Genomic DNA, 57,671 nt, shown 5'->3' with positions numbered 1-57,671 from the left:
CATCAAAACACTATAATCTGGTTCTATTGCACACATAAACAATTGTGTAGTAATGCCAAAATCATTAGAATATTGTGGATTAAACGAGAGACATGCTCCTGGTATCCCAACAATTACAATATCATAATCTTGTTCTAACCGCTTTACAGCCGCATTTATATTTATAATTATCTCTTCATTCCTATTTTTCCCATTTAAATATTTCTTTTCAAAGCAAAATGTATCTTTCCCAATTAATCCATTTAATCCAGAAACAATTGCTGCAACTTTATATCCTTTTTGTTTCAAACATTTTTGCAGTTCTAATTCCATTTTCAATTTTCCACTATTTTGTGTCAAACCCAAAACGCAAATAACCGGAATATTTATCTTTCTTACTCTTAAATCGTCACACTTTTTTTGAATTTTTAATTTTTTAGCAACAACGACATTTTCATAATGCTGATCTATCTCTAAACTGTTCCTGATATTATTAATAGAAACTATCGTTATGGATTTCTGCTTTGCTGTTTTCACCACGCTCTTTATATATTCAGGCGATGCATCGTGCCAACTTTCAAGAAGAATTAACACTTCACATTCTTTTATAATATTACCTATTCCCTCCTCTATTATTATCTCACTACCATCACAACGTTGAATTTTTTTCCCGCAAAGTCCCCATGCTTTTATTGAAGCAATATGCATAATTTCACCATATCTACATTCATGTATGTTCTCAAATAGTGTTATACTTTCTTGATCTACCGGAAATATACCTACTCTTTTTAACATTTTCATTCATACTCCTCAAATTTATAACCAAGTTCTTTTAAAGTACAGTAATTTTTCATTGCCTCTTCAAATCCCCCTCTAACCTTCCAGCAATGTTTTTCTATTTCTTTATTTGAAATATTTTTAGTGTCATCTGCACATGCTATACAAATTGTGCAATGTTGATATGCCCAACAATCCTTACACCGGTCTTGCGAATATCGTTCTATATTTAGCAAATTTAACACTTTGTTTTTATCTATTCCTTTTTTTATATCACCTATTTTGGAAACTTCTGATATTTCACTCACTCGCTCACACGGATATATATTTCCTTCTGCTGTTACAAAAATTTTTTTCGCGCCTGGAATACAGGGACCACTATGATGATTTACCTTTGAAATCTCTTCTTGCATTTTTTCCTCATGTTGTTTAATTTCTCTCATTTCATTATCAAATTCTTCTTTTACTGCTCTAGCCACAAATTTTTCATTAATTCGTTTTAATTTTGAAAGAAAACATTTAAAATATTCATATTCCTGTTCTTCAACAAATTCTCCGCTAAATTCACATTGTTTATCCGTATAATTATCATTCAAAACAGATATTCTACTCAAATTTTTCGAAATCAGCCTATCTTTATCCAAAAACTCATATATTGTTCTTAACTCATTTTGGGGATCTAACACTGTGTTGAAAGACACATTTTTTTTATAATATTTTCTGTCCATACTATATATCATTTTCATGCTATCTCTCAATTTTTCAAATGATCCTCTATTACTTCCTGCAAATATTCTATTTTTATCGTGCACTTCTTTAGGCCCATCCAAACTAAACATAATTTGTATATTATTTTTAATAAAATACTGAACAATTTCTGGTGTAAACAACGTTCCATTAGTGGTCAAATTAAAATGTACCGTTCTTTGGCAATATTCTCTCTTCACATACTCAACTACTTCTTTTATCAATCTGAACATTAATAATGGCTCTCCGCCATAAAATGATATATATATGTCTTCGCTAGACATCGAATGCCCATACAAATAATCTACTGCTTCTTTTGCAGTTTCCCAGCTCATTTCTTTTTGACTATGATTTCTATTTTTGTAATCACCAGAATAAACACAATAACTGCAACGCAAATTACATTTTTGTGTCACTTGCAAAACTAACTGATTCATTCTATTTTCTAAATAAGATTCTAAAAAGTCCGTAGCAAAATGTTTTACCTCTTCTACCCGCGTTCTTTTCAAATATCCTTCATTTATTAGCTTTTCTATTTCTCTTTCCGCTTTTTCATCCCAAATATTGTTTTCCAAAAAATTATATGTTTCGAAAGACACCTGAATAATTTTATCAGTATTCACATCATATACATAATATTCTTTTGCAGTTTTGAAACAATGAATAAATGGTTTATGCATGTTCTTTTCCTCTTGTTTTATATGCTATTTCTTTGTTAATCAATTTTATTATGTCATCAAATGTATCAAATTTTCCAGCCACAATATCTTTTTCCTTAAAATGAATATCAAATTCTTTTTCTAACTCCACATATACATTTATCAAATCTCTTGCGCTGAATTTTAGATCATTTCCTAAAAGCTTTTGATTTTTCCAGTCTTTTTTCTGTTCTAAATTTCTATATTTCTTTAATATATCTTTCACTTTTTCTTCTATCATTTCTATTCTCTTTCATCAAATCTACTATTGTCAGCATTTTTACTCTACAACAAACATATCAACATTTTAACAAACGCTATTTCAAAGGATCTATAATACTTCTAGCCATATTCTTAAACGATTTTTTATAATGCTTAAATCAACTTTTAAACTTATCCTCTAATTAAAATGAGGACTACCACTAATTAACACTGTAGCAGCCCTCATCTTTCTTACATTTTAGTGATTAGCATTAGATCCAAATACACTTGTGTATAACTGATTCTGCGCCTGAGCTTTCTGAACATAGGCAGACCCACACGTAGAAAAGCATGTGCATGAACACGGTCCATTTGCATAAACACTCACATTATTTCTTCCCTTATGTTCTTTCTTTTTAAGCGTTTTCTTCATTTGAATACCTCCCTTCGAGCATAATTTTATTACCCATTGCGATCGCAAAAGTAATCCAGTAAATTTTAGTCGTCTAAAAGTTGCATTATTATCCATTTATATGCGTTATAACAATTTTCAAACTGCATTTGCTCCATCCTTGTTTTCACATTCCATCCTTTTTTATCAAAAACCTCAAAATCTATCAAACTATTACTTTCAAATATATTTTTATCCGTTTGAATAATAAGCACATCTGGATTGTATATTGTATTTACTGCCATTATTAACGTCTCTGTCACATTCCCATGCGTATAAAATTCTAATGGAATTTCTGCCACGCAAGACTCTTTTAGGTTCTTTTCTGATGTTAATACTATACACTCATAGTCTTCCTTCCCAAAACACTCATATAACAACTTTGCCCCAATAACAGTACGTGTTAAAATTATCGGAATTGACCACGCTTTATTATTCACAATCCCATTCCATTCCAATTCTTTTTCATAGATACATTTGTTTATATGATTCATAATAAATTTTTTTGCATCTTGGTATGAACCTTTTTTATTTTTCCTTAAATAACATATCAAAAGCACAGTAATAATCGGAGCTGCAAAACTATTTGATTTGTATTCTTTCCCAACAATCTTCTTTAAAACGTCATCAAAATTTAACTGTATCGAATTCATTTCCGAAAAAGGAAATGATTTAGACACCGAAATTTCTTTTTCCTGCAATTTAGCAATATAATTTCTTACCCCGAAAACCCCATCAAAGCATGCCGGCCATGTAGGAAAGTTTGTATTTGATAGCGCTGCACATAATATCATTTTATTAGAAACCATTTGTTTTATAATATTTTCTATCTTTTTTGCATCTATATAATTTGTTGTTCCAACACTCATATGCACAAGTTTTATCTTTTCTTTTAAGCACCATTCTAACGCCGCTTTGAATGAATCAATGCTACCTCTTTCCCCTGTTTCCATAATTTTTATAGAGATAAATTCTACCTCTGGGCAAAAATATTTGATGATACTATAACACTTATCGCCATGTGTTAGTTTATATCTCTTTCTAAACAGATTATCTTTTTTTTCAGAATTGCACAAAACAACTTTTTTATTCTCATCAACATAGTATTCATTCTCACTCAGAAACAGCCCCCCTGCTGTCCCGTCATCTATAATTACATATTTTCCATCGTTTTTTTTATTTTTCATATGCAAATAGTCTTGTTCAGCTTTTCTTTTTCGTCTACATACTTACATTATATCTATATTTCTTCTTTTTTCAATGTGCTTTTTGTACATATTTTCAGTTTTTATTCATTATAAATTCACATAAATATTTTTTTCACAAAAACATGTAATTTTTTTTATATAAATACGTATATTTATAGATATTTCTTTTCATATCAGTTCAACCCCCATATTTTCCACAACTCTCAACTTTTTCCACTAATATCCTATTTGTTCTTTCATTTCCATTCTTATCCCCTTCTATCTAGCAGATTCTTCCGCTCTCAACTTCAGAGAAAAAGCGGTCGGCGTGTGGGCGGCGGATGCGGTGGGAGGGGAGAAACGTGCCGGGGCGCGGGGCATTGATTTGGGTGGGAGCGGAACCTGACGCGGACGGGACGGAACGGGGGAGATGAAATCCGGCTCACAAAGCCGGATTTCAAGAGACACTGAGTCGGGAAAACATCAGTTTTCCTGACGAATTGTCTCGGTGCTCCCCCGTTCCGTCCCATCCACGCCAAGGTCTCCGCCCCACCCAAATCACAGCCCCGCACCCCGGCACGTTTCTCCCCTCCCACCGCATCCGCCGCCCACACGACGTCCGCTTTTCCTCGTCCCCCCTCCCACCAAAAAACGGCCCCACAAGGAACCGTTTTTTCTCATCTTATAATACATTCTTCAACAGCATCAGCACCGGATTATTCTCCCGAATCCATGCCAGCGCCATATCGCCCTGGATCTGCTTCATGCATACATTCCCCCAGTGTGTCGCCTGAAAGCAGTACACCACCGCAAAGAAAATCCAGATCCACAGCACCGCACGCACGACACCAAGTCCTGCTCCTCCCATGCGGTTCAAAAAGCTGATCCCCGGAATCTCCGCAATCAATTCCACAATTTTCACCGCAATCGTCACGAAAACAACGGCAAGCACCAGCGTCAGAAAGAAAGCAATCCCTTTCATAATCTTTTCCGATACTGCCTTCGCCGCATAGGATGCCAGACTGTGCAGCTGTTCCTCCTGGTACTCCTGCACCGCGCCGCTTCCGAGAATCTGGTTCACCAGCTCCTCCGGCACGCCCATGCTCTCCAGCCATTTCTTCTGCACATACTGGTTTTCCCCCGACAGAAATTCATTGTTTTCAAATGTCTCTAAACATTTCTTCTCCACATACTGCGGCAGCTCCGTCCGCTCATTCAGCACATCCGTCACATACGGATTCATCCAGATCGCCAGTCCTGTCACCAGAATCAGGGACACCATGGACAGCACTGTCCGGACCAGCCCCTTTTGATATCCAGCCAGCGCGGAAAGAATACACACCGCAAGTAATACGTATCTCAGCCAATTCATGTTTTTCTTCTCCTATTTCAGCCGGATCATCGAAACGCCGTCCTCCTCCGCGAGCAGATACCGGTTCTGCCCCATGCCGAGGATCTCGTGAATCTGTGTTTCGCTGACCACGCCGCTGTACTTCTTTCTTCCCTTTAAGGTATATACACACAGCTCCTGCCGGTTCGTCAGCAGAATCTGTTTTTCTTCTATCTGAAGGTTCTGGTAATAGAAATCCAGATTTTCATCCGCAAGCTGCTTTCCTTTCAGATTGTAGATTTTCATCCGGTAAGGATGATCGTCGCTCTCCCCGCGCAGAATCAGAACCACGCGGTCGTCCGCATACGCGCAGCTTAAAATTTCTCCATCTTCTGATACGCTCACTGTCTCTTTCGGCTTGCTCGTTCCTTCATAGATGCGGAAGCCATTATCAAAAAAGGCAACCCAGAAGGATGTTCCCGCGGTTTCGATCTGCGGGCACAGCATATCGGTATAGCTCGATGAGCTTGCAAGGTTGTCCACCAGATCCTCACCCCTGCTTCCGAAATTGTAGAAAGCGACCTGTGATTTCATCTTGCCGCCGTCTTCGTAAGCGTAGGAAACCGCCATCCAGAGTCCGTCCGAAGAAAGCGAGAGATCCATCGGATAGCCCGGACTGTCCATGTTCGGGTGGGAGGAGGCGATCTCCGTTCCATCGGTATTATAGTATTTGATCCAGCTCTCCCCGTTGTTTTCCAGAATCGCCGCAACGACGCCCTGGCCTGCAACGGATGCTTTCACGATCGGATACGACGCGGCAATTTCGCCGGCCTTTCCATCGGCATCGTATACAACAATTTTGGTTCCGTTTTTATCGTAAATGGCAATTGCATCGCCGCAGGATATCATCTGCGGATTTTCCATGGTATAATGATCGCTCCAGAGGGTCTGATTTTTCCGGTCGCGCAGTTCGATGCCGTCGATACCGTAGCGCACGATCTTATTTCCGGATTTCTGAAACATATACGTATCGGTGTCCTCGGTCTCTGTTGCCTGTACTGTGTCGTATCCCTGAAAAGTACGCAGCTGAAGCCATACCCCTGTACCAATTCCGGCCGCGAGAATGGCTCCTGCAAGGATTCCAACGGTGATCCGGCGTCTGCGTTTTCTTTTTCTGTTTTCTGCTTTATACTCCTCAAGATCCCGGACTTTTGCTCCGTTCTCCTGTTCTTCTCTGTTTTTTCCGTCCATTTTCATTCCCCTTATGTTCTTTTCGGACTTATTTTCTGCCGCCCTTTCGGCCGCAGTTTGATTCCGCTCTAGTGTACCATATTTTTCTCTATTTTGGGAGGTATATTTTCTGCCCCGCATATATGAGATCTTCTACCGCGATCTGGTTCAGTTCGCAGATATCTTTCACTCTGCTCATCGTTCCGTAATATCTCTCACTGATTTTCGAGAGGCTGTCCCCCTTCTGTACGGTGTACTCCTGCCAGACCTGCGCGGCGGTTTCTGCCGTCTCACTGCCGGAAGCAGTTCCCGGGGCGGACGATGGCTCTGCTCCCGGTGCTGCATCTGTCTGCGCCGTACCGGTATTGTTCTCCGCTGCACCAGTCTGCTCCCCGCCGGATGCGCTTTGCTCTCCGCTGCCTGCCGGATCCGTTCCGGATAAATTCTGCTCCTCACTTACCGCCGCGCTCCCGCTCTCATTTTCCGTTTCCAGTTCCGTTCCTGTGCTTTCCGGCGTCGAAGTATTTTCCCCTGTGTTTCCCTCTTCCGCCGCTGATGCTTCCGCTGCACTCTCAGCCGTCTGTGTCTTCTCTCCCTGTACGTTTCCCGCCACTGCTACCGTCTGCTCCTTTGTTTTCCCCGGAAACGACAGCGCATCTCCGTATTTCTGCGTCACCGTCACAAGAAGCGCCGCAGCCGCGCATGCTGTCATCGCATAGAGGATCGGCTTTCTGTGATCGTGTTCCGGCTCCTCCCCGCTCTTCTCCTCAATCATCTTCCGAAAATCGCTGACAGCGCGGTCGGGCACGCTCTCTCCGTTTTCGATCGACCGGTTCTGATTCTGATCGATCAGATACGACTGCATCGGCTCATTCTTTTCATAATAAATGTAAAAGCCTCCCGTGCTCCGCAGGGTGCCGCCCTCGTACGTATAGAAAGTTTCCTCTTTTTCCTGTCCGTTGACGCGGAACAGCGTCTTGTCATTTCCGCCGAAGTGGTTCAGATGCGCTCGGATGATCTGTTCATTCAGATCCTCCCCGTATCCCGGAAGAGAAAGTGCCCAGCCGAGGATCTGCTGGTTTTTGAAATATTTTTCCATCACATCGTGGACCTCCGTCCATACTGCATCATCGAAGACCAGGTGATCCGGCGCCGGCTCCATCGTTTGAATCGCGGCCGCGCTGCGGATAAAAAAGTAGGAAATTCCGTCCGCCCACTTAAATTCGCCGAACAGCATGGCGGCACGTCCCTCCGGTGCGGAAAAATATTTTTTCAGAAAGGTTCCGACATAATCTTCCAGATAAATCCGCTCCCTACCGTTCGTATCACCGACCTGGCGGATATTTTTCGGCAGATGAAAGTATCCCTCGTTGCCGTTCGCCTGCTCTTTGTTTTCTTTATAGACAATCTCAATCATGCTTTTCACCCCTTTTTGCCTACTTTATCACGGATGTTCCGCGAAAAAGATCGTTTTGGGGCAGGGCTGTCACGGTTTTTTCCGACTGTTTTCCCGTTTTTCTGCACCGGAGGGCATGTCATGTTTTTTTCATTGCAGGAATAGTTTATACCATATACGGTTAAACTGTGGATGATTCTTCTGAAAGGCAGGTACCGGTCATGTTTCGAAAAAAAGACGCCGAAGTTTACTACATCAATGAGCGAAGCCGCAGCGCCAGCGAAGAGCTGGCGTCGCTGTTTTCTTACTGCATTCAAAAGGACGGACGCATGTTCCGTGAACTGGTATTTCTCTGCATCGGAAGCGACCGGATCACTGGGGATTCCTTAGGACCGCTGATCGGGTACCAGCTTTCGCCGTACTGCAGCCGCGTTTTTCATGTCTATGGAACGCTGGATGACCCGGTGCACGCCCTGAATCTACCGGACCGGATTTCGTACATCCATTCCCGCCACCCGGAGGCACTGCTCGTTGCGATCGATGCTTCGCTTGGTTCGCGGCGTCATCAGGGATACATCACGATCGGAAACGGGGCGATCCGGCCGGGCGCGGGGGCAGGGAAGACGCTGCCCGAGGTCGGGGATATTTTTATCACAGGTATTGTGAATGTATCGGGCAGTTTTGAACAGCTTCTTCTGCAGACAACCCGGCTTGCCACGATTTTCCATATGGCGGAATCCATCTCTCAGGGAATCCTGCTCGCCTGCCGGGAACTTGAGGCGGCCGGGACAAGCGAACTTCTGCTTTAAGAAAAACTGCAGACAACAAAACAGGCAGAGACTGCACCGTTTTCCGGTGTGGCCTCTGCCTGTTTTCTTTTGTCATTTATTTCGAAAAATCTTATTTACAGAACTCTTTTACCTGCTCGTAAACGCCCTCGCCGTCGAGTTTGTATTTTGCAAGAAGAGCGACTGCCGGGCCGGACTCTCCGAAGACGTCCTGTACACCGATTTTCTTCACCGGAACCGGGCATTTCTCTGCCAGTGCGTCGCAGACTGCGCTTCCAAGTCCTCCGATCACCGAGTGCTCTTCTACGGTTACGACTTTGCCGGTCTCTTTTGCTGCTGCAACGATCAGCTCCTCATCCAGCGGTTTGATGGTGTGGATGTTGATGATCTTGGCATCAATGCCGTCTGCGGCAAGTTTCTCTGCTGCTTCCAGAGCGGAGCTTACGCAAAGGCCTGTTGCAACGATGGTGACATCCTTGCCTTCACGGAGAACAACGCCTTTTCCGAGTTCAAATTTGTAATCCGGTCTGTCGTTGATCACCGGCACTGCCAGACGTCCGAAACGAAGGTAAACCGGTCCGTTGTATTCATAAGCTGCTTTCACGCAGGCTTTTGCCTCTACATCATCTGCCGGGTTCAGGATGACCATACCCGGGATGGTTCTCATCAGGGCGATATCCTCGTTGCACTGATGTGTTGCGCCGTCTTCTCCTACGGAAATTCCGGCATGGGTAGCACCGATTTTTACGTTCAGATGCGGGTATCCGATGGAGTTGCGTACCTGCTCAAACGCACGGCCTGCGGCAAACATCGCGAAGGTGCTTGCGAACGGAACGATGCCTGTGGTGGAAAGGCCGGCAGCGATTCCCATCATATTACATTCTGCGATACCACAGTCGATGTGACGGTCCGGATATGCTTTTTTGAACACACCAGTCTTGGTTGCTGCTGCAAGGTCAGCGTCGAGTACGATCAGATTGTCATGCTCTGCGCCAAGTTCAACCAGTGCATTACCGTAACTTTCTCTTGTTGCGATTTTCTTTACTTCTGACATAACGCTTCACCTGCCTTTTCCAGTTCTGCCATAGCAATTGCGTATTCTTCATCGTTCGGAGCTTTTCCGTGCCAGCCTACCTGGTTCTCCATGAAGGAAACGCCTTTTCCTTTTACGGTCTTTGTGATGATGGCGGTCGGCATGCCTGTTACGGTGCGCGCCTCATCAAATGCAGCTTTCAGCTGATCGAAATCGTTGCCGTCCGCTACGTTGATTACGTGGAAGTTGAATGCCTCGAATTTTTTGTCGATCGGGTACGGACTGTTGACATCTGCTACGTTTCCGTCGATCTGAAGTCCGTTGTTGTCTACGATCACAACGAGGTTGTCCAGATGTTTTGCTCCGGCAAACATGGCTGCCTCCCAGACCTGACCTTCCTGGATTTCACCATCGCCAAGAAGTGTATAAACACGAAATGCTTTGTTCTGCAGTTTTGCACCGAGTGCCATTCCGACTGCTGCGGAGATTCCCTGTCCGAGGGAACCGCTTGACATATCAACGCCCGGGATATGTTTCATATCCGGATGTCCCTGCAGATAAGATCCAAGATGGCGAAGGGTCAGCAGATCTTCTTTCGGGAAATAACCTTTTTCAGCCAGTGCTGCATACAGTCCCGGCGCTGTGTGGCCTTTCGAAAGTACAAAACGATCGCGGTCCGGATCTTTTGGATTTTTCGGGTCCACGTTCATTTCTTCAAAATACAGATACGTGAAAATATCGGCTGCAGACAGAGATCCGCCCGGATGGCCGGCCTTTGCTGCATGAACGCCGCTGACGATCCCTTTGCGGATCTCATTGGCCGTCTTCTGAAGTTCTAACTTGTTCATGTCTTTTCTCCTTGTTTAGTTGAATCGGAATCAAAAGCTGGAAATATCGCTATTGTTCACTTTGTTCACAATACCATATTTCCAGCTTTTATGCAATCATGTTTAGGTCTTATTCGCCGAATACAGCTTTGTAGTCAGCCTGGAATTTTGCGATTCCGGCGTCGGTCAGAGGATGTTTGGTCATCTGTACGATTACGTTGTATGGAACAGTTGCAATGTCTGCACCAGCCAGTGCGCAGTCGGTTACGTGGATCGGGTTGCGGACACTTGCTGCGATGATCTCGGTGTCGATGCCGGCTACGTCGAAGATCTCAACGATTTCACGGATCAGATCAACGCCGCGGGTGCTGATGTCATCGAGTCTTCCAAGGAATGGGGAAACATAAGTTGCACCTGCTCTTGCAGCCAGAAGTGCCTGGTTTGCGGAGAAGATCAGGGTTACGTTTGTCTTGATGCCCTCTGCGCTCAGAACTTTAACAGCTTTGAGTCCTTCTACGGTCATCGGGATTTTAACAACCATGTTTGGATGGATGGCTGCGATCTCACGGCCTTCTTTGATCATGCCTTCTGCATCTGTTGTGGTAGCTTTTACCTCGCCGCTGATCGGTCCGTCTACGATCTCGGTGATCTCTTTGATGACCTCTTTGAAGTCACGTCCTTCTTTTGCGATCAGGGACGGGTTGGTGGTAACGCCGCAGATAACGCCCATGTCGTTTGCTTTTTTAATGTCCTCTACTTTTGCTGTGTCGATGAAAAATCTCATGTTGTTTTTCCTCCCATATTCATACTTTCGTAAGGTTTCGGGGCCTGTTGTTTTCCGCAGAACGGCTCCGTTTTTCTGTTATCTCCAGTATAAATATGTTTGGTTTTTCCGTCAAGTCGGCCTCATTTTTATTAATTAATTTTATCATTTATAAATACCATTTTATAAATTACTCTGGCGGATTTTTTCTCATTTTTTCCGGTTTTTCCTTTTCTTTGTGTTTTCCCGGTTTGCGCCGGAGCTGTTTTATTCAAAATTATTAATAATAATTTCAGCCGTCCTATTTATTTTTTAATTTTTCGGTTCTTGCATACGAAGTGCTGCGCCGCACGATCAGTTTCGGCTCATACTCGACATGATACGTGCTTAAGGGTTCATTGCCGTCCTGGCTTTCCCGAAGAGACTGGATTTTCCGCAGGATGATATCGCACGCATCGCGGCCCTTCAATGGCACATAGTGGTCGATCGTCGTCAGGGAAATCGAGCGGAAGCTGGAATAGACGGTGTTGTCACATCCCACTACGGAAATATCCGCCGGAATGCGCAGTTTGCTCTTGAGCACGGCGTCCATGATCCCGAACGCGATCATATCATTCATGCCGACGATTGCCGTAAGGTTCTTGTCCTCCCGCAGCAGTTCCTTCGTCAGATAATAGCCCATCTTGTACTCAGAATCCATGCTCGGGATCACTTCGTCGAGGTCCTCATCCGCCGATTTGACGATCACGCCGTCGCCGTATCCTGCCTCCTCAAACTCGCGCACAAAGCCTTCCACGCGTTTCAGGCGCTGACCCTGTTTGGAAGTCAGCGGAGGTGAAACAAACGCCACATGCCGGTGTCCCAGTTCCAGCAGGTGGCGTGCCATCAGCCTGCCGGGTTTTGCATTGTTCAGCTCGACCGCATCAATTTCCAGCAGTTCTTCCCGGTTGTTGATGATGACAAGCGGAATCTCCGCGGCCAGCTCCTCCACTTTTTCCTTGCAGCTTCTGCTCGGATTGCAGGTGTAGATAATGCCGCGCGGGCGCACACTCTTCATCATCCGAAGATAATTCTCTTCGATTTTCAGGTCCCTCTGCGTATTGCAGACAAAGACCCCGTAATTCTTCTCTTTTGCAACTTCTTCGATGCCGTGCAGCAGCATCACATAGTAAGGATTCGTCAGCGTCGGACAGAAGACGACGATCAGCTTGTTGCCGTTCGACTCTCTTCTCATCTTCCGCCGCGGAATCTGGTAGCCCATCTCTTTTGCCGCCGCCTCCACTTTTTCCACCGTTTCCCGCGAGAATGAAACGTTTTCTCTCCGGTTCAGGATCATGGAGACCGTCGCCTGGGATACGCCTGAGGCTGCCGCGACATCGCTGGATGTCACTTTTTTTCTGCCCATAATTACAGCTCCGTTCTGCCCTCTAACGCACGCAGAAGGGTGACTTCGTCAATATTTTCCAGATCGCCGCCCACCGGAACGCCGCTCGCAATCCGCGTCACCTTGATGCCGGTCGGCTTGATCAGCTTGCTGATGTACATGGCCGTTGTCTCGCCCTCCAGACTGGAGTTTGTGGCAACAATGACCTCCGAGACATCGCCCTGGAGGCGCTGCATCAGCTCTTTTAACCGGATGTCGTCCGGCCCAATCCCCAGCATCGGGGAGATGGCCCCGTGCAGGACGTGGTAAACGCCGTCGTATTTTCCGGTTTTTTCATATGCCGCAAGATCCTGCGTCGTCTCCACCACCATGATCACGCTGTGGTCGCGCTTGACATTTGCGCAGATCGGGCACAGCTCTTTGTCGGTCAGGGTCTGGCAGCACTTGCAGTACTGGACGTGGGATTTTGCTTCTGTGATCGAATCAGCCAGCCGTTTTGCCTGGTCGGCCGGCATATTCATAATATGAAAGGCCAGTCGCTGTGCGGTTTTCACACCGATGCCAGGCAGACGGGACAGCTGCTCGATCAACTGATTGATGTATCCGCTGTAGTAATCCATCAGAACGGGAATCCTCCGCCCATGCTGCCGAGTCCGCCGGCAAGTTTGCCCATAGCTTTGGCTGCCTCGTCCTCAACTTTGCGCAGTGCTTCGTTGGTTGCTGCCATGATCAGATCCTCGAGCATTTCTACGTCGTCCGGATCTACGGCATCTTCGCTGATTTTAACTTTGGTTACTTCTTTTTTACCGGAAATGGTTACTTCTACGGCTCCGCCGCCTGCTGTCGCAGTGAACTCTTTCTCCTCCAGTGCTTTCTGGTTCTCTTCCATCTGCTTCTGCATTTTCTGAGCCTGCTTCATCAGATTGTTCATGTTGCCCGGCATTCCTCCCGGGAATCCTCCTCTTTTTGCCATGGGTAATATCCTCCTGAAAAATTTGTTTTTAATTTATTCTTCCCCGTCGTCGAAGTCGCTCTCGTCGTCCTCCTCGACCGGGATTCCATGAATCGCCTGCGTCAGTGCATCATCCACGGAAATCGTGGAGAGCGCGGCGTTTGCATGCTGGTCTGCTAAAATGAGCTGGACCTCTACGGTTTTTCCAGTCATCTGTTCAATAATGGTGCGGATCTCATCGGCTGCCTCCGGCCGCTCAACGTAGATGGATGCGAGCTGGTCTGCAAACTCAACAAACAGTTTGGCGTCACCCGTCTCGCTGTTGTATTTCGGAACGGCGCTCTGCAGAAACTGGCGGAACATGCCGCTTGTCTGGCCGACAATTGCCTTCCAGGACGCGCTGATGCGCTGTAAATCCGCCGGTGCGGCTTTCACTGGTGCCGGTGCACTCTGCGGTGTTTCTGCCGCCGCATAGCCGTCTCCGGCCGCTCCGGAGCCTCCTGCACTGCCGTTTCCTGCTCCCGGTGCATTTGTCACCATCATCGGGATTCCGCGCTCCATTTTTTCTTCGAGAATCCTAAGCCGCTCCAGCACGGATTCGAGGTTCTGCTCCATCTGCGGTTTGCAGAGTTTGACGAGCGCCACCTCAACGAGCACGCGCTTCTGCGCCGCATAGCGGAGCTGGCCGGAGAGCTCGGATAAAACGCGGATATAGTGGATCAGCGTCTCATCGTCTACCATCGTGCTCTCTTCTTTTAAGAGCTTCAGGTTTTCTGTAGAGACGTCGAGCAGTTCTTCGGTTTCATCTGCGCTTTTTACCAACAGCAGATTCCGCAGATACCACGTAAAGTCGGTAACGAACTGTCCCAGCTCTTTTCCGCGGTTTAAAAGGGTTTCCAGCGTGCGGATGCTTCCCGTTACATCTCCGGCGAGGATCGTGCGGAGCATCTGGCTGAAGATTTCGGCATCAACAGTTCCGAGAACTTCAAGGACTTTATCGTACGTCAGCTTCTGCCCGAGGTAGAAGGCGATGCACTGGTCCAGGAGGCTTAACGCGTCTCGCATGGAGCCGTCGCCCGCCTTTGCGACGTAGCGGATGGCTTTTTCTTCGACGTCCACGCCCTCTTTTTCCATCAGTTCACTAAGACGCGCCGCAATGGTGTCGATCGTGATGCGGCGGAAATCGTACCGCTGGCATCTGGAAAGGATCGTCACCGGGATTTTGTTTGCCTCTGTGGTCGCCAGAATGAAGATGACATAGGACGGCGGCTCCTCCAGGGTTTTTAAGAGTGCATTGAACGCTCCGGTAGAAAGCATATGCACCTCATCGATGATATAGACTTTATACCGTCCCTGTGTCGGCCGGTAGGCTACCTCCTCACGGATTTCACGGATGTTGTCGACACCGTTGTTTGATGCCGCGTCGATCTCGATGACGTTCGTGGAAACGCCCGCCAGAATCGCCTTACACGTCGGACATTCGTTGCACGGGCTTCCGTCCACGGGATGTTCGCAGTTGACCGAGCGGGCGAGAATCTTGGCGATCGTCGTTTTTCCTGTTCCGCGGGTTCCGCAGAACAGGTACGCATGACCGATGCGGTCCGCGCGGATCTGATTTTTTAATGTTGTTACAATGTGATCCTGTCCTTTTACATCCTCAAAGGTGGAAGGACGAAATTTTCGATACAGAGCAGTATAGCTCATAAAATTTTTCTCCTTTTATTGCATCGGCATGGAAGCCTGCCGCCGGCAGTTTCTTTTGGACAGCAGTGCAGCAGAAGAACGGAGACCTTGTTCTTCTTGCTTTAAGGCCTCCGTTCTTTTTCCTTGCCTTTTTCGGGAACGCATCAATCGCCGAAGCTGATTCCCATCCGTTTTGCCTGCAGGACTTCCTGTGCATTCGGATCTACGGTCTTTAATTTTCCGGCGCACTCGCCCAGCGGAATTTTCTTTACTTTTCCGTTGACCATTCCGACCATGTAGCCGTACTGTTTGTCCAGAATAAGCTGTGCTGCCTCGGATCCGAGTCTTGTGGAAAGGACACGGTCATACGGACACGGGCTGCCGCCTCGCTGCATGTGGCCCGGTACGGTGACACGGATTTCCATGCCTGTCTTTGCCTCGATCTCTTCTGCGATCTTGTAGGATACGGACGGATATTTCTTTGCGATTTCTTCCTGACGTTTTTTCAGTTCTTTCTTCGGAAGTGCTGCGTCTTCTTTTGCAATTGCACCCTCGGCAACGGCAAGAATGGTGAATCCGCTTCCGCGTTCTTTTCTCTTATTGATGGCTTCGCATACTTTGTCGATATCGTATGGGATTTCCGGGATCAGGATGACGTCTGCGCCGCTTGCGATTCCGGCGTACAGGGTCAGCCAGCCTACTTTATGGCCCATGACTTCCACGATGAAGACTCTCTGGTGTGAGGATGCTGTCGTGTGGATGCAGTCGATCGCATCGGATGCAATATTGACGGCACTGTAGAAACCGAAGGTCATATCCGTTCCGTAGATATCATTATCGATGGTTTTCGGAAGATGGATAATATTCAGTCCTTCCTCTCTCAAGAGGTTTGCTGTTTTCTGGGTTCCGTTTCCGCCAAGAATGACAAGGCAGTCCAGAAGAAGCTTGTGGTAGGTATGCTTCATTGCTTCCACTTTGTCCAGACCGTTTGCATCCGGGGTACGCATCAGCTTAAATGGCTGACGTGAGGTTCCGAGAATGGTTCCTCCCTGTGTTAATATACCGGAAAAATCTTTTGCACTGAGCATGCGGTAATCGCTGTAGATGAGGCCTTTATAGCCGTTCATGAATCCGTATACTTCGAGATCTTTTACATTGTTTGCAAGGCCTTTTACGACTCCGCGCATGGTCGCATTTAATGCCTGGCAGTCTCCGCCGCTTGTTAACAGACCAATTCTTAACATATGACTTTTCCCATCCTGTTCTTTATTAGATTTTCACGACTGCTTCTTGTTTCTTGGCAGTATTATGGAATGTTTACATTATACCCTATTTTTTTCGTTCTCACAATAGTTCGGGGGAAGAAAGCGCGGGAGTTTCTATTTTTTGTACGAAAAAAGGAAGTCTGGGGTTCAGGCTTCCTTGGATTTTCTTTTTTATGCGCGCCGCACTTCGAACTCTCACCACAAACGTTACTCCTACAGCCTACTCGGCCCAGGCACCCTCACGGCACACAGGAGGTTCCACTTAGTGCTGCTGCATTCCTGCCCTGACACGGTTCATGGAGTCCTGTTGCGTAAGACCCAGACGTCAACGTCACTTATAGAAGGCAGCTTCGCAATGAAAGAGCCCTCGGATTGGCATCACCCCCGCTGTAGCGGATTGCGGGTACAGGGCACCGCTATCTCCCCGGCTGCGCATTGTTTAGTATACGGGATTTCGGAGGGGATGTCAAGGAATTTGTGAATTGAAATATTGGTATAGCACGAGTATAATTTATAGTAAGGCCAGAAAATAACGCAAAAATTCAGTACCGCAGAGTGTGAACGACTGCTTCACAGATTTTCGTCGTACCCTGGTACGCCTTTCCATCTGTTTTTTACAATTCTCACTCTGCAACACTGCTTTTTTCATTATTTTCAAGATTTGCTATCGATAACTTTTTGAAAATGATACATTTTTTTCTTATAGAAGGAGGATGGACGAATGATACGAGTTACGGTCTGGAATGAGTTTCAGCATGAGCGAACGCAGGAGAAAGTGAAAGAGATTTATCCGGACGGGATTCACACCTGTATTGCAAAGTTTCTGAGACAGGAGGAGGAGCTTTCGGTTCGGACGGCTGTGTTTGACGAGAAGGAGCATGGGCTGACGGAAGAAGTGCTGGCAAATACCGATGTGCTGGTGTTCTGGAATCATATGCTGCAGGAGGAGTTCTCGGACGATGTGGCCGAGCGGGTTCGGCGTCATGTGCTGGCCGGAATGGGGCTGGTAGTTCTGCATTCAGGGCATTATTCCAAGATTATGCGGAAGCTTCTCGGAACAAGTATGACGCTTCGGTGGCGGCATGGGGATCGTGAGAGACTGTTCTGTACGTGTCCGACCCATCCGATCGCGCAGGGAATTCCGGCATGGGTGGATATTCCGGAGGAAGAGATGTATGGGGAGTTTTTTGATATTCCTAAACCGGATGATGTGGTATTTACGGGATGGTTTGCAGGCGGTGAGGTGTTCCGCAGCGGATGCACCTTTACACGTGGGCTGGGCAAAATTTTCTATTTTCAGCCGGGACACGAGGAATACCCCATTTACCATATGCCGGTGATTCAGAAGATTATCAAAAATGGGGTGCGCTGGTGCGTTCCTGTAGTACGAAGACCGGCACCACTGGATAATGCATGGGTGAATCCATCTACGGAGGAAGTGTATCTTTCTTCACACCAAAAATAGCAGCTGCAGTTTACCGATATCTGTATCCCGTTTGATTTTTTCAAAACAGGGGTCTGATTTCACGATCAAAAATGTTCTGCAATACACGGATGGAATCTGCGTACACATTGCATAAATCAGGAGGAAATGTTATATGAGAAAGCTTTCCGTTTTTTACGAACACATTCTACAGGCGTGTGAGCAGTCCGGTAAGACGATTCCGGAAGTGCTCGCGTTCTGCAGGGAGCAGGGAATTTCGGCTGTTGAGATGAACTACAGTCTGTTTGCATCAGAAAGAGAGGTCATTGCCCCGATGCTTTCCGATGCGGGGCTGGTGATCAGCTGTATGCATGAAACCTTTGATTTTTCCCATGATACGGATCTTGGCAGAGCACAGCAGATGCTCGATACTGCGGCATCGCAGCAGGTTTCGCGTGTCCTGTTTGTTGCAGGCGCGCTTGAAACTGCCGAAGCGGCAGAGCTTGCAGCCTGCAGCAGCACCTATGAGGCAACGAGTACTTTTATGGCCGAAAACAAATCGATTCAAAATATGGTACATGCGCTTTCCTCACTCGCCGAATATGCGGCTTTACGTGGCGTTTCGATTACCTTAGAGGACTTTGACGGTTTTTTACAGCCGTTTGCACGCACATATCCGCTGCTCTGGTTTATGGAGCACGTGCCGGGGCTGCGGTATACGCTTGATATCGGAAATTTTGCTTTCAGTGATGAGGATGTTTCGTATGCTGCCTGGCTTCTGAAGGATTATATTGTCCATGTTCACTGTAAGGATCGTGCCGAAAGTCCGCTCGTTCACGGACGTTTCTGCCGCGGCCTTGGCCAGACACCGGCCGGAACGGGATATCTGCCGATGGCAAAGCTTCTTACAGATTTAGAAGCGTGCGATTATGACGGTTATCTCGCCATCGAGCATTTCGATGCGCCGGATCAGTTATCGTTCATCGAACAGTCCGCAGCGTTTCTGCGCCAGTGGGTTTCCGAATAATTCCGCCTCTTTCATAAGCGCTCTGATTTTCGGAAAATTTCGTATTTCCGGGGAGAAATTCAGCAAGGAAAATATGTCGAAAAAATTCTTTACTATCTTTGGTTTTTTCGTATCTTTTCCTTGCTTTCCAGGGAAAACATGGTAAACTAAATTTGAAGCTTTTTGAGAAGGCATGATTCGAAAAGCAAATCTAAAACAAGAGGGTTTTAAAGTAATGGGAGAAATTATTATTCCGCAGGGTTACAAATCTGCATTAAACCTCCACGATACACAGGTGGCAATTAAAACAGTAAAGGATTATTTCCAGCATGAGCTGACACATCGTCTGCATCTGCTCCGTGTAACAGCTCCACTTTTTGTACAGCCGGAAACCGGCTTGAATGACAATCTGAATGGCGTAGAACACCCGGTTTCTTTTGAGTTAAAGGATCAGGGTACCAAGAAAACCGCTGAAATTGTTCAGTCTCTGGCAAAATGGAAACGGTACGCACTTCACAAATACGGCTTCTCTGAGGGAGAAGGCATCTACACCGATATGAACGCCATCCGCCAGGACGAGGTGACCGACAACATTCACTCCGTTTACGTGGATCAGTGGGACTGGGAAAAAATCATGTCCCCGGAAGAACGCAATCTTGATTTCTTAAAGAGTACCGTAAAAGATATCTATGAGGCACTGAAAAACACGGAAAAACATATGGCAGACCAGTACGACTACATCGAAACCATTCTGCCGGATGAAATTTTCTTTATCACTTCCCAGGAACTTGAGGATCGCTATCCGGATCTGACTCCAAAGGAAAGAGAGTATACAATCACCAAAGAAAAAGGTGCTGTCTTTATTATGCAGATCGGCGGCGTGCTTGCTTCCGGAGAGCGTCAGGACGGACGTTCCCCGGACTACGACGACTGGTCCTTAAACGGCGACCTGATCGTTTATTATCCAGTGCTTGACATCGCTCTTGAGCTCTCCTCCATGGGTATCCGCGTCAACGCAGATGCTCTCCGCGCTCAGTTAAAGGAATGCGGATGCCAGTCCCGCGCGAAGCTTCCCTTCCAGAAATCCATTCTGAACGGCACTCTCCCGCAGACAATCGGCGGCGGTATCGGACAGTCCCGTATCTGTATGTTTTTCCTGCGCAAAGCGCACATCGGAGAGGTACAGTGCTCGGTATGGCCGATGGAGACACGAGAGGTGATGGATGTGATGAATATTCAGCTTCTGTAAGATTGGTTTCGAATAGACTATTACTGTAAAAGGGATACGTTTCCTGTCCGCCTGTTTTCAGGGTATGACAGAAACGTATCCCTTTTATATTTTCCTGCATTGCTGCTGCATTTCGTCCTTACATCAAATCTTTTTCTGCTTTTCGCGGTTTCAGAACCGTTCTTCCAAAAGCTCAAGCAGTTCCTCTCTCTGAAAGGATGCTGTCTTAATTTCATCACCGGAAAGGATCTCTTCCGCCAGCTCTTTTTTCATCTGCTGAAGCTTGATGATTTTTTCCTCGATGGTTCCTTTTGCAATCAATTTGTATACCGTCACAACATTTTTCTGCCCAATACGATGTGCACGGTCTGTCGCCTGATTTTCAACAGCAACATTCCACCATGGATCGTAATGGATGACGATATCCGCGCCGGTCAGGTTCAGGCCGGTTCCACCTGCTTTCAGGGAAATACAGAATACAGACGTGTCATCCCGGTTGAACTGTTCCACCATTTGTGCACGCTGCTCTTTTTTCGTGCTTCCCTGCAGGACAAAGCAGCTGATGCTTTCTTCCTGCAGACGCGCGGTCAGGATCTCGATCATCGAAGTGAACTGGGAGAACAGCAGGATTTTGTGGCCGGATTCCACGGCACTCTGAATCAGCTCGATACAGAGATCGAGTTTTGCCGAACCGCCTTCGTAATTTTCGTAAACAAGCGCAGGATCACAGCAGAGCTGACGCAGCCGCGTCAGTTCAGAGAGCACCTGGAACCTGGAATCGGCAAATTCTTCCTCTGTCTGGTTCTGCAGCATAAGCGCCAGCCGCTGGGCATGTGCATGATACAGCTCCTTCTGCTTCTGTTCCATGCAGGCAGCCATATTTTTCTCAATTTTGTCCGGCAGATCCTTCAGCACTTCCTTCTTCAGACGGCGCAGAATAAACGGACGGATCATCTTTTGCAGACGTTCTAATCTTTCTTCGTCGCCGTTCCGCACAATCGGAAGTTCAAACTGCTCGCGGAATTTCTGATATCCATAGAGGAATCCCGGCATCAGATAATCAAAGATGCTCCATAGTTCACTTAACTGGTTTTCTACTGGTGTTCCGGTTAATGCCAGGCGGAACGATGCATGGATCGTTTTCACGGCTTTTGCTCCCTGCGTTGCGTGATTTTTGATGAACTGCGCCTCATCAATGATCTCGCAGAAGAACGGGAGATCCTGATACAGTTCGATATCGCGGCGGAGCAAATCGTACGAGGTAATCAAAATATCCTGCATACCGGCATTTTGGATCATCTCTTTCCTCTGTTCCTGTGTGCCGGCGACGAGTCTCGTCCGCAGCTCCGGAGCAAAGCGGGCACATTCGCTCTCCCAGTTATAGACGAGAGATGCCGGTGTAACGATCAAAGAACGACGATTTGCATCTTCGGGTGCTTCCTGCATTTCAGATAAGAGAAAGGCGATGGTCTGCAGCGTCTTTCCAAGTCCCATATCATCCGCCAGAATACCGCCAAAGCCGTTCTGGCATAATGTTTTCAGCCACCAGAATCCTGTTTTCTGATATTCACGGAGCTGTGCCTGCAGATTGTCCGGAAGTTCAAAATCGTTCTCCTCTGCAGTTTTCATATTTCGGATCAGCATACGGAACTCGCGGTTTTTCTCAACCTGAAGATCATCCTGCTCTTTTAAACGGGTATCGAGGTAGAGTGCTCGGTATTTCGGAATTGTGATCTCGCCGCTCTTCAGCTTTGCCTCGGAGATCTGCAGATTTTCCCGCAGTTCCGAGAGAACGCGGATACCGTCCTCGTCCATATCCATAAATTCACCGGTCCTCAGGCGGTAAAATTTCTTTTTCCGGTCATATTTTGAAAGAATCTCTGCCAGTTCCTCCATGCCAAAATTGCCCGGATTCAAATGAAGTTCCAGTACATTTTCTGCGAGGGATACACCGACAGAAACTTTCGGGGACGGGATGACACGGATCGCTTTTAACCGGTCAGAAACAAAAATTTCGCCCAGTTTCTGCAGATCTTCCATACCGCTGCTTAAAAACTCATACATCTCATCGGCTCCCTGGCGAACCATCTGATGTTTCCGCGCATCATAGGCGCTGAAACAGGATCGAACGAGCTGGTTTGCCGCTGCTTCTTTCCGTACATCACGGCCATGGGAAAGCTGATGGATATCGTTTGCATCTGCAAAAACATTGTATTTTTTCTCGCCATAGACAGCCAGAAGTTCGCAGGTAATCATATCATGCTGCGGCGCATCCAGATAAATCTGAAATTCCACCTGCGGCGGAAGATACTGCTGTAATTCCAGCTTTTCTTCTTTTTTTACCTTAAAATGTTCCTCCAACACCGGGAGAAGTCCCTGGCAGAAGGTCGGGATATCTTCTTTTGCAATTTCACAGACTCCGTCCGGACATCGCTCCATATATTCCAGGAATTCGCAGACTTCTGCTATCTCTTCCCTTGGGATTCGGTAAATTGTATTTTTTTCTGAAAGAAAATACAAATATTTTCTGCCATAAAAAATGGGATCCGCGTACATCTGTACCTTTAGGCCATCTGCTTTCCGTAAAAGCTTCATTTCATACTGCGGCATTCCCTCCTGGCAGTGCCACAGTTTTTCTTCTCTCCAGTTCGTACGACAAAAGAACTCCTGGCTGCCAACAGCCTCAAAAAATTCATCCATATTCTGCACAGAAATCATCACATAACGGTCATCAAAGCAGGACGCATAGCTGCCGGTACCTATCTGATAGCATGAGCCGCGTTCCATGGTATATGCGCTCAGAAATTCTACCATCGGACGGCTTTCTTCTTCAAAAGCATCCATACAGTGCAAAAAAGAAAGCTGCGCACCGTAGCTGACCGTTTCCATATTTTTTACAGCTGCTGTCATTTTGGAAACACTTTTTAATACATACATCCTTTTGCTTCCGATTTTAAATTCTGCCCGAAAGGAATCGTCAAACTGGCTCTCCAGATGAATTTCCAGTTTAACCTGACCTGCTTTTGCTTTCGGCAGAAAAGCAACCTGATCCCGCATCACATAATGTGAAAGCAGTTCAGAAAAACCGGGGCTCGTCTCTGCTTTTGGTGTTGGTTTTACTACTTTTCTGACAATTTTATGTTCTCCCTGGAATTCTTCCATTCCTTTTTTCACGCCGACAGCACGAAGAAGCTGCTCCAGTTCCTGATGTTCTTCGTCATTTCTCACTTTTTCTTCCAGTTTTTTTCTCTCTTTTTTCCGCCATTCAAGATAGTACAGCAAAACAGCGACACAATGTTTGCACAATCCCCAGTACTGCTCATGTGCCGGACAATCACAATCATCTTCCATAATTTCAGACATTTCTTCATCTACAGAAACGCTGACACAATACATATTTTTTCCGCTTCCGTCTACGACAGCTGTAATTTTATGCAGTTGATATCCGAAAATATCCTCCATTTCCTGTACCTGAAAAGCATGCACTTTCTGTTCTTCATAGATCTTTTTTCCACGGTTATATGATACGGAATTCGTCTCCTGTTTGATGTCCGCCTTTGTAATCATGCTGGTAAAATCCTTTCTGTTCTATCTTTTCCCATCATTCACAATTCGTATTTTACAGATTCTGGTTTTGATCACATCCGGGTCAAGATCTCCACTGTAGTAAATGGGAATCCCACTCTGTACGATCAACGAAATCAGTTTTAATGCTGCATACCGCGGCTGTCCCGACGTACACAGCAGCGACACATTCTTTCCCTGCACCTGTTCCATAAGATAGCTGAATACCATTTTGTTTTCCACAATGTATACACACGTTCCGACAGGCTGTACTTCTGTAATACCCTTCAGATTTTCCATGGTAAGCACATACGGTTCCCCGCATCGGCAAAAGGCTTCATATGCCGGATGCCATATCTCCTGTTTTTTCAAACGAATTCCAAACGCATGTACCAGGGAAGAAATATTATCCGGCACAACTCCCACGCACTGCAGCAGTTCTCTCCATTGCATTCGGTACTGATAAATAAGAGGTTTCATCAATTGCCTCCAAGTAGTCCATCTTTTTTTCCTTTCTTATTCTCTTTTATTTCAACTAATAAAAATTATATCATATCCTGCTATATATGATAAGTTTCTTTTGGTTAAAAACAGAAAAACCCCGGCCGCCTTACGGCGCCGGGGTCTCTTACGTTTGAGCACAAGTATCTTTCGATACAATTATATTTTATTTCCCGCAGTGCTTTCCTCGATTTCGCTTCGCTCCATCTCGGTCGGGCTGTCGCCCTATAAATTCTCCGACTAATGCCCTTGTGTGAGCAAGCTCCCACCGGTCATTACTCTCCGAATTTGCACTGCTCATAGATAACCGAAATTAGTCGATCAGAGTAGCAACACGGCCTGATCCAACGGTACGGCCACCCTCACGATACTTTAATCCCGTTTTATCTCATATTTTTTATGGTTTTCTCTCCAAAATACAGTGAAAAACAGCTGAATTGCACCACCTATTTTGATTTGCCTGATTTCTTGGCACCGTTTTGGCACCGGAGAATACTCAAACCGATTCTCTTCTGTAGATACTAGATACTTCTCTACCAACTTTATATTGCACCGGTAATTTTTAACTGTTATAATCGAAACATGGGTGCTACCATAACGGTAGGCGGTTAGTCCTTCTCCAGAGGGACTGTGACCCTCTGATTACATAGAAACCTGTAAAGGAATCCAGTGGAAAGGAGGGCTAAGCCAATGAGTATTGTGGACTTCATAGCAGTAGTGAGCTTCGGCTTAACCTGCTTTAGTATCGGATATACATTAGGCAAAGATAATCATAAACCACAAAAATAACCGCCCCAGCCTGCAAACTGAACGGTTATTTTTGTAATCAATAAGTATGTGGACTAACCGTCTATCGGTAGCACTCTTTTTCTATAATCATATTAGCACGCATCTGTGGAAATGTCAAAAATTTTCTTCTTTCTCAACTACATCTATTTCCATACATTTTTACAACCTATTTCAAGTGTTCCTCAAAAATTGATTCGAGTTCCTTATTCCCCCTCAAGAATTCATACTCTTTCTTATTTTCAATTTCCGAATACAATTCACGAACAAAATTTTTTCCAAGTCCCGAAAAAGCTTTTCCCTGTGCAGTATCTTCATACCTGTAATACAAAGGGGATTGTGTCATATTCCAAGGCTTCTGTGATTCACTTAATAATCGCTTAATTAACTGGATACATTTTTCTACATCTTTTCGATATCCAGCAATCAGCAGATATGGAACTGTGTTGCCATAATTCCATAGTCCAAACAATGATATCATGTGATCTGTAATCTCAGCAATTTTCTCTGCTTTATCATGATTTCCTGTCTCTTCTTCCATTTCTATTAACTTATACAAGTAGCTTTGGATATTGATAACTGCCTGTAGCAATTTCCCTTCTAAGAATAATGCAGCAGTATCTGTTCCTTCCTGATGTGCTAATACACTTGTTTTCATAATCGTTGCATCAATTACAGTATCAGGAATTTTTTTCAAAAGGGCATTTGCTTCTTCATATTTCTCCATTTGGACATATTTTGTTGCAAGTATAAAAACGCTTGAATTTCTCACTCTTTCATCCTGACTATCTGCTGTTCGTTCCAGCCACTCAATAATAGCTGTATTATATTCCATTCGTTCTTCGTCATTAAGATCTGACAAAGTCAAAGATCCGTTCAGAACGGTTGCGATCGTATATATTAATAAGTCGCAATGAGGATACTCCTGTATTTTACGAGATGCCATCTCGAAAGCCTCTGTAAAGCTGTCCAATGAAACTTCCGAAAGTTCATTCACAAATTGTCCAATCTCTTTTTCTGTCAATTCTTCATGAAACGAAAACAATTCATTCATATCAATTTTCAATAGTCGTGCCAAAGCTGGAAGTAATGAGATACGGATATATGGTAACGCTGTATCAGCTCAAAGAATATCTGTAAACTTGGGTGCTGCCCCTTGTTCTCAATGTTCGCAAGGTAGCGCGGCGAGATAAACATTTCGTCGCCTACTTTCTTGCGGCTTTCCTTGCGTCCTTCACGCGCTGCCTTTATCGCTGCCCCAAAAGCCTTGAAGTCGTATTTTGGTACTGGTCTTTTTGCCATAGTTATTCACCCTCTTACATTTTACTGTTCCCCTTTCTTCTTGGATATGTCTACATAGTTCTATCAGTTAGCCAAAATAATTCATATATATATATGTTGACAACAAGCTGCTTTTGTATATAATATTATATAAAAGGGGGGGAATGTTTATGTTACATAGCATGCGTATTCGATAAGCATTGAAATCAAAAAAGATTTTTCCCATTTTCAATATGGGCTTTTTTGTCATGCTTATTTTGCGTATGCTATACAACAAAACTAACGACGTATAGACATAGTATAAAAACTATGCCTTAATTTTGTTGTAGTATTATATGTATAAATGCAGGTCAATGCTCATGTTGAGAATTGACCTGCATTTTTTTGCGCAAAAGGAGAAATATTATGCTTGAAAAATATTGGATAAAATGTCCAATTTGTAACGGAAAGACGAGGGTTCAAGTATTTTATAATACGGTATTAAGAAATTTTCCTCTTTTCTGCCCTAAATGTAAATTAACGCATATCGTTGATGTTGAAAAACTAGAAATCATAATCAAAAACTCTGAAAAACAAACTTTTTAATTTTGAAAAGGAAGGATATTTAAATGAAACACTTACCTAAAAGTACACCTACGGAAATATTGAATGACCCATACGGATTTACTTACAAAGAAATGTCGGAAGTAATTGGAGAGGATAAAGCAAGAGCCTTATATACGGAATTGTATAAACAGCCATTTCACAAAGAAAATCTATCAATATCAACAAAAAAAGTCTATAAAAGTAGCGATACTGAAAAGTATGTTTATGAATTGAAAGATAACAGGTATATTGAAACGGTTTTTATTAAACGGCGAGATGGTGGGACTGTTTGCGTAAGTACGCAAGTTGGTTGTTCTGTTGGCTGTATTTTTTGTGAGTCCGGACGCAATGGTTTTGTTCGTAATCTAACACCGTCTGAAATTGTGCAGCAGGTTGTATTGATACGTCAAAAAGTAAATCGTATCGTTTTTATGGGAATGGGAGAACCTTTATTCAATTACGACAACTTGATTGCAGCAATCCATATTCTTCGAGATAGAAATGGACTTAACTTTCCAACCGACGGCATTACCGTATCAACAGTTGGTCCAGTTAATCAATTAAAAAAATTGCGCGAAGAACATCTAAAAATTCAGTTGACAATATCTTTACATGCAGCAACACAGGCTGCGAGAAACTGTATCATTCCTCATATGCACATGTACGCTATTGAAGATGTTGTTAAGCAAGCATTGTCCTATTCTCAAAGGCATAATCGAAAAGTGGTATTTGCGTATTTGCTTTTACCAGGTATAAATGACCGTTCCTCAGATATAAGGCAACTTGCAAAATGGTTTAAGGGCAAAAATGTTATGATTAACGTGCTGCAATACAACCCGACGAGTAATTCAAAAATTAGAGCACCACAAAAACAAGAAATGGTTGCGTTCAAACATCAATTAGAGCAAACAGGACTTGAAGTTACCATGAGAGTTTCTCATGGTAGAGAGATTAAAGCAGCTTGTGGACAGTTAGCTAATACATATAATAAAGCCAAAAAACAACAGAAATAATTTAATTAAAAGAGCCAGACGCACAGACGCAGAGCCGATAATATGCAGTTTGAAATACTGCTGTTATCGGCTCTTTTTTGATTTTAATTTGTGCCCCTAATAACCATATTGGAGCAAAATCAGAACTGTTGCTTGTCGTTCTTTGATTTCCGCAGCAGCTTTGAAAAATCAAAGCCGCCGTTTCTTTTTATCTTCTAATGAAATGACGCGGTATCACTGTTAAAAGCGGCGGCTAAAGGAGGTAGCCGCCATGAAGCACATACCCTATCGACAAAATCCGACGGTCATTGACATATCAAAAAAAGCCCGACCACCGCCGGGAACCTCTCTACCCTTGACTATGAACTGTCTAATCATCTAAATACTGCTTACAATACCTATACGCCTGTCCGGGCTTTTCGGACAGGCGTATTTTGCTGCTCAAAAAATTTTTTGAAAAAATTTCAAAAAATCTTCGGCGTTTTTCAAAAACGCCGTATTGCCCCGCGAAAAGGGGGAAGCACCACCAACTTTCCAACGAGAAAGGAGGTGAGAATGTGGAACCTAATAGCAGGGAGTTTTACAAACAATGTGCTTTTCAGAAGTTTCAACACCATTTCTTCTGCACTAGCTTTTATATTATTCATCAGTCTAACCCACTTCGTCCGATTCTGTACCTTTAATTCTTCAGTTACGCCCTGTTTTTCTGCCATCTGTTCCATAAGCATTTCCACCTGCTCTCTGCTCTCCTGATCAATTTGATTCAGGTGTTCCGTCAGCTTTCCAGTCAACAACAAATATTGATATTTTGCTAATCTGTGTTCCTTCAGAAACTGTTTCCTCAGCATTCCATATTTCCCATATATCGGTTCTTCTTCATTCAATACCAAATCCGGCAAATAATAATCTCCATGCAAAGTATAGCTTAATCCGTTCTTTTCATCATAAATGTGTGTTTCCATAATCTTATCTCTCCATTTCTCTGTTTTTTGATTTAGTTTTCTTACGCTGCTGATTCTCCATCTCGCTTTTTTTCATTCCCCATGCCAATCTTTCATGAATATTTCCCTTCGGCATTTGTTCCATCCGTCGCTTTTCTTCCAGGACTTTCTCGTTTTGAATATCCTGCTGTACTGCTGTATCTACAGTTTCTATTCCAAGAACACGCACAACACGATCATACCTATCAGAAACACCTTGTAATATATCTTTTTCTTCTGACAATTTCTGATTATCTTTACGTATATCATCCAGTTCTCTCTGAATAGCATTATATTTTTGTTTCACCTTTTGATATTTTCTCTTCCAACCTTCCACCTCTTTCGTAAGTTCTTTAACCTGAGCCGCCATTACAGCAACCTTATTCTTTATTTGAAGAAACAGTGGTTTAATTTTTTTATCTCGATAGGTTACTGCCCGTTCTAGCGTGCCCGCCTCCGGCAGTAACATTTTAACCGTTCCATATTCTTTGATTTCTTTGCTCACACTATCCATAATCGGTTGTAGCTGTTCTCTGCGATCTTCCAGGCTTTTTAGTTCTTTTTCTGCGCTCCCTGCCTTTTGTTCTGCTTCTTGCTTCGCCTTGATTGCCTGTTCCTTATCGTCTTTTAAATTCTGGATATCTGCTCTGGATTCTGCAATTTGTGCTGTTAATTCTTCTTTTTCAGCAGTTAGATGCTCTTTCTCCTGCTCCAATTCCTGTACTTCCTTTTTCCGTTCTTTTTTCTTGAAGTTATAGACATCCAGATGTTCCTCATGAGTACCTTTCTGTTCCCATTCAATTCCATACTGCTTTGCAGTCTCTGCCAGAACTTCTTTTTCATGATTTATCCACTGATTCAGTTCCGTATCATGCTTATTTCCACCTTGAAATCCAAGACTTTTTAATGCCTGTTTCAGTGAAACTCTGGTATCCATTCCTTTTCCTTTCCAGTCCGTCACATAAGGAATAAAATCAATATGGAGATGTGGAGTAGCCTCATCCTGATGCAGATAGCAACTAAATACCCGAAGTGTCGGATTCCGTTTCTGGAAATCTTTTACATACTCATCCAGTACGTTTACAGCCAGATCTCCTGCTTCTGTTCCAACAGCCATATCTTCTCGGTTTCCAATCTGGAAAATCACTTCATGGAACAACTTTTCCTGTTTTCCTTGGCGAATCTTTTCATAATAATTTGTAATCTGCCGATCTTTTCTTTTCCCGACATTATACCGTTCTACAGCTTCATCAAACAGCTCTTTATAGACTTCTTTCAGATTCTCATTCCGGTAACAAATATTTAATTGCACTCTGTCTGGATCAACATTTTCTGCTATAAAATCTCGTCTGTTATGAGCCAGAGACCCTGTCCCGATCATACCACTGATTGTTCGTTTCATCGTCATATTCCTCACCCCGCTTTCTAAAACCAGTGCCAGACATGGCACATAAATTTGTATCTTTGCCAGCTATAGTATAAAAAGAAATATTCGCCGGATACGGCGGTTTTGTTACTTTTGTCAAAAGTAACGCAAAAGCACTTTCGACAGCCGTACCGTCCATCAAAAGTACCCTTGCGCCCTCCGGGGGTACAGAGACCTTTACTCCGGTATCCTTGCCCGAATATATTCCAAATCACCACAATACGGTGTCCCTACAAGATACCATTCTCTTGCAGGATTCATTTCCATTCTGGTCTGAACCCATTCATCATCAAGCAACACTTCCAGGCATTCTCCACAGTGAAATCCTGTATCAATCCATAGATCTGATGATAATAATCCATATCTTTTGTTATAACTGTTATATCCTAATCTTCCTTCTCTCATTGTGCCAATCTCCTTTCATCTACCGTTTCCGCAGGGGCGCCCTGAATCAGGGCTCCCTTTTGAAAATTCTCTTCTACGCCAGTCAACTCCCGACTACACCTTACCAACATTCTCCTTGTCTGCTATCTACAGGTGCGTGACACGCTCCTGTAATAAAGTGTTCAGAAAGAACCTTTACCATCGAAAGTTCTCCGGTATTCCCCGTCTGTCCAGATATTCCTTCCGGAACTTTTCTCTTTCTTCTTCCGTTGGTGCTGTTTTGGATTTGCTGTATACTTCACGATTCACCATTGCATCCAGTTTTTTCTCCAATCCCAACCGTATTATTTCTTCACCATCGTAGTTATCCATCAAAAAATATTGCAAGAGCTGAAAGAATAACTCGTATGGAATCTGTACACTTTTATTTTGCATCTATTCTCCTTTCAAGGTAGCAAGATCCCCTCTTCTTAAGAAATGGTAATCTTGCCATCTTCCATTTTTATTCTGGCAACATCCAATACCATTGCTTTCCACGTTTTACGGAATCAATTTCAAGTTCCCGTTTGGCGTTCCATAGCGTTTTACTTTTGATTCCTCTGGCTTCTGCTTCTTCTGCAATTTTCTTCTGAGTCATTCCTCCATTTGCCAGTATCTCAAGGAGAAATTCTTTTGCTTTCCGACTTTTCTGTCCTCTTCCGTCTCCATTAAGAAGTTCATCGGCACTGATATCATATTCTCCAATCCATTCAAACCCATTATTCTTATCCAGTCTGAATGCAATGGACGTTCCTTCCGGTGCAAGAGAACTCTTCGTATGACATACCACTCTTACTTCCGGTTCATCTTTCACTCGCCCGACAATCAGAACACTTCTTGCAGCAGCCTGAAAATCAATGGAGCCAAGTCCTCGATAAGAAGATTTGCCGTTGCTGTTTTTGTTCATATGACCGATTAAAATAACTGCACAGTGATATTTTTCTGACAGCACTGCGATACGCTTCATCAGTGGTCTGATCTCATTTGCCCTGTGCATATCTACGTCCGCTCCCAGAAAGCCCTGTATCGGATCAAGAACAACCATTTTTGCTTTTGTCTGCACGATTGCTTCTTCCAATCTGACATCTGCCATTGTCAGTGGCTGGTCACTGTCATCAATCACCAGCACCTTTGAACAATCTGCACCTGCAGCAAGTAATCTGGGTTTGATAGTATCTCCAAGTCCATCTTCTGCTGTCTGATAGATTACATTTACAGGTGACACAGAAGACTGTTCCTGCATATTATCTTCAGCATCTAAATCTTCATTCTCACTATCGACTTCATCACTTCGTTTTTCTTTTGTTTTCGTTTTATCAGTAACAGGAAGAATCGGCTCTCCTCTGGTCAGTTTTGCAATAATCTGAAGTACCATCGTTGTCTTGCCTTCTCCTGGATCTCCCTGTATAATGGTCACTTTTCCATAAGGAATAAACGGATAAAGCAGCCATTCTACCTGTTCCACCTCTACTGAATCCATATTGATCAGTTTCAGTTTTGGTTCTATTCTACAATTCTCAATTTTATTTTTTTCATTCATATTCATTCCATCATCTCCTCCTGCCCTTCCGGGCAAGTCTCTGATGAACAGATATTCGGGAATTGTCGTATTTCCCGATTCGTGATATACTGAATCTGCCAAGATGGTATATCAGTGAATCTGATTATCAGAGAACTTGCTCAGATTATTTATCTGGGCTTTTTCTTTTGCCTTTTCAACATTCATCTCTTTCTTCTCCCAATCCGGTAACAGCATTTCCATTTTCATTATCCAGAAGATTTGCAATCTTTCTCTGCTGATTTGGATAAAGATGTCCATAAGTGTTCAATGTGATACGAATATCTTTATGACCTAATCTGTCCCGAATCAATAACGGTTCCACACCTTTCTCAATAAGATAAGCCACATGGCTGTGCCTGATATCATGCACTCGAATTTTCTTCACTCCTGCCAGCTCAATCTGCCGTTTCATCTTATGCTGTACCGCTTCCTGAACAACCGGAAATAATCTTTCTGTATCCGGCATTCCGTAATGACCATCTACAAATTCCTTAATTTCCTCTTTCAGAAATTCCGGAATTTCGATTGTCCGAAAGGACTGTTTTGTTTTCGGTTCTGTGATAATATCCTGCATTCCTGTCCGGTAATAAGTCTTATTGATACTAAGCTGATTCTTTTCAAAATTGATATCAGCTTTTGTAATCGCAAGCAGCTCCCCGATCCTGCATCCAGTCCAGAACAGCATCTCAAACATAAGATAATATCTTGTTCCCGGCTCCATTGTCTGTATAAACTGTTTGTACTCGTCCAGTGTCCAGAAGTTCAAACTTCTTGAATCTGAATTTCCCATTCGTTTCACTTTCTTGCATGGATTAACCGGCAAGTCATAGATTTTAGCTGCATGTGTAAACAGACTGGTCAACTGATTCTGAATCATTCTCAGATAAGAATCTGAATAGCCTTTTTTCTGAATTTCATTCTGCCACTGAATAATCTGTGAAGCCTTGATTTCACTCATCATCTGATTTCCGAAGTATGGAACGATATGCTGTTGCATCATATATCTTTTATTTTTGATTGTTCGATCTTTCAGATCATTTTGTTTGTCTGAAAAATAAATCTCAATAAAATCGCTCAGCTTCATATCCATACTTCGCTCATTGCTCAACTTTTTGCTTCGTTCAAACTCCAATGCTTCTCGCTTTGTTTCAAATCCACGCTTTCTGCGTTTTTTCTTCTCACCCATGACATTTGTCTCAAACCACTGGGCTGTCCATTTTTTTGTGTCTTTTTCTCTGTAAGCCATATTGATCCTCCCTAATTTTCTGCTATTTCATAGCCATACATCTTTTTTGCCCAAAACGCCTTTGGTATTCTTCCAGCCATCGTAATATATCCCTGTGCAGATAATTCTTTATTCATAGCTTTCACCAGTTTATAGGCATGAGATTTTGAGCAGTTTAATTCCTGTGCCACTTCATCAGCACTCATCATATAATTGTAACTTGCCATATTGCCTCCTCCTTTCCTCTCCAGATATAGAATACGTTTACTGTATTTCTATATCTGTACGATTTTCGTAAATTGATAATATCATGTATTTCTATCGTTGTCAATATTTCGTAAACACATTTTTACGAACTTCGTACACTATTTTTTCTTTATTTTATTCCACGTCTGTGTTATGATATTTTATAGATTTATGTTTTTCGTAATTTTCTAATATATGAAAAAGGAGGATTCTATGGGTGACGGTAAAAATTTAAAGAAATATCTTGATGAAAAAGGCACAAATGTCCGCAAAATTGCAAAGGCAACCGGAATCAGTGCTACAACCTTATATTCAATTATTCAAAAAGATTCCAATATTCGATTTGATTTTGCATTAAGACTTGCGAATGAATTGCAAATTGATGTGAATGAGATATGTTCTGCCAGTCCATTTTCTGGCACAATTAAGGAAGAAGAGATTTATCCTACACTTCCAGACGGTTTGAACGGAGCATTAGACGCAAGTCGTGTAAAGACTTACTTAAAAAATTCTATGTATCCGCTGATGTACCTTTTCGGTAAGAACAGTATGCCTGATGTAGATAATCTGCTTACATCGTTCTATCAGCTTGATGATGAATCCAGACAGGAAGTTGTGGAAACTATCCGTCTGAAATTACAATATCATCGTGATCCAGAACGTGCTGAACAAATCAAACAGATCAAAGGCTGGTAAAAAAATACTCCTGTGAATAGCAAACATTCGCAGGAGTTTCTTTTTGGCACCGTTTTGGCACCGCTGGTCTTATTTTTTAATTATAAATTTATCTGTATTTCATCTTGCTGATAAATGTTTCACTATTACTAACCTGATAAATTTACGAATAATTCTTTTCTTAGAGTACAGAAAAACCCCGGAAACCTTACGGTTCCGGGGTATCTTACGTTTGGACACAATGTACCTTGCGGTACTCAATATATATTAGTCAGTGATTACTCGATGATTGTAGCAACACGTCCTGATCCTACAGTACGTCCACCTTCACGGATAGCGAAGGTAAGACCCTGATCCATAGCGATCGGGTGGATCAGTTCGATGGTCATCTCTACGTTATCGCCAGGCATGCACATCTCAGTTCCTTCCGGAAGAGTGATAACACCTGTTACGTCAGTTGTACGGAAGTAGAACTGCGGACGATAGTTATTGAAGAATGGAGTATGACGGCCACCCTCGTCTTTTGTCAGAACGTATACCTGAGCGGTAAATTTGGTATGGCAGTGAACGGTACCTGGTTTAGCCAGAACCTGTCCTCTTTCGATCTCTGTTCTCTGAACACCACGAAGCAGAGCACCGATGTTATCACCAGCCTGAGCCTCATCGAGGAGTTTACGGAACATCTCGATACCAGTTACAACAGTTTTCTTGGTCTCTTCTTTCAGACCTGCGATTTCAACTTCCTCATTCAGATGAAGAACACCAGCCTCAACACGGCCAGTAGCAACAGTACCACGACCAGTGATGGTGAATACGTCCTCTACAGGCATGATGAAGTCTTTATCAGTGTCACGCTGCGGATCCGGGATCCAGCTATCTACTGCATCCATAAGCTCCATGATTTTATCTCCCCATGGGCCAGCCGGATCTTCCAGAGCTTTCAGAGCAGAACCCTGGATGATCGGAGTGTCATCTCCCGGGAAGTCATACTCGTTCAGCAGCTCACGGATCTCCATGTCTACCAGCTCAAGCAGCTCTTCGTCGTCTACCATATCGCATTTGTTCATGAATACAACGATGTAAGGTACACCTACCTGACGGGACAGAAGGATGTGCTCTTTTGTCTGAGCCATAACACCGTCTGTAGCAGCTACTACAAGGATAGCTCCGTCCATCTGTGCAGCACCAGTGATCATGTTCTTTACATAGTCAGCATGGCCTGGGCAGTCAACGTGTGCATAGTGTCTTTTCTCTGTCTGATACTCAACGTGTGCAGTAGAGATTGTGATACCACGCTCTCTCTCTTCCGGAGCTTTATCGATATCTTCGAAGTTCTCAGCAGTGTTTCCTTCTACTCTGGTAGAAAGTACTTTTGTGATAGCTGCGGTCAGAGTTGTTTTACCATGGTCAACGTGGCCGATGGTACCAATGTTACAATGCGGTTTTGTTCTTTCAAATTTAGCTTTAGCCATTTTAAAATGTCCTCCTTAAAATTGCGCCCAGTGGGCTTTTTTGAGACTAAATTGGTGGCAGGAACCCACCTGAATCGTAAACCTGCTAAGTCTGATTATATTGCATTTCCGTCTTATTTGCAAGGGAAATCTCAGAAAAATAATACTTTTAGGCTGTGCAGCCGCGAAAGGTTGCACAACCAGTACTTTTTCTTAAATTATTTTGCTTTTGCAGACAGAACTTTTTCCTGTACGTTTTTCGGAACCTGCTCGTATTTATCAAAGAACATGGAGTAGTTACCACGTCCCTGAGTTTTAGAACGAAGGTCTGTTGCGTAACCGAACATTTCAGCCAGCGGCACGAATCCACGGATCATCTTTCCGCCGCCGATGTCATCCATACCCTCGATACGACCACGACGGGAGTTGATATCACCGATAACATCACCCATGTAATCTTCCGGAGTGGAAACTTCGACTTTCATGATAGGCTCAAGAAGAACCGGAGCTCCCTTCTGCATAGCTTCCTTGAATGCCAGAGAACCAGCAATGTGGAATGCCATCTCAGAAGAGTCGACCTCATGATAAGATCCGTCGTATACATTTGCATGAACACCGACTACCGGGAAGCCTCCCAGGATACCGGCTTTCATAGCCTCTTCGATACCTTCGCCTACAGCCGGGATATACTCTTTCGGAATAGCTCCACCGACAACGGTAGACTCGAATTTGTAAATCTCTTCGCCGTTTGCATCCATAGGCTCGAATTTAACTTTACAGTGACCATACTGTCCACGTCCACCGGACTGTTTTGCATATTTGCTGTCGATGTCTGCCGGTTTGGTAATGGTCTCTTTGTATGCAACCTGCGGAGCACCTACGTTAGCCTCTACTTTGAACTCACGAAGCAGACGGTCAACGATGATTTCCAGATGCAGCTCACCCATACCAGCGATGATGGTCTGACCAGTTTCCTGATTGGTGTGTGCACGGAAGGTCGGATCCTCCTCAGCCAGTTTTGCAAGGGACTCGCCCAGTTTGCCCTGGCCTGCTTTTGTCTTAGGCTCGATAGCCAGCTCGATAACCGGCTCCGGGAACTCCATAGACTCAAGGATTACCGGATGCTGCTCGTCGCAGATGGTATCACCTGTTGTGGTGAACTTGAATCCGATTGCAGCTGCAATGTCACCGGAGTAAACTTTATCCAGCTCCATACGTTTGTTTGCATGCATCTGAAGGATACGTCCAACACGCTCTTTTTTATCTTTTGTTGCATTCAGTACGTAAGAACCGGAGTTCATGGTTCCTGAATACACACGGAAGTATGCCAGCTTACCAACGAATGGGTCTGTCATAATCTTGAATGCCAGTGCGGAGAACGGCTCGTCATCGGAAGAATGTCTTACGATCGGGTTTCCGTCCAGATCGGTACCCTCGATTGGCGGGATATCGGTCGGAGCCGGCATGTACTCAAGAATAGCGTCCAGGAGTTTCTGAACACCTTTGTTTCTGTATGCAGAACCGCAGCATACCGGTACAGCTGTACACTCGCAGGTAGCTTTACGCAGAACTGCTTTCATCTCGTCTACAGACGGGATATCATCATCCAGATAACGCATCATCAGCTCATCATCCAGCTCGCAGATTTTCTCTACCAGCTCGGTGTGATACAGCTCAGCGTCGTCTTTCATATCTTCCGGGATATCAACGATGGAGATATCATCGCCCTTATCGTCGTTGTAGATGTAAGCTTTCATCTCGAACAGATCGATAATTCCCTTGAACTCATCTTCCTTACCAATTGGAAGCTGAAGGCAGATAGCATTTTTACCAAGTCTGGTCTTGATCTGATCTACAGCGTTGTAGAAGTCAGCACCAAGGATGTCCATCTTGTTGATGAATGCCATACGCGGTACGTTGTAGGTATCAGCCTGACGCCATACGTTCTCAGACTGAGGCTCTACACCACCTTTTGCACAGAACACGCCGACAGCGCCGTCCAGTACACGAAGAGAACGCTCTACCTCTACGGTAAAGTCAACGTGGCCTGGGGTATCAATGATGTTGATACGGTGCTCAAGAGCGCCCGGTTTCGGCTTGCAGTTCTCTTCCAGAGTCCAGTGGCAGGTTGTAGCAGCTGAAGTAATTGTGATACCACGCTCCTGCTCCTGTTCCATCCAGTCCATGGTAGCAGTTCCTTCGTGAGTATCACCAATCTTGTAGTTAACACCGGTATAGTACAGGATACGCTCGGTCAGGGTTGTTTTACCTGCATCGATGTGAGCCATAATACCAATGTTTCTGGTTCTCTCTAATGGATATTCTCTTCCAGCCAACGGATTTTCCTCCTCTTAGAATCTGTAGTGAGCAAATGCCTTGTTAGCCTCTGCCATCTTATGAACTTCTTCTTTCTTCTTCACAGAAGCACCTGTGTTGTTAGATGCATCCAGAATCTCGTTTGCCAGTCTGTCTTCCATGGTACGCTCGCCTCTCTTACGAGAATAAGCGGTCAGCCAACGAAGGCCAAGAGCCTGACGTCTGTCCGGTCTTACCTCGATCGGTACCTGATAAGTAGCACCACCGATACGTCTTGCTTTTACTTCAAGAACCGGCATGATATTGTTCATTGCTTCTTCAAATACTTCGATTGCTGGTTTTCCAGCTTTTTCTTCTACTTTAGCAAATGCGCCGTATACGATTTTCTGGGCAACGCCTCTCTTACCATCCAGCATGATGTTGTTGATCAGCTTGGTTACCACTTTGTTATTGTATAACGGATCTGCTAAAACATCTCTTTTCTGAGTATGTCCTTTACGTGGCACGTTACTTCCCTCCTTAACCATCATTCGATTAAATCATCGGTACTCACACTTATTTGCAGTATGTCCGCGCGTGTAAATTCTCTATAAATCCGCAGCCGTGGGGATTTATGGAATAACGCACAACATTTCGCTTTTTTGTGATACTAGATATATCTCGAACTCGTTTTACTTAATTATTTCTTTTTCGGTCTCTTAGCACCGTATTTAGAACGGGCCTGTTTTCTGTTAGCAACACCTGCAGTATCAAGTGTACCACGGATGATGTGGTATCTGGTACCTGGCAGGTCCTTAACTCTTCCTCCACGGATCAGAACAACGCTGTGCTCCTGAAGGTTGTGACCTTCTCCTGGGATGTAACTTGTTACTTCGATTCCGTTGGAAAGACGAACTCTGGCGATTTTACGAAGAGCTGAGTTAGGTTTTTTCGGTGTAGCAGTTTTAACAGCTGTGCACACACCTCTCTTCTGAGGAGAAGACATATCTGTGGATTTCTTTCTCAGAGAATTGTAGCTTTTCTGCAGTGCCGGCGCGGTAGATTTCTTTACGGAAGTCTCACGGCCTTTTCTTACTAACTGGTTGAATGTTGGCATTCCATTTCACCTCCTGATAGATTTCTCCGTGTGTCCCACGGGGTTTCATACGGCTGCTTTAGTTCAACATAATTGCTTTGCAGCTTTTGCGCGCACAAAAAACAGTCTTTTACGCACGCTCGTTTATTATAGCGTCTGTCCTTTCAAAAGTCAAGGGGGAAATTCGCAAAAAATCGCGTATTTACGCGGCTTCTGCGGATTTCCCCCATTGATGCATTACTGTGCAAAAGTATTTTTTCTTCCTATTATAATCTCACCAGATTATTTTCTGACATTTTCTGTTTTTCGTTAAAGCGGACGGTTCCTGAAGGCCGGACACGCATCACACCGCTTCGGCTTCTCCTCGCTCTGTGCATTGCCCCAGAGGTCACGCGCTTTCTCTTCGGCACACCCTTTGCACCAGGGAAACATGCGGACATTGCTGATGTAAAAGTTCTCAAAGTTTGTCTCGTCGTTGTTGATGTCAAACTGCTGCTTTCTCGACAGCTCTTCCGTATGTTCTGCAATCCAGGCCTTCTGCCCTTCGGTCGCCGGATACCCCGGTCCGCCGAGGACGTAATCCATATCGGCATGGAGATTTTCCGGTTCGCCTGGTTTGTGGAATCCTACAAATAAAATATAACCGCGGCGCAAAAGCTCCTGGATCGGCTCGTCCGTCTGGCCGTCCGGACCTAAAATCGCCCGCGCGGTCTGCGCATGAAAATTTTCTGTTTTGGGATAGAATTTCCCAGTTGGTGCTAAAAATCCATCTGCCATTTTCTTTTCTCCCATGTTCTCATTTGCTGTATGCTTTTCTATACCATAACCGATTTTTTCAAAACAGGCAAGGTTTGTTTTACTGGATTTTTTTTTTTATCTGTGCTATACTCTTGCCCGTGCATTTATGCAATCGGATTTTCCCGTCTTTTTGCGGGTGTCCGGACTGGTTCGTGAACTTCCCAGTATAAAAAACCAAGTATCTCAAAATTTTCATCAAAGGAGATTGGAAAATGAATGCAAGAAAACTGATCATCGACTGTGATCCTGGCATCGACGATTCTCTCGCCCTGATGCTTGCCGCGGCTTCGAAAGAGCTGGATCTTGCCGGCATCACCACAGTCAGCGGAAATGTACCCGCTTCTATGGGCGCTAAAAATGCCCTCAAAATTCTTTCTATGATTGGAAAACCAGATGTCCCGGTTTATGTCGGCGAGGAGACGCCTCTGGTCCGCGACTACGTGGACGCGATGGACACCCACGGCATGGACGGTCTCGGCGAATCGGGCTGGCCGGATGCCGAAGGCCTTACGCCAAACAAGGACGCTGTTTCTTTCCTGATCGAAACCTTAAAAGCAACCCCTGATGTTACCATTCTTGCCCTCGGACCGATGACGAACCTTGCAAAAGTCATCTCCCGCGCACCGGAGTGCCTGACAAACCTGACGGCTCTTGTCTCCATGGGCGGAAGCTATAAGAGCCATGGAAACTGCTCCCCGGTTGCCGAGTACAATTACTGGTGCGACCCGGATGCCGCAGCCGAAGTATTCCACGCGTTTTCCGAGCTGCCGCAGCTTGAAGGCAAAAAGCTTCATATGATCGGGCTGGATGTCACACGAAAAATTGTCCTGACGCCGAATCTTGTGGAATATATGAAATGCGTAAATCCAGGAGTCGGAACCCGCATTGAGGAGCTGACGCGCTTCTACTTTGATTTCCACTGGAAACAGGAAAAGGTCATCGGATGCGTGATCAACGATCCGCTCGCGACCGCTTATCTTGTGGATCCGTCGCTCTGCAGCGGTTTTGATGCGTATACGCAGGTAGAAACCGGAGGCCTCTGCATCGGACAGACGGTTGTGGATGCCATGAATTTTTATCAGAAAGCACCGAACAGCCACATTCTGACGCAGGTCGATGTGCGCCGTTTCTTCCTGATGTTCTTTGAGCGCGTTCTCGGCGTGCCGCAGGAGGAATCCGCACCGGTTCTCGACCAGATTCTCACCGCACCGCCGGTCTTCCCACATGAGACGATGTTTCAGAAGGGAGGCGAGGCATGATGAATACTAACCGTACGTTAAAGCTCACGACACTCGCGCTCTGCGGTGTCATCAATATTCTCGGCGGTACCATTGCTCTGCTGCTGCGTCTTCCGGTTTATCTGGACTCCATCGGAACAATTCTGGCAGCCGCTCTGTTCGGACCTGCTGCAGGCCTCGTTCCGGGACTGATCTCCGGACTCATTTCCGGCATGACGAGTGATGTCTATGCGTTTTACTATATTCCGGTGCAGCTTGTCATCGGTCTCGTTGCCGGCCTTGTATTCCGCAGACTCCGCCCGTCCCATACGGCAGGATCCCGCAGCGAGAGTCTTTCCCTCCGCTCCATGGGCTGGAAGCTGTTTCCGGCAGCGCTTGTGATTTCGCTTCCGGGTACTGTGGTAAGTTCCACAATCACTGCGGTTGTTTTCGGTGGAATTACTTCCTCCGGCTCCACCGTGCTGGTGCAGCTGCTTCACAGCCTCGGCATGAATCTGACGCTGTCCGTCTGCGTTGTACAGGCTCTGACCGACTTTGTGGACCGAATGATCGTCCTTGCTGTCGTTCTTGTGATTCTGCCTGCTGTCCATTCTGCTTTCGGCAGTCTTTCCATGAGAAGCAGAAAATAATCTGTACCAATAGCACAAAGAATCCTGCAAAAAATTCACTTTCTTTTTTGCAGGATTCTCATATTTTGGCATAACAAGAACTCCGGAAAAAGGGGAGGCTGCATCAGGAGTCATCCCTTTTCCGGAGTTTTTTATTTCTTCTTTAATAAAATCATTCACATGCGCGGATCCATACCTGCATTTCGCCCTCACCTCGGTTGTTCCACATATAATATGGAATCAGCTTCAGTTTCGTCTTTTCCTCTTCCTCTTTCTGATACAGATGATACAACGGCTGTTTTTCCGCATCGCCCAGCTTCATGCGACGTCCCTCGGCCGTTACGCGCACAAAGTGCTCGCCCAGCTCATCGGCTGCTTCTGCGGTTTTTTCACCATTCACACAGAGTTTTGTCAAATGCAGATTCTTTCCGTTGTCTGCTTCTTCCATACAGTAAACAACCGGTCCTCGTTTTACGGCAACACGGCCGGCGTCCTCGCGTACAAGCGGATTGGATGCCAAAAACTGGATTTCCATCGGGAAGTTCAGGCGGATCGTCTCACCCTTCGCCCATACTTTTGTCACATACAGATACCCGTCTTTTTCTTCCACTTCTGCGCCTTTTGGAATCTCTTTTTCATAAGAAGCACACCATCCCGGGATGCGGAATGCAAAGGTGTACGGCTCTTTGGTATCGCTCTCGCAGGTCACGGAAACATGGCCGTCCCACGGGAATTCGGAAGTGATGGATGCTTTTACTTTTTCTCCTTCCACTGTTCCACCCATGTACAAGTGGACAAACAGGGTTGTGTCGTTTTCCGTGTATGCGTAAGATGCAACTGAGCTTACCGTTCTTGCCAGGTTCGGAGGGCAGCAGGCACAGCCGAACCATTTCTGACGGATCGGTTTTACATGGAATTTCCGCTCATCCTTGTGACATGCCTCCGGCAGTACCTCCAGCGGATTGACATAGAAGAAGCTCTTTCCGTCGAGCGCCATTCCGGAAAGAACGCCATTGTAGAGGGCTAATTCCATCACATCCGCGTACTCTGCTTTTGCCTGAATCTCCAGCATGCGGCGAGCAAAGAACACAAGACCGATGGATGCACAGGTCTCTGCGTAAGCGGTATCGTTTGGCAGGTCATAGTTGAAAGAGAATGCCTCTCCTATATGAGTGGCACCGATTCCGCCGGTGACGTACATTTTCTGATGCACCATGTTGTTCCAGAGAGTTTCACAGGCTTTCAGCAGGCTCTCATCCTGCGTTGCCCTTGCCACATCCGCCATGCCGGAATAGAGATATACGGCGCGTACGGAATGCCCCTGCACCTCATCCTGCTGACGCACCGGGCGGTTTGCCTGATTGTAGCTATATCGTTCCTCGCCCTCCGGGCAGGTCAGACCGCGCTCGATATCGTAATAGTATGGTTTTGTTCCGCGTTCATCGATGAAGTATTTTGCAAGATCAAGATACTTCTGCTCGCCGGTCAGATCATAGAGACGCATCAGAGCCATCTCTGCAATTTCGTGACCAGGATAACCTGCTTTTTTGCCCTCGCCGTGACCGAGTTTGCTGGCAATAAAGTCCGCGAAACGCTCCGCTGCTTTTAAGAGACGGTCTTTTCCGGTCGCCTGATAATAGGCTACGGCGCCTTCCGTCAGATGACCGAAGCAGTACAGCTCATGGTTGTCCTTAAGGTTTGTAAAAATCATATCCTGATCGTTGATCAGATAGTAGGTATCGAGGTATCCGTCTTCTCTCTGTGCTGCGCAGACAGCTTCAATTGCTTCATCTGCCGTTTTTTCCAGCTCCGGATCGGGATGCTGTGTCAGGGAGTACGCAACTGCCTCCACCCATTTGGTAAAATCGGTATCCTGGAACAGGAAGCCATAAAATCTTCCGTCCATTTTGCCATCCTTCGGCAGTGTCTCAAAAGTATCCAGCGGATATTTGATCTGAACAAATTTGTCTCCTTTTGCTTTCCGCTCTTTTTCAACTTCACCGGCGCGGCGGTAGTTCCGCATACAGAAGCTCGGTGCTGCTCCCGGAACATTGTCATTTAAGGCATTCCACTGATACGGAATTACTTCGGTGCGGACAAGCTCCATCTCTTTTTTCCAGAATGCATCGGTAACCTGGACTTTTGCCAGGGATAATGGTTTGCTGAAGTTTTTCTGATCCATTTTTTCGGTCTCCTTTTTCGTTGTCTTCCGCCGCCTCCTGGTTTGAAAAAGATATTTTCCTTGCTTTCAGATATGGGAAGCGTTACACTTCTTTTGACGGCTGTTTTCCTGTTTTTCTATAGTTTTATTTTAGCAAAACGGACCGCCGTTTAAAATACAAGAATGTTTGAAAAGGTTTGAAAAAGTCATATGATCTCTGTTTTATTTCCAGATGCCGCCTGTTTTACCTACGACCTCTGCGGCAAATTCCAGTCCCCGTCCCCGGAGTGGATGCACCTGACACGGAATCTCGTCAATTTTGAACTGATGGTTGTGACGGAAGGAACGCTTTTTATCGCGGACGAACGCCGCTCTTACGAAGTCCATCCTGGCGAATATCTTCTTTTGCCTCCGACCGTCCATCAGCACGGCTCGAAAAAAGGAAGCTGCGCTTTCTACTGGCTCCATTTTATCCCTGGTATCCCCTCCGCACCGATCATCGCTCCTTCTGACCCGACCGCCGGATCGGTTCTGGATGAGTTTCATGCTGCACCGCCATCCTCCTACCGCCTTGAGGACCTCGCTCCCGCCCAGCTTCCATCCAACTACCCCGAAACGTTATGCATCCCGCGCCAGGGAACGCTTTCGTCCCCGAACCGCGTCATCATCCTCATGAAGCAGCTCCAGGACACTTCCCTGCGTTTCCACAACACGTTCCTCAACAACAGCCTGACTGCCGCTGTTCTCGGCGAAATCAACTGCCAGAGCCCCTTCTACCGCACCTACACTTCCGAAACGCAGCGGACACAGATCCTGCAGGACATCATCAGCTACATCCAGTACCACAGCAGCGAGTCCCTCAAAGTCACCGAACTCGCCCGTTATTTCGGCTACAACGACAAATACCTCTCCTCCCTCTTCCACGAGGGCACCGGGATGACACTGAAGCAGTTCATCCTGAAATCCAAAATGGACAGCGCAATGGCTGAGCTGACGGACACGAATCACACAGTCTCTCAGATTGCCTATAATGTTGGATTTCAGGATGCGCATAATTTTTCCACGGCTTTCCGAAAACTCACCGGGATGACGCCGGGACAGTACCGGAAGAGTTATGGGAACCGGAAACTTTCTTTTGAATAGGACGGGAGGATACGACCCCCAGTCACAGCGGAGCGTCCGCCCCCACGGTGCTGTTTCGGAGGAAAAGAGGCTGTAAGAGGCCGAAAATTTGCTAAAACCGGAACCGGGCTCCGCAAACTCCCTTCGGTCAGACAGTGCTGCGCCCGGTCCCAACGCAAATTTCCGCCCTCTAACATCCTTACCCCTCCTGCAAATGCACCGCGGGGGGCGGACGCTCCGCTGCGCCTGGGGACCCATCTACGTTTTGGCGAGCGGAAGTGATTTACTCAATGGATGGATTCACTTATTCTTTAGAAATTTACTGTTTCTTTTAGAAAATAGACATACTTTGCTCACATTTCTTCCCTATACTATAACTTAGATAGTTGATGAACCACTCAAAACTATCTCCCCCCTCATTATGAAAGAGCAGCCCGCATATCCGCGGGCTGTTCTTATTTTTTGTCTTTTTGCACCCCACGTAACGTAAATGCCGCCTGCGGTCGGGGAAAACATCCCGACCGCAGGCGGCCTCACAATCTACCGTGGAATCACATTACTCTTCCGCAGCCTCAATCGCCGCAGTCTCAATAATAAACTTCACGCTTCCATCCATTCCATTTGCCTTACCACTGTAAGAAGTATAAGCGCATTTATCCGAATTCAGCGCCTGAATCCGATCCAGTACATCTCCCAGATCATCCTCAAAGGTACTCTTCAGCTTGCTGGTACCCTCTTCTTCAAACTTCTTCGTACCGTCAGCCAGTTCTTTCGCCCCATCGGACAGCTCGTCAATACCATCAACAACCTTGCTGCTTCCCGATTTCAGATCAGAAGCTCCGCTTGCCAGAGAAGAAGTTCCATTTGCCAGTGTAGAAGCTCCGCTCGCCAGCGTAGATGCTCCGCTTGCCAGCGTAGAAGCTCCGCTGTTCAGTTCAGAAGCTCCGCTTGCCAGGGAAGAAGTTCCGTTTGCCAGTGTGGAGGCTCCGCTTGCCAGCTGGGATGCTCCGCTTGCTACCTGAGAAGCACCGCTTCTTAAGCTTCCGCTGTTTGCAGAAAGTTTTGCAGATCCATCGCTTAACTGGCTTCCCAGCTGTCCAAGACCTGCGGTCAGCTGTGTCGTGCCGCCCTGCAGAGTCGTAACACCCTCAACCAGAGCCGGTGCATTTGCTTTCAGCTGGCTTGCGCCGGAAAGCAGCGTATCATTGTAAGCGCTCAGCTGGGTGAATCCTGCGTTCAGTGCATTGATGCCTGCTGTTGCTTTTGCAAAACTCTCATTTGTGCTGCTGTACAGCTGGCTCACACCTGCGGACAGAGTACCGATGCCCTTGTACAGAGCGCTTCCGCCTGCATCAAGCTGTGCCACACCTGCGGTCAGTTTCTGCATTGCACCAAGATTCTGCTCAACAACTGCTTTATTATCGGTGATGGTCTGCATCTGTTTCTGCATGGTCTCAAGCTGCGGCATCAGAGCTGCAACCGTCTTCTGCAGATCACTGTACTGGCTCTTGATGTCGCTCATCTTCTGCTGCATTGCTGCAAGACCGGAGAGATCCGGGCGCTCGATTTCGAAGTTCAGTTCTGGAAGAGTAATCTGCGGAGCTGTAACCGGAGTAACCGAAACGGTTCCTGCTGAAGCGGAAACGCTGACACTTCCGATCTGATTTCTTGCTTTACTTAAGGAATCGGCAAGCTCTGTATTTCCGGCGCTCTTAGCTGCGGAAATCTGTGCATCCAGTGCAGCCGCTGCTGCGGAGAGCTGATCATTTGCCTGTTTTGCTGCATCGGCGGATGCCTGGCTTGCTGCTGCATCAGCTGCGCTCTGTGCTGCTGCTGTTGCTTCCTGGTTCAGCTGTGCTGCTGCTCCGTCTGCCCATGCCTGAACCTGTGCTGCCATCTGGGTTCCCATCTGCGTTGCCTGATTCGTGATCTGTGCCTCCAGACCGCTTAAGTAGCTCTCAAGTCCTTTGGACAGCGTATCCATCTGGCTCATCAGCTCGTTGCCGTTTGTCATCATGCTGTTGACAGATCCTGCGATTGTGGTGTTCAGAACCTCGGAGAGTGCCTCGGTCTCGGAGATCAGGGTAGAACCGGTGCTGGTCATGCCGTCTACCATCGTCAGAAGGCTCTGTACATCGGTGCTCTGCAGCTGCTCGTTCAAACTGGTCAGTCCTTCGGAGAGCTGTTTTGCTCCTGCTAAAATATCATTCTCATCTTTTCCGTCGAGTGCTGCGTTCAGTGTTGCGATTGCACTGTTTACCTCGGTCAGGCCGTCTGCCAGAGGCTGAAGCTTCTCAGCGCCTGCTGCAAGCTGTTTCTCACCTGCTACATAAGAAGCAACGCCGTCGGACAGCTGTGTTGTTCCGTCGGTGTACTGTTTTACGCCTGCAACGACTTTATTCACACCGTTTACATACTCGGTTACGCTTCCAGTCAGCACACCGTTCTTTCCAAGATACGTCTGGATTGCTTTATTCAGGGTATCAGCGCCCTCGGTATAGGAGTTTACGCCGCTTGCCAGGGAAGAAGCTCCGCTGCTTAAGGTGGATGCTCCGTTGGACAGGGTAGCTGCTCCGCTGTTTAAGGTAGAAGCTCCGCTGTTCAGAGTAGAAGTTCCGTTTGCCAGAGTCGATGCTCCGCTTGCCAGTGTGCCGGCTCCGCCTGCCAGTGTGCCGGCTCCGCTGTTCAGCTCGTCAGCGCCGCCTTTTAACGTTCCAATACCGTCATCCAGCTCTTTGTAGCTGTCTTTTAAAGTATCCACACCATCGGAGAGTGCCTTGGAACCGTCAACCAGTTCCATTGCAGCATCCTCAAGATCACTCAGTGCATCCTTCAGGTCATCGTATCCGGTGATGTTGTCGGTATCGATGGTGTCGAGAACATCGTCAAGTGCAACGGTGAAGGTAGAATCCAGAGAGAAGTTCTCCACATCTGCAGTGATCTCCAGGCTTTCCGGCAGTTCGAAATCGCTGTCACCGGATACCAGATCTTCAAGGGAATCGGAATTTAATCCCAGGCTTTCCTGCAGGCCCGGCATACCAAATCCGATTACGATGTTTCTGCTTCCATCGGAAATGACTTTACCATTGTCGATCTTGACATTGGAGAAAGTATCCTGCGGAAGAATCATTCCGGTCATCAGGACGAATGGGGTGTACATCGTCTCTTTCTTGCCGTTGATGTCAACCGTTGTCTTTGTGTTGTTTGTATAGTCAACTTTGATTTTCAGTTTTCCGCTCTTTCCGGCCAGGTCATCCGGTTTGATTTCCTTGCCGTCCAGATAATAGGTGAACTTCACGGAAACCGGAGGCTCTTTTGTGGTTGTTCCCTGATAATAGATATCCTCGCCGTCTGTCTGCCAGGTCAGCTTGTTTCCGCTCTGGGTGAACTCCTCGTCGCCCTTTACGTTTTTGATGTCCTTCAGTTCACTTTCATCTTGCAGGTTCTTTTCCGTTCCTGCGTTCTTCAGCCAGTTGGATACGGTAATCTGATCTTCCGATCCGTCTGCATTTGCATTTACATATACGGTTTCTTCTTTGGAAACCGCTGCGTCCTCTCCTGTCGCTGCATAAACCGGAGCAGCTCCCATAACAGCAGCCATACCAACAGCAAGACCAGACATCATCTGTTTTCTCAGTTTTCTGTTTCTATTCATTGTGATAAACTTCCTTTCTGTGGTTTTTATAATGGTTTTTTATGATGAAATCCAGGATCATAAGAGAAGTAAAACCCGCTCGGAGTAAGATACTGCGGGATACTGTTTCCCTCAGATCGAGGATGTTTTTCCTATGCCTTTCAATCATCTAATGTTATAACGCAAAAATGACTCTTAGTCAACATTAAATACTGCACAAAATTGACGATCGGTCATTTTTTTCTTCGTGCATAGTCACAAAAATGAGAAAATTAGTCATTTTCCCTTTGACAGTTTCCATGTATGATACCTATAATTATAGGCAGGATAATGACACACGTTTTTGATATCTTTCAGGAAAGGAGACTCTCTGTGGGAAAAATTGATAATAACAAACAAATGAAGCGTGAGTCCCTTCTGGACTCTGCTTTCTCGCTCTTTATCGACAACGGCTTTAATAAAACCTCTATTTCGGACATCGTGAACAACGCCGGCGTTGCAAAGGGCACTTTCTATCTTTATTTCAAAGATAAATACGATATTCGAAATCATCTGATTGCGCACAAGGCAAGCCAGATATTCCAGGCAGCCTATGCGGATCTGCTGCGCCATCCGGACATCCAGGATTTTGAGGAGCAGGTGCTTTTCATCACCGACAATATCCTCGATCAGTTTGCTGCCAACCACAGCCTTGTGACGCTGATCTCCAAGCACTTAAGCTGGGGGTTCTTCAAAAATTCGCTTACATTTTCTCCGTTCAGTGACGCACCTGCTATCTACACAATTTACGAATCGCTGCTCTCTCACGCGGCATATACGTACCGCTCACCGGAGCTGATGTTCTATATGATTCTGGAACTCGTAAGCGGCACAAGCTACAATGCCATCCTGTATCAGCAGCCAATCCCGCTTGAGGACTTAAAGCCGGAGCTCTACGACGCCATCCGCGGCATTTTCAAACAGTTCCGGATCCGTAAAAAACGGAACGTAACAGAAAGTACGGAAAAAACAATTTCGTCAGCACAGCAGCCTGATCATCCGGCTCCATTAAGGGCAGCGCAATAAAAAAATACTTTCGCGGAATCTTCCAACCAAAGAAACCACGAAAGTATTTTTTTGTCTTTTTTATGATACCTGCGTTTCCAGATATTCGGCAATCCGCTGCTCCATCACCGGGACGAGCCACTCAGCGTAGCCGGCCTTCATCGGATGGATCGGATCCTGGAGATACAGTTTCCGTTTTTCCGGCGAAATGCTGTTGATCCGTTCGTCATTCCAGAAATCAATCACGCCGATCTGCCATTTTTCCTGGATTTTCAGAAGTGCTTCCACCATCTTTGCGTACGTATCGGAATCATACTGTGGGTTAGTGTAGAACATGACCCGGCAGTGCCACGTTTCTTTTGCATACGCAATGATGTACTCGATCGCACCGCAGACGGTTTTGACATCGAAGCTGTCCAGATCACGGGATTCCGAAATTTCGCCGAGCGGGCTGTTGCGCGTTGCATCGTTCGTGGAAAGCTGGCAGATAAACAGATCCACCTGACGCTCCGGGTCGAGATTGTCGCGCATGCGCTCGATGTAGGAATCCTCACAGTTATCAATCAGTGTTGTTCCATTGACCGCTTCTTTGATGCAGATACAACTGTCTTTTTTCGCTATGTACTCCGCGAACGCATTGTTGTGGGCCGCAAATCCCTTCGTCACGGAAGATCCCAGGAAGACAACCGTCTTTCCTTTTAACGGACTCGTCTTTTTAAACGGGATCCGGGAAACATCGTACCGGACGGAGTTTCCTTTTTTGAAGTAACCAGTTTTCTTATTCATTCTATATACGCCGCCGGCAGCTAAGGCTGCGCCTCCTGCTGCCAGGATTCCGGCTATGATTTTTGCATCCATGGGTAAACCTCCATTATCTGAGTCAGTACAGATTTACAGATCCTTTCGGATCTTTTTTCGAATACCCCTATCTTACATCATTTTTTCGAAAATGCAAGTAAACTTTGTTGTCGATTTTGTTCCGATTTTGTTAACAAAGTTCGGCTTTTCTGTGTTTTGGTCGAATCCGCAGCGGTTCTGGCGAAAGCTTTCACCGCTTTTTTCCAAAAAAGATTGACTCTCAAGTGTACTTGAGTGGTATAGTGAGAGTAAGATTTTATTTTATCACAAAGGAGAATTCTGTCATGAAAGAAACGGTTTTAGGCAGTCATCTGAGAAAAGTTCCTTCGATTGCAGTCGGATGCATGCGGCTTTCCGAAAAATCGAAAGACGAGATGAATCATTTCATCCATTCCGCGCTGGAACAGGGCGCATATTTCTTTGATCATGCTGATATTTACGGCAGCGGCATGAGTGAAACAGTTTTCGGTGATGCATTTGCCTCCGATCCTTCCCTGCACCGCGAGGATGTTCTGATCCAGTCCAAATGCGGCATCCGCCAGGGCTGCTATGATCTGTCGAAAGAGCACATTCTGGAATCGGTGGACGGTATTTTAAAACGGCTGCAGACCGATTATCTCGATCTTCTGCTGCTCCACCGCCCGGACGCCCTCGTAGAGCCAGAAGAAGTTGCAGCAGCGTTTGATGTTCTGTTTGAGAGCGGAAAGGTCCGCCATTTCGGTGTTTCCAACCACAAGCCGATGCAGATTGCACTTCTGCAGAAATATGTCCGCCAGCCGCTCGTTGCCAATCAGGTACAGTTCAGCATTCCGGTTTCCAATCTTGTCGCCAACGGCATGGAAGTTAATATGGAGACACCGGGCTCGGTTGACCACGACGGAAGTCTGCTCGACTACTGCCGGCTCCATGATATTACGCTTCAGGCGTGGTCGCCATTCCAGATGCCGTCATGGAAGGGATGCTTCCTTGGAAGTGACGAGTATCCGGAGCTGAACCAGAAAATCCGCGTGCTGGCCGAAAAATACGGTGTCAGTGATACCACGATTGCAGCGGCGTGGATTCTGCGCCATCCGGCGAATATGCAGCTCGTCACCGGTACGGCAAGCGAAAAACGCCTGAAAGAGATTATCGCGGCATGCAATATTACGCTGACGCGGGAAGAATGGTATGAGCTGTATCTGGCGGCAGGTCATCCGCTTCCGTAAGTTTTTCTGTCCGCCCGTATGCGAAGCAAGGCTAAAATCCGTTTTTCGGATCCGGGATTGATTTATAACATCGGAAAAGCATTCCTTTAGATCTTGTCGATCTTCCGGAATGCTTTTCCCTTTTTCCTTTTCTTTTTTCATGCAGCTATCTGCAATCCGCATTTGCTGCCTGCCCATAACCAAACAACTGCTCTGTGATTTATCAGATCTCTCCCACCAAATATCCCTGTTTTCCGTTGCGCAGGAAGATCGGCAGTGTTTCGATCGGCGCCTCGATTTCGTAGGCTTTTCCGCCCTCATAAACATCACCGGTATTTGCCAGCGTCCAGGACGCACCGGCCGGCAGATAAACGGTACGGCTCGTTGCTTTTGCCCGGACAATCGGTGCTACAAGGATGTCGGAACCGAACATGTAAGCATCGGAGATGTCCCAGCACGCTGCATCCTCCGGGAACTCATAGAACATCGTTCTCATGACCGGTGTTCCTTTTTCGTGTGCTTCTGCCATCAGGCTTCTCGTGTAATCGCGCATTTTTTCGCGGACACCGATGAATTTTGTCAGGATTTCATAATTTTTCTCTCCGAAGCTCCATACCTCGTTGTCAGCTCCTGTTCCCTCACGCACTTCGCCAGCCTTGTTGATGATCTCTTCTCTCGGTCCCCGGTTTCCGTGAATACGCATAACCGGGCAGAAGGTACCAAACTGGAACCAACGCACAAGCAGCTCCTGGAAGTCCGGATCTTCGGTCACACCGCCGTGGAATCCGCCGATATCGGTTGTCCACCACGGAATACCGCAAAGTCCCATATGAAGGCCTGCGCAGATCTGTTTGCGGAAGTCCTCGTAGGTTGAGAAAATATCGCCGGACCACACAAGCGCACCGTATTTCTGGCTTCCGAGCCATGCACAGCGCACAAGGTTGACAATATCTTCCTGCCCATTCTCTTTTTGTCCTTCGTAGAACATGCGGGAATACTCTCTCGGGTAAATATTTCCGATCTCTTCCACCGGGCCTGCGGCGTAGCGGTAGCACTCATACTCGTACGTCGAAAATTCCGGCTCTGCTTCATCCAGCCAGAACGTACGGATGCCGAGATCTGCATAGTTTTTCTTTACTTTTTCCCAGACGTACTTTCTCGTTCTCGGATTCGTTGCATCCAAAAAGACATTATTTCCATGGAACAGCATCTGAACATCAACACCTGCATTACTCTTCACAAGAAGTCCCTGCTGTTTCATTTCTTCGTAATTTTCACTTCTCCAGTCGATCTGCGGCCAGATGGAAACCATCGTCTCAATGCCCATCTCGTGCAGCTCGTCGATCATTGCCTTCGGATCCGGGAAGTATTCCTCGTCAAAACGGTAATCACCGCATCTTGGCCAGTGATAGTAGTCGATCACAAAAACATCCAGCGGAATGCCGCGTTTTTTGTACTCGCGCGCCACGTTCAGAACCTGCTCCTGGTTGTAGTAGCGCAGCTTGCACTGCCAGAAGCCAAGGCCGTACTCTGGCATCATCGGAACTTTACCAATGGCATCTGCAAAGTGCTCTTCAATTTCTGCCGGGGTATCGCCTGCGGTTACCCAGTAGTCGAGCTGCTTTGTGGTGCGTGCCAGCCATTCCGTTGTGTTCGTTCCGAAATGAACCTCACCGACCGCTGCATTGTGCCACAGGAAGCCGTAGCCAAGGCTCGATACATAAAACGGAATGCTCGCCTGCGAATTACGGTGCGCCAGTTCCAGGTTGCATCCCTTCAGGTTCATTCTCTCCTGCTGATACTGTCCCATACCATAAATCTTCTCATCCGGGTTGGAATCAAAGGATACTTTCAGCTGATAAGCGCCTCCCTTTAATGCACGGTAATCGTGTGCGCGCAGGCAGAGCGCTCCGCCGTTTGCGATCTCGGAGAGCAGCACCTCGCCCTTCTGATTCAAGAACGTAATCCGCAGCTTCTGTCCCCACGGCTGAAGCTCGAGAACCGCCTGGATTTTACCGTTTTTGATCGTCGCTTTCAGCTCGTCCACCAGCTCAATTTCCGCTTCCACCGGTTCCGGATCAAGCAGTGCAATGCTTCCCTCTTCTATCTCCGAAAGAAGCGTACCTCTCACCCGAAGACTGTCCTTCTGCCACGGCTCCACCCGGACCGTCTCCCCATCCTGCCGGAAAATCAGCGCATTTCCCTGTTTCTCAAAATACTGCATAAAACCCTCCCTTTCCAGAGCCCGCCGTTCCAAACGCATGCATGGGCTCTGCTCTTTTCGTTTGCTTTCTACTTAGCATTATACTAACATTTCCGGCAGAATACTTGATCTTAATTTTCATGTTCTAACACTATTTTGATCTTTTTCAATTATTTCCCATTGAAATAAAGCTCTTTCTTAAGGAATCGGAATTCGCCTTTCCCCTGCGTCCGTTTTTCAACACAAAGAACCCCCGGAGCCATTACAGCCCCGGGGGTCCTCATTCTTTCATTTATTATGCAAGCTTCAAAGTATTAACCTTAACTCCAGGTCCCATAGTAGGAGCCAGAGTAACGCTCTTCAGGTACTGTCCCTTCAGAGTAGCCGGTTTTGCTTTGTTGATTGCACCGATCAGCGTCTGGAAGTTGTCGCTTAACTGCTCCTCAGTAAAAGAAGCTTTTCCGATTGGCACGTGGATAATGTTTGTTTTGTCAAGACGATACTCAATCTTACCTGCTTTGATCTCTTTAACGGCTTTGGTAACATCCATAGTTACGGTACCAGCCTTCGGGTTTGGCATTAAACCTTTCGGTCCAAGTACACGGCCCAGACGACCAACAACACCCATCATATCCGGTGTAGCAACAACAACATCGTAATCAAACCAGCCATCGTTCTGGATTCTCGGGATCAGCTCCTCAGCTCCAACGAACTCTGCACCTGCTGCAACAGCCTCATCAGCTTTTGCGCCTTTAGCGAAAACAAGTACACGAACCTGTTTTCCGGTACCGTGCGGCAGAACAACTGCTCCACGGATCTGCTGGTCTGCGTGACGTCCGTCACAACCAGTTTTGATGTGAACTTCGATTGTCTCGTCAAATTTAGCAGTAGCTAATTTCTTAACTGTGGAAATAGCATCTGCCGGATCGTACTGAATGCTACGATCAACTGCTTTTGCAGCCTCTAAATATTTCTTACCATGTTTCATTGTCTAATAACCTCCTGGTGGTAGTTGCGGGAATCTCCCTCCCACGTCAATACGAGAAGATGTAAACTCTTCTTCTAAATTAGTCCTCTACAACGATACCCATACTTCTTGCGGTACCTGCGATCATGCTCATAGCTGCCTCAACAGTTGCTGCATTCAGGTCTGGCATCTTCATCTCTGCGATCTCACGAACTTTGTCCTTAGAGATAGTAGCAACTTTCGTTTTGTTCGGAACGCCGGAACCAGATTTCAGGTTGCAGGCTTTCTTAAGCAGAACTGCTGCCGGAGGAGTTTTGGTTATGAAGCTGAAACTTCTGTCTGCATATACAGTGATAACTACAGGGATGATCAGGTCTCCCTTATCTGCTGTTCTTGCGTTGAACTCTTTGGTAAACTGTACGATGTTTACTCCGTGCTGTCCAAGTGCAGGTCCAACCGGTGGTGCTGGTGTTGCTTTACCAGCAGGAATCTGTAATTTGATATATCCTGTAACTTTCTTTGCCATTTTACGGCACCTCCTAAATAAATGTGGTAATTGCGGGAATTTCCCTCCCACGAAACGCCCCTGGGGCATTTCTTACATCTTCTTGACTTCTGCGAAACTTATTTCTACCGGCGTTTCGCGGCCGAACAGCTCAACATTGATGGTAACCATCTGTTTTGTATCGTTGATACTCTGAATCAGTCCGGTTGTATCCTTCCATGCGCCGCCTGTTACAACGACTGCATCGCCGACTTCAAGGTCAAGCTCAACCTTTTCCTCACCACCGGTGATTCCAAGGTTCACCATTTCCTCATCCGTAAGCGGTACCGGCTTGGATCCCGGTCCTACGAAGCCCGTAACACCTCTGGTATTGCGGACAACATACCAGGTATCGTCGTTCATGATCATGTTGATCAGAACGTAGCCCGGAAACAATTTCCGGAGTACCTGTTTCTTGGTTCCGTTCTTGACTTCAACAACTTCTTCCATAGGAACACGTACTTCCAAAATCTGATCCTCAAGATGACGGTTCTCAATTGTTTTCTCAATATTGGCTTTTACTTTGTTTTCATAGCCCGAATAGGTGTGGACTACATACCAGTTTACTTCTGACATTCTGACACCTTTATCCTTATTTGATCAATAAATTGACGAACTCGATTACAGCGCTGTCAACCAGGGTGATTAACCCGCAGGTTACTGCAGAGATCGCTACGACTGCAACGGTCTGCTTGCCCAGCGTTTTGTTGTCAACCCAGATGATTTTTCTGAACTCTGCTTTCAAGCCCTTGAACCAGCTCTTTTTGGATGCTTTTTTTTCAGTTTCTGCCATTGGATCACCTCTTACCAAAGATTATTTGGTTTCTTTGTGCATTGTGTGCTTTTTGCAGAATCTGCAGTACTTCTTTGTCTCCATTCTCTCAGGATGGTTCTTTTTCTCTTTTGTCATGTTGTAATTACGCTGTTTGCATTCAGTACATGCCAATGTGATTTTTACGCGCACGACTTCCACCTCCACTGTGTATTTGCGTTATCGCTTGTGATCCTTGCGGATCAGCGGCGGTCTCTTCATTTCTGCCCTGTTTTTGCTGCTCGTACTTCAGCAATTTCAGGCATAAAAAAAAGACCTTCTTCCATGTCGCTGGTTTATTGTAGCACAGGAACTGCCTGTTGTCAACAAAATTCACCAAAGTACGCTGAGATTTTTTATCAGGATCGTATCGTTCACTGGTTTCCGACGAACTGTAACACCCTGTTTGTTCGAGGCGGTTCCGGACAGGAAATGATTCTGCGCGCAATTTTTCCTGCGCGCAGAACCATTCTCTTATTCTTTCCCCCCAAAAAGCCTTACGCATCCGATCTGGAATACGCGTTTTTCATCTGGTTGCTGAGTTCAAAGAGTACCTTGTGCAGTGTTGCACCCGTCTCCTTTTTCAGCATTTCAGCGATTTTGTTGTTTGCTTCTTCTCTCAATTGTGTCTGTTTTGTTTCGTCTGTCTCCCCTGCAAGCAGCGCATCGTACTGATGGATCAGTGCATGGCCTTTTGCCATCACCTTTTCCTGATACCGCTCAATGTGGAAGATAGAAGACTTATAGGATGCATCTGCCATTGCTGCCACCATGCGGCTTGCCCAGTAGAAGTTATCTGTGGAAACCTCTCCCGTTGTGTTGGAAAGATACTCCGGTGTTGTCGTCACATCGGTGTAGAACGGAACCAGCACATTGAATGCATTTGACGCAAATGCAATCCACTGCAGAATGCCGTTGTCTCCTTTGTGATCCGGGCGCATCTGGATGACAGAAAGGAAATCGGTCCGATTGACACCGATGGAGCGGTATGCCCCTTTCCACGATTTCTCGCCGTATGCGGCATACGGGTCGTACGGTGTTCCCTGATAGTGAGAGGACAGTAC

The 57,671-nt window shown here is 45.8% G+C and carries 52 protein-coding genes, 1 other RNA gene, 1 pseudogene and 1 riboswitch (2 of these 55 running past the window's edge); of the genes and pseudogenes, 12 read left to right on the top strand and 42 right to left on the bottom strand.

Translation table 11 applies throughout. The features are described 5' to 3' along the window. The 7 genes from I2G42_RS05355 to I2G42_RS05325 all read right to left on the bottom strand — a co-directional run. Window positions 1-774 carry the 5' portion of a P-loop NTPase family protein gene (locus I2G42_RS05355; protein ID WP_195530817.1) on the bottom strand. The gene continues 270 nt to the left of window position 1, outside the view, so the window shows 774 of its 1,044 coding nt (coding positions 1-774); the start codon lies at window positions 772-774; the stop codon falls past the left edge of the window. Between the two features lie 2 nt (window positions 775-776). Next, a complete protein-coding gene (gene ccpM, locus I2G42_RS05350; protein ID WP_055265672.1) occupies window positions 777-2,183 on the bottom strand; it encodes a Cys-rich peptide radical SAM maturase CcpM in 1,407 nt (468 codons plus the stop codon). Further along, window positions 2,176-2,442 carry a hypothetical protein gene (locus I2G42_RS05345; protein WP_055226866.1) on the bottom strand — a complete coding sequence of 89 codons (267 nt, stop codon included), beginning with the start codon at window positions 2,440-2,442 and terminating at the stop codon, window positions 2,176-2,178. The genes ccpM and I2G42_RS05345 overlap by 8 nt, the downstream gene beginning before the upstream one ends. A 458-nt stretch (window positions 2,443-2,900) precedes the next feature. Further along, the gene (locus I2G42_RS05340; RefSeq protein ID WP_055226864.1) at window positions 2,901-4,040 is read right to left on the bottom strand and encodes a S8/S53 family peptidase; all 1,140 of its coding nucleotides are present in this window, start codon (window positions 4,038-4,040) and stop codon (window positions 2,901-2,903) included. A gap of 682 nt (window positions 4,041-4,722) precedes the next feature. After that, complete coding sequence (locus I2G42_RS05335) at window positions 4,723-5,412, bottom strand: CvpA family protein (protein ID WP_195530816.1); 690 nt, start codon at window positions 5,410-5,412, stop codon at window positions 4,723-4,725. Between the two features lie 12 nt (window positions 5,413-5,424). Continuing rightward, window positions 5,425-6,621 carry a DUF5711 family protein gene (locus tag I2G42_RS05330; RefSeq protein ID WP_195530815.1) on the bottom strand — a complete coding sequence of 399 codons (1,197 nt, stop codon included), beginning with the start codon at window positions 6,619-6,621 and terminating at the stop codon, window positions 5,425-5,427. 88 nt (window positions 6,622-6,709) lie between these two features. Then, window positions 6,710-8,017 (bottom strand): LysM peptidoglycan-binding domain-containing protein, encoded by a 1,308-nt coding sequence (locus tag I2G42_RS05325; RefSeq protein ID WP_243277148.1) that lies wholly within the window; start codon window positions 8,015-8,017, stop codon window positions 6,710-6,712. A gap of 200 nt (window positions 8,018-8,217) precedes the next feature. Here I2G42_RS05325 and yyaC point away from each other — a divergent pair, with 200 nt between their 5' ends. After that, a complete protein-coding gene (gene yyaC / locus I2G42_RS05320) occupies window positions 8,218-8,805 on the top strand; it encodes a spore protease YyaC (RefSeq protein ID WP_022463275.1) in 588 nt (195 codons plus the stop codon). 91 nt (window positions 8,806-8,896) lie between these two features. Here the strand turns inward: yyaC and I2G42_RS05315 are convergent, their stop codons facing one another. The 9 genes from I2G42_RS05315 to ffs form a co-directional block, all read right to left on the bottom strand. Beyond that, window positions 8,897-9,838 (bottom strand): transketolase family protein, encoded by a 942-nt coding sequence (locus tag I2G42_RS05315; protein WP_022463274.1) that lies wholly within the window; start codon window positions 9,836-9,838, stop codon window positions 8,897-8,899. Further along, window positions 9,826-10,665 (bottom strand): transketolase, encoded by an 840-nt coding sequence (locus tag I2G42_RS05310; protein WP_055219293.1) that lies wholly within the window; start codon window positions 10,663-10,665, stop codon window positions 9,826-9,828. The genes I2G42_RS05315 and I2G42_RS05310 overlap by 13 nt, the downstream gene beginning before the upstream one ends. Before the next feature lie 109 nt (window positions 10,666-10,774). Then, window positions 10,775-11,428 carry a fructose-6-phosphate aldolase gene (gene fsa, locus I2G42_RS05305; RefSeq protein ID WP_022463272.1) on the bottom strand — a complete coding sequence of 218 codons (654 nt, stop codon included), beginning with the start codon at window positions 11,426-11,428 and terminating at the stop codon, window positions 10,775-10,777. Window positions 11,429-11,708: 280 nt separating this feature from the next. Then, window positions 11,709-12,812: a LacI family DNA-binding transcriptional regulator gene (locus tag I2G42_RS05300; protein WP_195530814.1), complete on the bottom strand. Its 1,104-nt coding sequence runs from the start codon at window positions 12,810-12,812 to the stop codon at window positions 11,709-11,711. Between the two features lie 2 nt (window positions 12,813-12,814). Continuing rightward, a complete protein-coding gene (gene recR, locus I2G42_RS05295; RefSeq protein ID WP_055219289.1) occupies window positions 12,815-13,411 on the bottom strand; it encodes a recombination mediator RecR in 597 nt (198 codons plus the stop codon). Beyond that, the gene (locus tag I2G42_RS05290; protein ID WP_022463269.1) at window positions 13,411-13,764 is read right to left on the bottom strand and encodes a YbaB/EbfC family nucleoid-associated protein; all 354 of its coding nucleotides are present in this window, start codon (window positions 13,762-13,764) and stop codon (window positions 13,411-13,413) included. The genes recR and I2G42_RS05290 overlap by 1 nt, the downstream gene beginning before the upstream one ends. A 33-nt stretch (window positions 13,765-13,797) precedes the next feature. Then, window positions 13,798-15,447, bottom strand: coding sequence for a DNA polymerase III subunit gamma/tau (dnaX, locus tag I2G42_RS05285; protein ID WP_055219287.1), 1,650 nt, complete (start codon window positions 15,445-15,447; stop codon window positions 13,798-13,800). A 143-nt stretch (window positions 15,448-15,590) separates the two neighbouring features. Further along, window positions 15,591-16,670, bottom strand: coding sequence for a 6-phosphofructokinase (locus tag I2G42_RS05280; protein ID WP_055219285.1), 1,080 nt, complete (start codon window positions 16,668-16,670; stop codon window positions 15,591-15,593). Window positions 16,671-16,864: 194 nt separating this feature from the next. Further along, window positions 16,865-17,127: signal recognition particle sRNA large type (ffs, locus tag I2G42_RS05275), an RNA gene on the bottom strand. 285 nt (window positions 17,128-17,412) lie between these two features. Here ffs and I2G42_RS05270 point away from each other — a divergent pair. The 3 genes from I2G42_RS05270 to asnA all read left to right on the top strand — a co-directional run bounded on the left by I2G42_RS05270 (window position 17,413) and on the right by asnA (window position 20,369). Continuing rightward, window positions 17,413-18,156 (top strand): ThuA domain-containing protein, encoded by a 744-nt coding sequence (locus I2G42_RS05270; RefSeq protein WP_022463266.1) that lies wholly within the window; start codon window positions 17,413-17,415, stop codon window positions 18,154-18,156. 133 nt (window positions 18,157-18,289) lie between these two features. Further along, window positions 18,290-19,141 (top strand): sugar phosphate isomerase/epimerase family protein, encoded by an 852-nt coding sequence (locus tag I2G42_RS05265; RefSeq protein WP_022463265.1) that lies wholly within the window; start codon window positions 18,290-18,292, stop codon window positions 19,139-19,141. Between the two features lie 214 nt (window positions 19,142-19,355). Further along, window positions 19,356-20,369, top strand: coding sequence for an aspartate--ammonia ligase (asnA, locus tag I2G42_RS05260; RefSeq protein WP_022463264.1), 1,014 nt, complete (start codon window positions 19,356-19,358; stop codon window positions 20,367-20,369). A 150-nt stretch (window positions 20,370-20,519) separates the two neighbouring features. On the opposite strand, the gene I2G42_RS05255 is transcribed toward asnA, so the two are convergent. From I2G42_RS05255 to I2G42_RS05240, 4 genes and pseudogenes are all read right to left on the bottom strand, one after another. Further along, complete coding sequence (locus I2G42_RS05255; protein ID WP_195530813.1) at window positions 20,520-23,915, bottom strand: SNF2 helicase associated domain-containing protein; 3,396 nt, start codon at window positions 23,913-23,915, stop codon at window positions 20,520-20,522. 21 nt (window positions 23,916-23,936) lie between these two features. Next, entirely contained in the window at window positions 23,937-24,392 is a 456-nt protein-coding gene (locus I2G42_RS05250; RefSeq protein WP_195530812.1) for a DUF2399 domain-containing protein, read from the bottom strand. Between the two features lie 976 nt (window positions 24,393-25,368). Next, on the bottom strand, window positions 25,369-26,253 hold the full coding sequence (locus I2G42_RS05245) for an XRE family transcriptional regulator (protein ID WP_226799365.1): 885 nt from the start codon (window positions 26,251-26,253) through the stop codon (window positions 25,369-25,371). 32 nt (window positions 26,254-26,285) lie between these two features. Further along, window positions 26,286-26,501: pseudogene (locus tag I2G42_RS05240) on the bottom strand (helix-turn-helix domain-containing protein); the annotation flags it as partial. 384 nt (window positions 26,502-26,885) lie between these two features. Between I2G42_RS05240 and I2G42_RS05235 the strand changes: the two are divergent. Both I2G42_RS05235 and rlmN read left to right on the top strand, forming a co-directional pair. Next, window positions 26,886-27,065 (top strand): cysteine-rich KTR domain-containing protein, encoded by a 180-nt coding sequence (locus I2G42_RS05235; protein ID WP_002588768.1) that lies wholly within the window; start codon window positions 26,886-26,888, stop codon window positions 27,063-27,065. 23 nt (window positions 27,066-27,088) lie between these two features. Further along, window positions 27,089-28,078: a 23S rRNA (adenine(2503)-C(2))-methyltransferase RlmN gene (gene rlmN, locus I2G42_RS05230; RefSeq protein WP_002569187.1), complete on the top strand. Its 990-nt coding sequence runs from the start codon at window positions 27,089-27,091 to the stop codon at window positions 28,076-28,078. Between the two features lie 464 nt (window positions 28,079-28,542). On the opposite strand, the gene I2G42_RS05225 is transcribed toward rlmN, so the two are convergent. The 7 genes from I2G42_RS05225 to I2G42_RS05195 form a co-directional block, all read right to left on the bottom strand. Then, on the bottom strand, window positions 28,543-29,019 hold the full coding sequence (locus I2G42_RS05225) for a TnpV protein (RefSeq protein WP_008793036.1): 477 nt from the start codon (window positions 29,017-29,019) through the stop codon (window positions 28,543-28,545). Between the two features lie 4 nt (window positions 29,020-29,023). Beyond that, window positions 29,024-30,439 carry a plasmid recombination protein gene (locus tag I2G42_RS05220; protein ID WP_015541741.1) on the bottom strand — a complete coding sequence of 472 codons (1,416 nt, stop codon included), beginning with the start codon at window positions 30,437-30,439 and terminating at the stop codon, window positions 29,024-29,026. A 201-nt stretch (window positions 30,440-30,640) separates the two neighbouring features. Beyond that, entirely contained in the window at window positions 30,641-30,868 is a 228-nt protein-coding gene (locus I2G42_RS05215; protein WP_008373546.1) for a DUF5348 domain-containing protein, read from the bottom strand. A 174-nt stretch (window positions 30,869-31,042) separates the two neighbouring features. Continuing rightward, on the bottom strand, window positions 31,043-31,282 hold the full coding sequence (locus tag I2G42_RS05210; protein WP_008793133.1) for a hypothetical protein: 240 nt from the start codon (window positions 31,280-31,282) through the stop codon (window positions 31,043-31,045). 67 nt (window positions 31,283-31,349) lie between these two features. Then, on the bottom strand, window positions 31,350-32,432 hold the full coding sequence (locus tag I2G42_RS05205; protein WP_055152729.1) for an AAA family ATPase: 1,083 nt from the start codon (window positions 32,430-32,432) through the stop codon (window positions 31,350-31,352). A gap of 169 nt (window positions 32,433-32,601) precedes the next feature. Next, window positions 32,602-33,693, bottom strand: coding sequence for a site-specific integrase (locus I2G42_RS05200; protein WP_004850597.1), 1,092 nt, complete (start codon window positions 33,691-33,693; stop codon window positions 32,602-32,604). An 11-nt stretch (window positions 33,694-33,704) separates the two neighbouring features. After that, entirely contained in the window at window positions 33,705-33,899 is a 195-nt protein-coding gene (locus tag I2G42_RS05195; RefSeq protein ID WP_008373537.1) for a MerR family transcriptional regulator, read from the bottom strand. Between the two features lie 232 nt (window positions 33,900-34,131). On the opposite strand from I2G42_RS05195, the gene I2G42_RS05190 reads away from it, so the two are divergent. Continuing rightward, window positions 34,132-34,614 (top strand): helix-turn-helix domain-containing protein, encoded by a 483-nt coding sequence (locus I2G42_RS05190; RefSeq protein WP_008790928.1) that lies wholly within the window; start codon window positions 34,132-34,134, stop codon window positions 34,612-34,614. A gap of 257 nt (window positions 34,615-34,871) precedes the next feature. On the opposite strand, the gene tuf is transcribed toward I2G42_RS05190, so the two are convergent. The 5 genes from tuf to I2G42_RS05165 form a co-directional block, all read right to left on the bottom strand. After that, the gene (tuf, locus tag I2G42_RS05185; RefSeq protein WP_118666820.1) at window positions 34,872-36,065 is read right to left on the bottom strand and encodes an elongation factor Tu; all 1,194 of its coding nucleotides are present in this window, start codon (window positions 36,063-36,065) and stop codon (window positions 34,872-34,874) included. A 197-nt stretch (window positions 36,066-36,262) separates the two neighbouring features. After that, window positions 36,263-38,380 (bottom strand): elongation factor G, encoded by a 2,118-nt coding sequence (gene fusA, locus I2G42_RS05180; protein WP_055219269.1) that lies wholly within the window; start codon window positions 38,378-38,380, stop codon window positions 36,263-36,265. A 15-nt stretch (window positions 38,381-38,395) separates the two neighbouring features. After that, window positions 38,396-38,866, bottom strand: a complete 471-nt coding sequence (gene rpsG, locus I2G42_RS05175; RefSeq protein ID WP_022463259.1) for a 30S ribosomal protein S7 — start codon at window positions 38,864-38,866, stop codon at window positions 38,396-38,398. A gap of 173 nt (window positions 38,867-39,039) precedes the next feature. Then, entirely contained in the window at window positions 39,040-39,456 is a 417-nt protein-coding gene (gene rpsL, locus I2G42_RS05170; RefSeq protein ID WP_022463258.1) for a 30S ribosomal protein S12, read from the bottom strand. A 288-nt stretch (window positions 39,457-39,744) separates the two neighbouring features. Next, a complete protein-coding gene (locus I2G42_RS05165; RefSeq protein WP_022463257.1) occupies window positions 39,745-40,212 on the bottom strand; it encodes a hypothetical protein in 468 nt (155 codons plus the stop codon). A gap of 160 nt (window positions 40,213-40,372) precedes the next feature. Beyond that, window positions 40,373-40,417, top strand: a riboswitch (PreQ1 riboswitch). Window positions 40,418-40,445: 28 nt separating this feature from the next. Here I2G42_RS05165 and I2G42_RS05160 point away from each other — a divergent pair. Continuing rightward, window positions 40,446-41,492 carry a nucleoside hydrolase gene (locus tag I2G42_RS05160; protein WP_195530811.1) on the top strand — a complete coding sequence of 349 codons (1,047 nt, stop codon included), beginning with the start codon at window positions 40,446-40,448 and terminating at the stop codon, window positions 41,490-41,492. Further along, window positions 41,489-42,100: an ECF transporter S component gene (locus I2G42_RS05155; protein WP_238033398.1), complete on the top strand. Its 612-nt coding sequence runs from the start codon at window positions 41,489-41,491 to the stop codon at window positions 42,098-42,100. The genes I2G42_RS05160 and I2G42_RS05155 overlap by 4 nt, the downstream gene beginning before the upstream one ends. Window positions 42,101-42,251: 151 nt before the next feature. Here the strand turns inward: I2G42_RS05155 and I2G42_RS05150 are convergent, their stop codons facing one another. Continuing rightward, window positions 42,252-44,261: a glycoside hydrolase family 127 protein gene (locus I2G42_RS05150; protein ID WP_195530810.1), complete on the bottom strand. Its 2,010-nt coding sequence runs from the start codon at window positions 44,259-44,261 to the stop codon at window positions 42,252-42,254. A 189-nt stretch (window positions 44,262-44,450) separates the two neighbouring features. Here I2G42_RS05150 and I2G42_RS05145 point away from each other — a divergent pair, with 189 nt between their 5' ends. Next, the gene (locus I2G42_RS05145) at window positions 44,451-45,383 is read left to right on the top strand and encodes an AraC family transcriptional regulator (RefSeq protein ID WP_117813542.1); all 933 of its coding nucleotides are present in this window, start codon (window positions 44,451-44,453) and stop codon (window positions 45,381-45,383) included. 535 nt (window positions 45,384-45,918) lie between these two features. Here the strand turns inward: I2G42_RS05145 and I2G42_RS05140 are convergent. Next, a complete protein-coding gene (locus tag I2G42_RS05140; RefSeq protein WP_195530809.1) occupies window positions 45,919-49,017 on the bottom strand; it encodes a YhgE/Pip domain-containing protein in 3,099 nt (1,032 codons plus the stop codon). Between the two features lie 351 nt (window positions 49,018-49,368). Between I2G42_RS05140 and I2G42_RS05135 the strand changes: the two genes are divergently transcribed. Continuing rightward, entirely contained in the window at window positions 49,369-50,061 is a 693-nt protein-coding gene (locus I2G42_RS05135) for a TetR/AcrR family transcriptional regulator (protein ID WP_022463250.1), read from the top strand. A 60-nt stretch (window positions 50,062-50,121) separates the two neighbouring features. Here the strand turns inward: I2G42_RS05135 and I2G42_RS05130 are convergent, their stop codons facing one another. After that, window positions 50,122-50,898 carry an SGNH/GDSL hydrolase family protein gene (locus tag I2G42_RS05130; RefSeq protein WP_022463249.1) on the bottom strand — a complete coding sequence of 259 codons (777 nt, stop codon included), beginning with the start codon at window positions 50,896-50,898 and terminating at the stop codon, window positions 50,122-50,124. Between the two features lie 284 nt (window positions 50,899-51,182). Here I2G42_RS05130 and I2G42_RS05125 point away from each other — a divergent pair, with 284 nt between their 5' ends. After that, window positions 51,183-52,103, top strand: a complete 921-nt coding sequence (locus tag I2G42_RS05125) for an aldo/keto reductase (RefSeq protein ID WP_055219260.1) — start codon at window positions 51,183-51,185, stop codon at window positions 52,101-52,103. A gap of 202 nt (window positions 52,104-52,305) precedes the next feature. On the opposite strand, the gene I2G42_RS05120 is transcribed toward I2G42_RS05125, so the two are convergent. The 7 genes from I2G42_RS05120 to I2G42_RS05090 all read right to left on the bottom strand — a co-directional run. Continuing rightward, complete coding sequence (locus I2G42_RS05120; RefSeq protein WP_195530808.1) at window positions 52,306-54,306, bottom strand: glycoside hydrolase family 31 protein; 2,001 nt, start codon at window positions 54,304-54,306, stop codon at window positions 52,306-52,308. Window positions 54,307-54,580: 274 nt separating this feature from the next. Next, window positions 54,581-55,273 carry a 50S ribosomal protein L1 gene (gene rplA, locus I2G42_RS05115; protein ID WP_022463246.1) on the bottom strand — a complete coding sequence of 231 codons (693 nt, stop codon included), beginning with the start codon at window positions 55,271-55,273 and terminating at the stop codon, window positions 54,581-54,583. 79 nt (window positions 55,274-55,352) lie between these two features. Then, a complete protein-coding gene (gene rplK / locus I2G42_RS05110; protein ID WP_022463245.1) occupies window positions 55,353-55,778 on the bottom strand; it encodes a 50S ribosomal protein L11 in 426 nt (141 codons plus the stop codon). A gap of 72 nt (window positions 55,779-55,850) precedes the next feature. Then, on the bottom strand, window positions 55,851-56,372 hold the full coding sequence (nusG, locus tag I2G42_RS05105) for a transcription termination/antitermination protein NusG (protein WP_022463244.1): 522 nt from the start codon (window positions 56,370-56,372) through the stop codon (window positions 55,851-55,853). Window positions 56,373-56,388: 16 nt separating this feature from the next. Beyond that, the gene (secE, locus tag I2G42_RS05100; protein ID WP_022463243.1) at window positions 56,389-56,589 is read right to left on the bottom strand and encodes a preprotein translocase subunit SecE; all 201 of its coding nucleotides are present in this window, start codon (window positions 56,587-56,589) and stop codon (window positions 56,389-56,391) included. A 21-nt stretch (window positions 56,590-56,610) separates the two neighbouring features. Further along, window positions 56,611-56,760, bottom strand: coding sequence for a 50S ribosomal protein L33 (gene rpmG / locus I2G42_RS05095; protein ID WP_055219257.1), 150 nt, complete (start codon window positions 56,758-56,760; stop codon window positions 56,611-56,613). Between the two features lie 344 nt (window positions 56,761-57,104). After that, window positions 57,105-57,671, bottom strand: the final stretch of a protein-coding gene (locus I2G42_RS05090) for a C69 family dipeptidase (protein WP_055226829.1). The gene runs 918 nt beyond the window's last position; only the last 567 of its 1,485 coding nucleotides appear in the window; its start codon lies off the right edge, out of view; the stop codon is at window positions 57,105-57,107.

Source organism: Fusicatenibacter saccharivorans, assembly GCF_015557635.1.
GTDB lineage: Bacteria > Bacillota > Clostridia > Lachnospirales > Lachnospiraceae > Fusicatenibacter > Fusicatenibacter saccharivorans.
This window is presented reverse-complemented; position numbering and strand designations above follow the sequence as displayed.

What these genes read in the sequence shown, in the direction of transcription:
- fsa (WP_022463272.1), bottom strand. Translation starts at nt 11,428, where the DNA reads ATGAGATTTTTCATCGACACAGCAAAAGTAGAGGACATTAAAAAAGCA.
- asnA (WP_022463264.1), top strand. Translation starts at nt 19,356, where the DNA reads ATGGGAGAAATTATTATTCCGCAGGGTTACAAATCTGCATTAAACCTC.
- rpsL (WP_022463258.1), bottom strand. Translation starts at nt 39,456, where the DNA reads ATGCCAACATTCAACCAGTTAGTAAGAAAAGGCCGTGAGACTTCCGTA.
- I2G42_RS05265 (WP_022463265.1), top strand. Translation starts at nt 18,290, where the DNA reads ATGAGAAAGCTTTCCGTTTTTTACGAACACATTCTACAGGCGTGTGAG.
- secE (WP_022463243.1), bottom strand. Translation starts at nt 56,589, where the DNA reads ATGGCAGAAACTGAAAAAAAAGCATCCAAAAAGAGCTGGTTCAAGGGC.
- I2G42_RS05330 (WP_195530815.1), bottom strand. Translation starts at nt 6,621, where the DNA reads ATGGACGGAAAAAACAGAGAAGAACAGGAGAACGGAGCAAAAGTCCGG.
- I2G42_RS05155 (WP_238033398.1), top strand. Translation starts at nt 41,489, where the DNA reads ATGATGAATACTAACCGTACGTTAAAGCTCACGACACTCGCGCTCTGC.
- I2G42_RS05145 (WP_117813542.1), top strand. Translation starts at nt 44,451, where the DNA reads ATGATCTCTGTTTTATTTCCAGATGCCGCCTGTTTTACCTACGACCTC.
- rlmN (WP_002569187.1), top strand. Translation starts at nt 27,089, where the DNA reads ATGAAACACTTACCTAAAAGTACACCTACGGAAATATTGAATGACCCA.
- I2G42_RS05335 (WP_195530816.1), bottom strand. Translation starts at nt 5,412, where the DNA reads ATGAATTGGCTGAGATACGTATTACTTGCGGTGTGTATTCTTTCCGCG.
- I2G42_RS05225 (WP_008793036.1), bottom strand. Translation starts at nt 29,019, where the DNA reads ATGGAAACACACATTTATGATGAAAAGAACGGATTAAGCTATACTTTG.
- nusG (WP_022463244.1), bottom strand. Translation starts at nt 56,372, where the DNA reads ATGTCAGAAGTAAACTGGTATGTAGTCCACACCTATTCGGGCTATGAA.
- rplK (WP_022463245.1), bottom strand. Translation starts at nt 55,778, where the DNA reads ATGGCAAAGAAAGTTACAGGATATATCAAATTACAGATTCCTGCTGGT.
- I2G42_RS05150 (WP_195530810.1), bottom strand. Translation starts at nt 44,261, where the DNA reads ATGGATCAGAAAAACTTCAGCAAACCATTATCCCTGGCAAAAGTCCAG.
- I2G42_RS05270 (WP_022463266.1), top strand. Translation starts at nt 17,413, where the DNA reads ATGATACGAGTTACGGTCTGGAATGAGTTTCAGCATGAGCGAACGCAG.
- I2G42_RS05255 (WP_195530813.1), bottom strand. Translation starts at nt 23,915, where the DNA reads ATGATTACAAAGGCGGACATCAAACAGGAGACGAATTCCGTATCATAT.
- I2G42_RS05190 (WP_008790928.1), top strand. Translation starts at nt 34,132, where the DNA reads ATGGGTGACGGTAAAAATTTAAAGAAATATCTTGATGAAAAAGGCACA.
- recR (WP_055219289.1), bottom strand. Translation starts at nt 13,411, where the DNA reads ATGGATTACTACAGCGGATACATCAATCAGTTGATCGAGCAGCTGTCC.
- I2G42_RS05160 (WP_195530811.1), top strand. Translation starts at nt 40,446, where the DNA reads ATGAATGCAAGAAAACTGATCATCGACTGTGATCCTGGCATCGACGAT.
- I2G42_RS05345 (WP_055226866.1), bottom strand. Translation starts at nt 2,442, where the DNA reads ATGATAGAAGAAAAAGTGAAAGATATATTAAAGAAATATAGAAATTTA.
- rplA (WP_022463246.1), bottom strand. Translation starts at nt 55,273, where the DNA reads ATGAAACATGGTAAGAAATATTTAGAGGCTGCAAAAGCAGTTGATCGT.
- yyaC (WP_022463275.1), top strand. Translation starts at nt 8,218, where the DNA reads ATGTTTCGAAAAAAAGACGCCGAAGTTTACTACATCAATGAGCGAAGC.
- I2G42_RS05210 (WP_008793133.1), bottom strand. Translation starts at nt 31,282, where the DNA reads ATGCAAAATAAAAGTGTACAGATTCCATACGAGTTATTCTTTCAGCTC.
- I2G42_RS05315 (WP_022463274.1), bottom strand. Translation starts at nt 9,838, where the DNA reads ATGTCAGAAGTAAAGAAAATCGCAACAAGAGAAAGTTACGGTAATGCA.
- I2G42_RS05120 (WP_195530808.1), bottom strand. Translation starts at nt 54,306, where the DNA reads ATGCAGTATTTTGAGAAACAGGGAAATGCGCTGATTTTCCGGCAGGAT.
- I2G42_RS05290 (WP_022463269.1), bottom strand. Translation starts at nt 13,764, where the DNA reads ATGGCAAAAAGAGGAGGATTCCCGGGAGGAATGCCGGGCAACATGAAC.
- I2G42_RS05165 (WP_022463257.1), bottom strand. Translation starts at nt 40,212, where the DNA reads ATGGCAGATGGATTTTTAGCACCAACTGGGAAATTCTATCCCAAAACA.
- I2G42_RS05140 (WP_195530809.1), bottom strand. Translation starts at nt 49,017, where the DNA reads ATGAATAGAAACAGAAAACTGAGAAAACAGATGATGTCTGGTCTTGCT.
- I2G42_RS05220 (WP_015541741.1), bottom strand. Translation starts at nt 30,439, where the DNA reads ATGAAACGAACAATCAGTGGTATGATCGGGACAGGGTCTCTGGCTCAT.
- I2G42_RS05200 (WP_004850597.1), bottom strand. Translation starts at nt 33,693, where the DNA reads ATGGCTTACAGAGAAAAAGACACAAAAAAATGGACAGCCCAGTGGTTT.
- I2G42_RS05195 (WP_008373537.1), bottom strand. Translation starts at nt 33,899, where the DNA reads ATGGCAAGTTACAATTATATGATGAGTGCTGATGAAGTGGCACAGGAA.
- I2G42_RS05280 (WP_055219285.1), bottom strand. Translation starts at nt 16,670, where the DNA reads ATGTTAAGAATTGGTCTGTTAACAAGCGGCGGAGACTGCCAGGCATTA.
- I2G42_RS05310 (WP_055219293.1), bottom strand. Translation starts at nt 10,665, where the DNA reads ATGAACAAGTTAGAACTTCAGAAGACGGCCAATGAGATCCGCAAAGGG.
- I2G42_RS05245 (WP_226799365.1), bottom strand. Translation starts at nt 26,253, where the DNA reads ATGAATGAATTGTTTTCGTTTCATGAAGAATTGACAGAAAAAGAGATT.
- dnaX (WP_055219287.1), bottom strand. Translation starts at nt 15,447, where the DNA reads ATGAGCTATACTGCTCTGTATCGAAAATTTCGTCCTTCCACCTTTGAG.
- tuf (WP_118666820.1), bottom strand. Translation starts at nt 36,065, where the DNA reads ATGGCTAAAGCTAAATTTGAAAGAACAAAACCGCATTGTAACATTGGT.
- I2G42_RS05130 (WP_022463249.1), bottom strand. Translation starts at nt 50,898, where the DNA reads ATGGATGCAAAAATCATAGCCGGAATCCTGGCAGCAGGAGGCGCAGCC.
- I2G42_RS05250 (WP_195530812.1), bottom strand. Translation starts at nt 24,392, where the DNA reads ATGAAACCTCTTATTTATCAGTACCGAATGCAATGGAGAGAACTGCTG.
- I2G42_RS05300 (WP_195530814.1), bottom strand. Translation starts at nt 12,812, where the DNA reads ATGGGCAGAAAAAAAGTGACATCCAGCGATGTCGCGGCAGCCTCAGGC.
- I2G42_RS05325 (WP_243277148.1), bottom strand. Translation starts at nt 8,017, where the DNA reads ATGATTGAGATTGTCTATAAAGAAAACAAAGAGCAGGCGAACGGCAAC.
- I2G42_RS05235 (WP_002588768.1), top strand. Translation starts at nt 26,886, where the DNA reads ATGCTTGAAAAATATTGGATAAAATGTCCAATTTGTAACGGAAAGACG.
- I2G42_RS05215 (WP_008373546.1), bottom strand. Translation starts at nt 30,868, where the DNA reads ATGAGAGAAGGAAGATTAGGATATAACAGTTATAACAAAAGATATGGA.
- I2G42_RS05205 (WP_055152729.1), bottom strand. Translation starts at nt 32,432, where the DNA reads ATGAATATGAATGAAAAAAATAAAATTGAGAATTGTAGAATAGAACCA.
- I2G42_RS05125 (WP_055219260.1), top strand. Translation starts at nt 51,183, where the DNA reads ATGAAAGAAACGGTTTTAGGCAGTCATCTGAGAAAAGTTCCTTCGATT.
- ccpM (WP_055265672.1), bottom strand. Translation starts at nt 2,183, where the DNA reads ATGCATAAACCATTTATTCATTGTTTCAAAACTGCAAAAGAATATTAT.
- I2G42_RS05340 (WP_055226864.1), bottom strand. Translation starts at nt 4,040, where the DNA reads ATGAAAAATAAAAAAAACGATGGAAAATATGTAATTATAGATGACGGG.